The sequence below is a fragment of the Nonomuraea insulae genome (assembly GCF_042656245.1).
Genome location: NZ_JBHSPA010000054.1, coordinates 1 through 43,156 on the forward strand (window position 1 = coordinate 1; position 43,156 = coordinate 43,156).

37 protein-coding genes and 1 pseudogene are annotated in these 43,156 nt (G+C 68.5%); 17 read left to right on the top strand and 21 right to left on the bottom strand.

Annotated elements, in window-relative coordinates; genetic code table 11:
* The coding region (locus ACFPZ3_RS41365) for a hypothetical protein (protein ID WP_379519832.1) at positions 1-223 on the top strand (223 nt) is incomplete at its 5' end.
* 30 nt (positions 224-253) lie between these two features.
* A pseudogene (locus ACFPZ3_RS41370) lies at positions 254-439 on the top strand (substrate-binding domain-containing protein); the annotation flags it as partial.
* A 79-nt stretch (positions 440-518) separates the two neighbouring features.
* Here ACFPZ3_RS41370 and yicI read toward each other — a convergent pair.
* Genes yicI through ACFPZ3_RS41390 form a run of 4 tightly spaced genes read right to left on the bottom strand, consistent with a single transcriptional unit; the run spans position 519 to position 6,000 of the window.
* The gene (gene yicI, locus ACFPZ3_RS41375; protein ID WP_379519833.1) at positions 519-2,765 is read right to left on the bottom strand and encodes an alpha-xylosidase; all 2,247 of its coding nucleotides are present in this window, start codon (positions 2,763-2,765) and stop codon (positions 519-521) included.
* A 34-nt stretch (positions 2,766-2,799) separates the two neighbouring features.
* Complete coding sequence (locus tag ACFPZ3_RS41380; protein ID WP_379519834.1) at positions 2,800-3,687, bottom strand: carbohydrate ABC transporter permease; 888 nt, start codon at positions 3,685-3,687, stop codon at positions 2,800-2,802.
* Positions 3,684-4,610 carry a carbohydrate ABC transporter permease gene (locus ACFPZ3_RS41385; RefSeq protein WP_379519835.1) on the bottom strand — a complete coding sequence of 309 codons (927 nt, stop codon included), beginning with the start codon at positions 4,608-4,610 and terminating at the stop codon, positions 3,684-3,686. Before ACFPZ3_RS41385 ends, ACFPZ3_RS41380 begins: the two co-directional genes overlap by 4 nt.
* Before the next feature lie 34 nt (positions 4,611-4,644).
* A complete protein-coding gene (locus ACFPZ3_RS41390) occupies positions 4,645-6,000 on the bottom strand; it encodes an ABC transporter substrate-binding protein (RefSeq protein ID WP_379519836.1) in 1,356 nt (451 codons plus the stop codon).
* Between the two features lie 134 nt (positions 6,001-6,134).
* Between ACFPZ3_RS41390 and ACFPZ3_RS41395 the strand changes: the two genes are divergently transcribed.
* Positions 6,135-7,700 (top strand): glycoside hydrolase family 43 protein, encoded by a 1,566-nt coding sequence (locus tag ACFPZ3_RS41395; protein WP_379519837.1) that lies wholly within the window; start codon positions 6,135-6,137, stop codon positions 7,698-7,700.
* Here the strand turns inward: ACFPZ3_RS41395 and ACFPZ3_RS41400 are convergent.
* Together ACFPZ3_RS41400 and ACFPZ3_RS41405 are read right to left on the bottom strand one after the other, a co-directional pair.
* Positions 7,697-8,710, bottom strand: a complete 1,014-nt coding sequence (locus ACFPZ3_RS41400; protein ID WP_379519838.1) for a LacI family DNA-binding transcriptional regulator — start codon at positions 8,708-8,710, stop codon at positions 7,697-7,699. The two genes, ACFPZ3_RS41395 and ACFPZ3_RS41400, sit on opposite strands and share 4 nt — an antisense overlap.
* Positions 8,711-8,836: 126 nt before the next feature.
* On the bottom strand, positions 8,837-9,346 hold the full coding sequence (locus ACFPZ3_RS41405; RefSeq protein WP_379519839.1) for a hypothetical protein: 510 nt from the start codon (positions 9,344-9,346) through the stop codon (positions 8,837-8,839).
* Between ACFPZ3_RS41405 and ACFPZ3_RS41410 the strand changes: the two genes are divergently transcribed.
* Positions 9,336-9,788 carry a hypothetical protein gene (locus ACFPZ3_RS41410; RefSeq protein WP_379519840.1) on the top strand — a complete coding sequence of 151 codons (453 nt, stop codon included), beginning with the start codon at positions 9,336-9,338 and terminating at the stop codon, positions 9,786-9,788. The two genes, ACFPZ3_RS41405 and ACFPZ3_RS41410, sit on opposite strands and share 11 nt — an antisense overlap.
* 58 nt (positions 9,789-9,846) lie before the next feature.
* On the opposite strand, the gene ACFPZ3_RS41415 is transcribed toward ACFPZ3_RS41410, so the two are convergent.
* Positions 9,847-10,311, bottom strand: a complete 465-nt coding sequence (locus ACFPZ3_RS41415) for a zinc-binding dehydrogenase (RefSeq protein ID WP_379519841.1) — start codon at positions 10,309-10,311, stop codon at positions 9,847-9,849.
* A 344-nt stretch (positions 10,312-10,655) separates the two neighbouring features.
* On the opposite strand from ACFPZ3_RS41415, the gene ACFPZ3_RS41420 reads away from it, so the two are divergent.
* On the top strand, positions 10,656-11,084 hold the full coding sequence (locus ACFPZ3_RS41420; protein WP_379519842.1) for a hypothetical protein: 429 nt from the start codon (positions 10,656-10,658) through the stop codon (positions 11,082-11,084).
* A gap of 38 nt (positions 11,085-11,122) precedes the next feature.
* On the opposite strand, the gene ACFPZ3_RS41425 is transcribed toward ACFPZ3_RS41420, so the two are convergent.
* The 6 genes from ACFPZ3_RS41425 to ACFPZ3_RS41450 are packed head-to-tail and all read right to left on the bottom strand — an operon-like array spanning position 11,123 to position 18,359.
* The gene (locus tag ACFPZ3_RS41425) at positions 11,123-12,301 is read right to left on the bottom strand and encodes an alcohol dehydrogenase catalytic domain-containing protein (protein ID WP_379519843.1); all 1,179 of its coding nucleotides are present in this window, start codon (positions 12,299-12,301) and stop codon (positions 11,123-11,125) included.
* Entirely contained in the window at positions 12,298-13,854 is a 1,557-nt protein-coding gene (gene tcuA / locus ACFPZ3_RS41430; protein ID WP_379519844.1) for an FAD-dependent tricarballylate dehydrogenase TcuA, read from the bottom strand. Before tcuA ends, ACFPZ3_RS41425 begins: the two co-directional genes overlap by 4 nt.
* A 16-nt stretch (positions 13,855-13,870) precedes the next feature.
* The gene (locus ACFPZ3_RS41435; RefSeq protein ID WP_379519845.1) at positions 13,871-15,346 is read right to left on the bottom strand and encodes an aldehyde dehydrogenase; all 1,476 of its coding nucleotides are present in this window, start codon (positions 15,344-15,346) and stop codon (positions 13,871-13,873) included.
* A complete protein-coding gene (locus ACFPZ3_RS41440) occupies positions 15,343-16,677 on the bottom strand; it encodes an MFS transporter (RefSeq protein ID WP_379519846.1) in 1,335 nt (444 codons plus the stop codon). Before ACFPZ3_RS41440 ends, ACFPZ3_RS41435 begins: the two co-directional genes overlap by 4 nt.
* Before the next feature lie 15 nt (positions 16,678-16,692).
* Positions 16,693-17,514: an alpha/beta fold hydrolase gene (locus ACFPZ3_RS41445; RefSeq protein WP_379519847.1), complete on the bottom strand. Its 822-nt coding sequence runs from the start codon at positions 17,512-17,514 to the stop codon at positions 16,693-16,695.
* Complete coding sequence (locus tag ACFPZ3_RS41450) at positions 17,511-18,359, bottom strand: MaoC/PaaZ C-terminal domain-containing protein (RefSeq protein ID WP_379519848.1); 849 nt, start codon at positions 18,357-18,359, stop codon at positions 17,511-17,513. Before ACFPZ3_RS41450 ends, ACFPZ3_RS41445 begins: the two co-directional genes overlap by 4 nt.
* A gap of 160 nt (positions 18,360-18,519) precedes the next feature.
* On the opposite strand from ACFPZ3_RS41450, the gene ACFPZ3_RS41455 reads away from it, so the two are divergent.
* Genes ACFPZ3_RS41455 through ACFPZ3_RS41465 form a run of 3 tightly spaced genes read left to right on the top strand, consistent with a single transcriptional unit; the run spans position 18,520 to position 21,568 of the window.
* The gene (locus ACFPZ3_RS41455; RefSeq protein WP_379519849.1) at positions 18,520-19,116 is read left to right on the top strand and encodes a TetR/AcrR family transcriptional regulator; all 597 of its coding nucleotides are present in this window, start codon (positions 18,520-18,522) and stop codon (positions 19,114-19,116) included.
* 35 nt (positions 19,117-19,151) lie between these two features.
* Positions 19,152-20,777 (top strand): AMP-binding protein, encoded by a 1,626-nt coding sequence (locus ACFPZ3_RS41460; protein ID WP_379519850.1) that lies wholly within the window; start codon positions 19,152-19,154, stop codon positions 20,775-20,777.
* Positions 20,774-21,568, top strand: a complete 795-nt coding sequence (locus ACFPZ3_RS41465) for a citryl-CoA lyase (RefSeq protein ID WP_379519851.1) — start codon at positions 20,774-20,776, stop codon at positions 21,566-21,568. The genes ACFPZ3_RS41460 and ACFPZ3_RS41465 overlap by 4 nt, the downstream gene beginning before the upstream one ends.
* A gap of 124 nt (positions 21,569-21,692) precedes the next feature.
* Here the strand turns inward: ACFPZ3_RS41465 and ACFPZ3_RS41470 are convergent, their stop codons facing one another.
* The 4 genes from ACFPZ3_RS41470 to ACFPZ3_RS41485 all read right to left on the bottom strand — a co-directional run bounded on the left by ACFPZ3_RS41470 (position 21,693) and on the right by ACFPZ3_RS41485 (position 25,827).
* A complete protein-coding gene (locus tag ACFPZ3_RS41470) occupies positions 21,693-21,863 on the bottom strand; it encodes a hypothetical protein (RefSeq protein ID WP_379519852.1) in 171 nt (56 codons plus the stop codon).
* Positions 21,864-21,909: 46 nt separating this feature from the next.
* On the bottom strand, positions 21,910-22,626 hold the full coding sequence (locus ACFPZ3_RS41475) for a DUF2637 domain-containing protein (RefSeq protein WP_379519853.1): 717 nt from the start codon (positions 22,624-22,626) through the stop codon (positions 21,910-21,912).
* A 32-nt stretch (positions 22,627-22,658) separates the two neighbouring features.
* On the bottom strand, positions 22,659-24,623 hold the full coding sequence (locus ACFPZ3_RS41480; RefSeq protein ID WP_379519854.1) for a recombinase family protein: 1,965 nt from the start codon (positions 24,621-24,623) through the stop codon (positions 22,659-22,661).
* Positions 24,624-24,804: 181 nt separating this feature from the next.
* Positions 24,805-25,827, bottom strand: a complete 1,023-nt coding sequence (locus ACFPZ3_RS41485) for a DNA-methyltransferase (RefSeq protein WP_379519855.1) — start codon at positions 25,825-25,827, stop codon at positions 24,805-24,807.
* Between the two features lie 449 nt (positions 25,828-26,276).
* Between ACFPZ3_RS41485 and ACFPZ3_RS41490 the strand changes: the two genes are divergently transcribed.
* From ACFPZ3_RS41490 to ACFPZ3_RS41530, 9 genes are all read left to right on the top strand, one after another.
* Positions 26,277-27,488, top strand: coding sequence for a hypothetical protein (locus ACFPZ3_RS41490; protein WP_379519856.1), 1,212 nt, complete (start codon positions 26,277-26,279; stop codon positions 27,486-27,488).
* Between the two features lie 5 nt (positions 27,489-27,493).
* Positions 27,494-29,134, top strand: a complete 1,641-nt coding sequence (locus tag ACFPZ3_RS41495; RefSeq protein WP_379519857.1) for a conjugal transfer protein TrbL family protein — start codon at positions 27,494-27,496, stop codon at positions 29,132-29,134.
* 11 nt (positions 29,135-29,145) lie between these two features.
* The gene (locus ACFPZ3_RS41500; RefSeq protein ID WP_379519868.1) at positions 29,146-30,063 is read left to right on the top strand and encodes a PrgI family protein; all 918 of its coding nucleotides are present in this window, start codon (positions 29,146-29,148) and stop codon (positions 30,061-30,063) included.
* Complete coding sequence (locus tag ACFPZ3_RS41505; RefSeq protein ID WP_379519858.1) at positions 30,060-31,811, top strand: VirB4 family type IV secretion system protein; 1,752 nt, start codon at positions 30,060-30,062, stop codon at positions 31,809-31,811. Before ACFPZ3_RS41500 ends, ACFPZ3_RS41505 begins: the two co-directional genes overlap by 4 nt.
* Complete coding sequence (locus ACFPZ3_RS41510; RefSeq protein WP_379519859.1) at positions 31,808-34,156, top strand: DUF8128 domain-containing protein; 2,349 nt, start codon at positions 31,808-31,810, stop codon at positions 34,154-34,156. Before ACFPZ3_RS41505 ends, ACFPZ3_RS41510 begins: the two co-directional genes overlap by 4 nt.
* Before the next feature lie 15 nt (positions 34,157-34,171).
* Complete coding sequence (locus ACFPZ3_RS41515) at positions 34,172-35,080, top strand: replication-relaxation family protein (RefSeq protein ID WP_379519860.1); 909 nt, start codon at positions 34,172-34,174, stop codon at positions 35,078-35,080.
* Positions 35,077-36,384 (top strand): C40 family peptidase, encoded by a 1,308-nt coding sequence (locus ACFPZ3_RS41520; protein WP_379519861.1) that lies wholly within the window; start codon positions 35,077-35,079, stop codon positions 36,382-36,384. Before ACFPZ3_RS41515 ends, ACFPZ3_RS41520 begins: the two co-directional genes overlap by 4 nt.
* A gap of 643 nt (positions 36,385-37,027) precedes the next feature.
* On the top strand, positions 37,028-38,221 hold the full coding sequence (locus ACFPZ3_RS41525) for a hypothetical protein (protein WP_379519862.1): 1,194 nt from the start codon (positions 37,028-37,030) through the stop codon (positions 38,219-38,221).
* 32 nt (positions 38,222-38,253) lie between these two features.
* On the top strand, positions 38,254-39,132 hold the full coding sequence (locus tag ACFPZ3_RS41530) for a PKD domain-containing protein (RefSeq protein WP_379519863.1): 879 nt from the start codon (positions 38,254-38,256) through the stop codon (positions 39,130-39,132).
* A gap of 258 nt (positions 39,133-39,390) precedes the next feature.
* Here ACFPZ3_RS41530 and ACFPZ3_RS41535 read toward each other — a convergent pair whose 3' ends face one another.
* From ACFPZ3_RS41535 to ACFPZ3_RS41550, 4 genes are all read right to left on the bottom strand, one after another.
* Entirely contained in the window at positions 39,391-39,873 is a 483-nt protein-coding gene (locus tag ACFPZ3_RS41535) for a hypothetical protein (protein ID WP_379519864.1), read from the bottom strand.
* Between the two features lie 88 nt (positions 39,874-39,961).
* Entirely contained in the window at positions 39,962-40,999 is a 1,038-nt protein-coding gene (locus ACFPZ3_RS41540; protein WP_379519865.1) for a DUF932 domain-containing protein, read from the bottom strand.
* 83 nt (positions 41,000-41,082) lie between these two features.
* Entirely contained in the window at positions 41,083-42,570 is a 1,488-nt protein-coding gene (locus ACFPZ3_RS41545) for an ATP-binding protein (protein WP_379519866.1), read from the bottom strand.
* Positions 42,571-42,576: 6 nt separating this feature from the next.
* Positions 42,577-43,156 (bottom strand): DUF4192 domain-containing protein (locus ACFPZ3_RS41550; RefSeq protein ID WP_379519867.1); only part of this gene is annotated, 580 nt, incomplete at its 5' end.

Below are 43,156 nucleotides of genomic sequence, written 5' to 3' on the forward strand. Positions count from 1 at the left end.
GATCCCGAGAGCAATGATCACGGCCCTGGTCACCACACCCCCGCCCAGCATCTCGCTGTATGCCTGGAGGGTCAGGCCGTGGGGGACGATGACGATCCCACCGGCCTCGTTGATGGAGGCCTGCGTGGAGAAGCTGGTGATCCCACCACCGAACTACCGGACGATGTCCCCTTCGTCGGCGCGACGAACTGGTCCGGCGGCCGTTCGGCCACCCGCCACCTGATCGAGCTGGGGCACCGCCGGTTTCGACGACCTCCCCATCACCGCCCTCATCGATCCTCCGCTGACCACGGTTCACCAGCCGCTCACCGAGATGGCCGCGGCCGCCACCGAACTGGCGCTCGCTCCGGGACGCGGCGAGGAGACGCCACAGGTCGGGCTCGAACTGGCCACCACCTTCACTGTTCGCGAGAGCACCGCGCCGCCGGTCGGCCGGTGACCTCGGAGGGGCTTGATCACGACGGCGAGCGCGGGGACCATGCGTCGTTCGTCCTGGAAACGCCTTCGGCACGCGGGCGTCAGGCGAGTTCCCAGACCCAGCCGGAGGCGCGAGAGGAGGAGACCGACACCTCGCCGTGCGCGCGGGTGACGGTGAACCGCGTGGGCTCGCCGGTGGCGTGGTCGGTGACGGTGAGGGTGGTCTCGCCCTCCGGTCCTGGGTAGACGCGCAGGGTGAGGCCGTCGAGATGGTCGTAGTCGGGCCGGTCGTCCCTGGCGCCGATGGGCAGGACGGCTCCTTCGCGGACGTAGATCGGCATCGAGGTGAAGCCATGCGTCTCGGTACGCCAGCGCCCGCCCTCGATGCGTTCACCCGTCAGGTAGTTCGTCCACGTCCCGTCGGGCAGGTAGACCTCCACGGTCCCGTCGGGGGTGAAGACGGGGGCGACGAGCAGGTCGGGGCCGAGCATGTACTGAGTGTCGAGGTGGGCGGCGTTGCGGTCGCCGGGGAACTCCATGGCCATGGGCCGCATCACCGGGGTTCCGCTCTGGTGCGCCTGGACGCCCGCCTGGAACAGGTACGGCATCAGGCGCAGCTTGAGCTTGGTGAACAGCCGGGTCACCTCGACGGCCTCCTCGTCGAAGACCCACGGCACGCGGTAGGACGAGGAGCCGTGCAGCCGCGAGTGGGAGGACAGCAGCCCGAAGGCGAGCCAGCGCTTGAAGACGCCGGGGTCGGGGGTGCCCTCGAAGCCGCCGATGTCGTGGCTCCAGAAGGAGAAACCGGAGAACGCGAGCGACAGGCCGCCGCGCAGGGTCTCCGCCATGGACTCGTAGGTCGATCCGGTGTCGCCGCCCCAGTGCACCGGCATCCGCTGACCGCCGGCGGTCGCCGAACGGGCGAACAGCACCGCTTCACCTCGGCCCCGCTGTTCCTCCAGCACCTCGAACACCGCCTGGTTGTAGAGCTGGGTGTAGAGGTTGTGCATGCGTTCGGGCGCGGAGCCGTCGAAGTAGGCGACGTCGAGCGGGATGCGCTCGCCGAAGTCGGTCTTGAACGCGTCCACGCCCTGGCTCAGCAAGGCGCGCAGTTTCGACTGGAACCAGCGCGTCGCCTCAGGGTTGGTGAAGTCGACGAGCCCCATGCCGGCCTGCCACAGGTCCCACTGCCAGGGCGACCCGTCGGATCGCTTGAGGAGGAATCCCTGCTCGGCGGCCTCGGCGAACAGAGGTGAGCGCTGGGCGATGTAGGGGTTGATCCATACGCAGACGCGCAGGTCCTTGGCGTGCAGGCGGGCGAGCATGCCGTCGGGGTCGGGGAAGACGCGCGGGTCCCACTGGAAGTCGCACCAGTTGAACTCACGCATCCAGAAGCAGTCGAAGTGGAAGACCGACAGCGGCAGGTCGCGCTCGGCCATGCCGTCGATGAACGAGGTGACCGTCTGCTCGTCGTAGTCCGTGGTGAAGGAGGTGGACAACCACAGGCCGTAGGACCAGGCGGGCAGGCGTGCGGGGCGGCCGGTGAGGGCGGTGTAGCGTTCCAGGATCTGCTTGGGGGCCGGCCCGTAGATCACGAAGTATTCGAGGCTTTCTCCCTCGACCGAGAACTGCACCCGCTGCACCGCCTCCGAGCCGATCTCGTACGAGACGTGCCCAGGATGGTTGACGAAGACGCCGTAGCCGCGGTTGGTGAGGTAGAACGGCACGTTCTTGTAGGCCTGCTCGGAGGAGGTGCCGCCGTCGGCGTTCCAGATCTCCACCGTCTGGCCGTTCTTGACCAGCGGCCCGAACCGTTCGCCCAGCCCGTAGACCACCTCGCCCACGCCCAGCGAGAGCTGCTGGGCGAGGTGGACGGACGGACCGGGCCTGGGATTGCCGACCGGGCCCGGGTCGGTCTGCGCGTCGCCGGTGAGCCGGAAGTAGCCGATGGACTTGTGGCCGCTGGAGGTCAGCGGGCGCTCGTCACCGTGGAAGGACAGGCTCCAGGGCGCCCCGGGGGCCATGGTCGCGCTCAGCGCGCCGCTGGTGAGCGTCGTTCCGTCGGTCTTGACGATCCCGTGGCCGTCCTCGGTGCCGACGAGGTCGAAGCCGCGCTCGTCGGCGCCCCCTGCGTGGTGATCGATCCGGACACGGATCACGTTCGCCAGCGGTGACGACAGCCGCAGCGACAGCACCGGCCGGTTGAGGGTGTCTCCTCGGCGGTTGATGACGGTGGTGGGCGCGGTCACGCCGAGAGCGGCGTCCTCGGTCCGGATGTCGTAGGCCTCGGCCGCGTACAGCGCGGTGACGCCAGGGCGCAGTTGCCAGAGCCCGTCGGTGAACTTCATTCGTGGGAATCCTTTTCGAACGACAGTGACCGGGTCACCCTTTGAGCCCGCCCGCGAGGAGGTCCGCGCGCCAGAAGCGCTGCAGGACCAGAACGAGGATGATCAGGGGGATGACGGCGACGGCCGATCCCGTGATGACCAGCGAATACAGGTCGCCATCGCCCGCGCCCTTGCCCAGGAACGTGTACAGACCCAGGGTGATCGGGTATTTGTCCTGGTCGGAGAGCATGATGAAGGGCAGCAGGAAGTTGTTCCAGATGCTGACGAACTGCAGCAGGAACACCGTGACCAGCCCCTGCACCATCATCGGCAGCACGATGGTGCCGAAGATGCGCAGCTCACCGGCGCCGTCCAGACGCGCGGCCTCCAGCGTGCTCTCCGGCACCGATGCCACGGCGAAGACGCGGCACAGGAAGATCCCGAACGGGTTGATGATCACTGGAAGCAACACCGACCAGTGCGTCCCGGCCAGGCCGACGGCGGCCAGCAGCAGGTACTGCGGGACGGCCAGCACGATCCCGGGCACGAGCACGCCGGCCAGGATGACCGAGAACAGCGCCTGACGCCCGCGGAAGCGGAACTTGGCCAGGGCGTAGCCGGCCATGGCCGACACGAGGGTGGACAGGACCGCGCCGACGCCGGCGTACAGCAGAGAGTTGAGCCCCCACGTCCAGAACTGGCCGCCGCCGTAGGCGCTGAGATTGGCGAGGTTGTCGAACAGACCGCTGCCGGGTGCGAAGGAGAACGTGGTGAACAGCTCGCGTGTGCTCTTGGAGGCGGCGACGACCACCCAGGCCACGGGGGTCAGGCAGTACAGCGCGCCGAGCAGCAGTACGGTCAGTGCCAGGCGCGGCCGGCGCCGCCTGCCCGGCCGCCGGCGGTTGCCGAACTGACGGTCGCCGGTACGGGTCACAGCGGTCATGCGTTGTCTCCGAAGGTCCGGCGCTGGAAGAACCGCAGCAGCAGCAGCGACAGGACGAGGATGCCCAGCGCCAGCACGACGGAGGCGGCCGCGGCCCCGCCGAGGTTGTCGTTGGTGAACGCTTCTTGATAGATCTTCATCAGCGGCACCCAGGTGGAGCTGATCGTGGTCGTCATCGGCCGCAGCGTGGCCGGCTCGCTGTAGAGCTGCAGGGTGCCGATCACGGAGAACAGTCCGGTGAGCACGAGCGCGGGCGCCACCAGCGGGATCTTGATCCGCCAGGCGATCTGCAGCTCGCTCGCCCCGTCGATGCGGGCCGCCTCGTAGACGGAGGTGGGGATGGCGCGCAACGACGTGAAGATGATGATCATGTTGAAGCCGACGCCGGACCACAGCGCGATGTTCGCCAGGGAGAAGTACAGGGCGGGGAAGCCGAAGAAGTCCAGCGGCCCGGCGTCCAGTTGCCGGGCGAGATAGGTGACCGGGCTGGTGCTGGGCAGGTACAGGAAGCCCCACAGCAGGCTGGCGATCACGCCGGGCACCGCGTACGGCAGGAAGATCGCGGTGCGGGCGAAGCCGCGCGCCCGCACCCTGGGGGTGTCGAGCAGCAGCGCGAACAGCAGCGCGAGGCCGAGCACGCTGGGGATGCCGATGATGCCGTAGAGCAGCACCCGGCCGAGCCCGGCGACGTATTCGGGGTCACCGAGCGCGGCGGTGTAGTTGTCGAACCCGATGAAGGTCTGCACGCGCCGCCCGAACGCGCCGCCGCCTTCGACGCGGAAGCCGCGGAAGCTCAGGTAGATCGCATAACCGATCGGGATGATCATGAACAGGGTGAAAAGCACGATCGCGGGCGAGGCGAACAGCCATGGGGTGGCGGCTGCACGCAGGCGCGTGCGCCGACCGGTGGAGGTGGCGGGCATGAGACGTCCAGGGTGGGGATTGAGCCGTACGCGGCTACTGGGTAACGGTGTAGCCGGACTTCTGCAGGTCAGCGAGCACGGCCTGCTGCGTGGCCTGGTACACCGCGCGGAAGGAGGTCTTGTCGAGCGCGGCCTTGTTGAGCGCGTCACCGAAGGCGCTCTGGGCCACGTTCACGTTCGGGCCCCAGGTCACCGGGATCGTAGTGTTCTTGATCACCTGGTCGGTGACCTGGTAGAAGTCCTTCTGCTGGGGCATGAGCTTCGGCGGCTCGGCACTGAGGGTCGCCTGGCGGCCGGCGTTCCCGCCGGGGAAGATGTCGACGTCGAGCAGCGACTTACTGCCTTCCTCCGAAGCGCCCAGCCAGGCGGCGAAGGCCGCGGCCTCTTTGGCGTGCTTGGACTTGGCCGGAACCAGGTAGGCGGAGCCGCCCAGGAACGGCACCGCGGCCTGGCCCTTCGTCCACTGCGGCAGGGGCGCGGACTCCCACTTGCCGGCGGTGTCCGGCGCCACGGTGTAGATCACGCTCGGCGCCCAGGCTCCTGCGGCCCAGCTCAGGATCTTGCCGTCGTTGACCTTGGCGTTCCACTCCGGGGTGAGCAGCGGCTCGACCTTGACCAGGTCCCGCTCCACGAGGTCCTGCCAGAAGTCGGCGGTCTTGAGTGAGGCCTCGCTGTCGATGCCGACCTTCCAGGCGTTTCCGTCGGTGCTCCACCACTGCGCGCCGGCCTGGGCGGCGTGGGCGGCGAAGAACTCGAGCTGGTTGGCGGCGAAGCTGGCGATGTAGGCGTCGGGGTCCTTCTTGTGGATCTGCTCGGCGGCCTCGGCGTACTCGGCCCAGGTGGTGGGGACCTTGACGCCGTACTTGTCGAACAGGTCCTTGCGGTAGGTGAGCACCATCGGGCCGATGTCCTGGGGCACGCCGTAGACCTGGTTGTTGAAGGTGGTCTGGGCCCAGATGTTGGGGTCGACGCCGGACTTGGCGCCGGCCACGTCGGCGGTGATGTCCTTGACGGCTCCGGCGACCACCAGTGCGGGGACTCCGCGGTATTCGATCTGCACGACGTCGGGGGTGTCGCCGGCCTGGTCGGCGGCCAGCAGCTTGGCGGCGGTGTCGGAGGTGCCGCCGACCTCGGACAGCTTGACGGTGACGTTCGGGTGCAGCTGGTGGTATTTGTCGATGATCGCCTTGGCCGCCGGATCGCTGCCCTTGAGGCTCCAGGTCCAGAACTCCAGCGTGACCGGTCCACTGGCGCTCGCCGTGCCCGAGGAAGCAGAGTCATCGGACGAGCAAGCGGCCAGCGACGCCATCAGAGCGGCCGCCAGAGCGGCGGCGCCCAGAATCGTCCGGCGCCGGCGGCGTCGGGGCGTAGAGGGGGACGGTGGGGTCATGACGATCTCCTCGGGCGGGTGGTGCAGCCGGCGGACTGCCGGGTCGTGCGTTGGGATCTAACCTGATGTTAACGTTGTCATTCTGTCAAGACCTTGCTCGTAACAGAGCCGACATCGTCTCGGAGCGCACCCCTTTGCCCACCTTCCGCAATCCGATCCTGCCCGGCTGCCACCCGGACCCGTCGATCTGCCGGGTCGGTGAGGACTTCTACCTTGTCACCTCGTCGTTCGCCTACTATCCGGGCCTCCCCCTCTTCCACAGCCGTGACCTGGTCCGATGGCAGCAGCTCACCCACGTGCTGAACCGGCCGGGGCAGCTTCCGCTACAGGGACTCGACGTCTCCGACGGGATCTGGGCGCCGACCATCCGTCACCACAACGGCAGGTTCTACGTGGTCTCCACCCTGGCCAGGAACCGGCAAGGCAGCATCACCTTCATCGTCACGGCCGAGGATCCAGGCGGTCCGTGGTCGGATCCGGTTCCGCTGGAGGCCGAAGGCATCGATCCGTCGTTGTTCTTCGACGACGACGGCCGATGCTGGCTCACCGCCTGCCGGGACGCGCCGCAGCCGGCCGACAGCGGCCCCGGCGAATTGTGGATGCGCGAACTGGACCTGGACCTCCTCAAGCTCGTCGGCCCCACACACGTGCTCTGGCACGGAGCGGTCCGCGGGGCCTGGGTGGAGGCACCGCACCTGTACAAGCGCGACGGCGTGTACCACCTGATCGCCGCCGAGGGCGGTACCGAGGGCAACCACAGCGTCACCGCCGCCCGCTCCGACACCGTGACCGGCCCCTACGTCACCGACCCGCGCAGTCCGCTGCTGACTCACAGGCACCGCAGCCTCGAAGAGCCGGTTCACAATGTCGGCCATGCCGATCTGGTGGAGACGCCCGACGGCGAGACGTGGGCGGTGACGCTGGGTGTCCGGCCCATCGACGGGACCCACACGCTGGGCCGGGAGGTGTTCCTGGTGCCCGTCGTCTGGAGCGCCCGAGGGCCGGTGTTCGCGCCGGAATCAGGCGGCGTGCGACTGCTGGAACGGTTGCCGTCGCCGGCGTCCGGGGAAGGGATCGGCGAGACGGCGGTAGGTCGGGTGCACTTCCGCGAGCCGATGCTCGGCCTGGAGTGGAACAGCCTGCGCGGCCCCGTCGGCGACCGGGTCAGACCCGCGGCCGATGGCGGCGGGCTCGACATCGACCTGGCCCCCCAGCCGCTCAGCTCCACCAGCGTGCCGGCCTTCATCGCCCGGCGACAGCAGCACGTCCGCTTCCGCGTCCGCACCCGCATCAGTTTCCTCGCCGCGCACCCGGCCGAAGAGGCCGGACTGGCCGTCTTCCAGAACCAGGACCACCACGCCACTCTCGCCGTCACCGCCGACGAGAACGGACGAGCACAGGTCGTGCTGACAGCCCGGGATTCGGGCACCAGCACCCGCCTGGCGTCCGCGCCGTCGCATGCGCAAGAGAGTCTGCTGGAGGTCGAGGCGGACGAGAACGGCTACACCTTCCGCCTGTCCGACGGCACCCGGTGGACCAGCCTGGCCACCATCGAGCGGTCCTTCTTCAGCACCGAGCGAGCAGGCGGGTTCGTAGGCGTATACCTGGGCCTTTACGGCACCAGCAACGGCCACGCCAGCCAAAGCCGCGCGCGCGTCCACTGGTTCGAATACCAACCGCACACCGAGCCGCCAGGCTAACGCCGGGGCGGCCCAGTGCTGCGACGTACCACGAGCTCGGGAGCGATCCGCTCAATCGAGGCCGACTCACCTCGCATCATCCGCAGCAACTGCTCGATGGAGCGCTCACCGAGACCGAGGAAATCCTGCCGGACCGTGGTGAGCGCCGGCACCAGATAGGCCGCTCCGACGATGTCGTCGAACCCCACCAGCGACACGTCCTCGGGAACTTTGACGCCGAGCTCGGCGAAGGCCGCCAGCACCCCCATGGCCATCTGATCGTTGCCGGCGAAGATCGCTGTCGGCAGCTCATCCGCGTGACGCGTGACGAGATAGGTGGCCAGCCGATATCCGCTGTTGCCGGTGAAGTCGCCCTCGAGTAGCTCGCCGCGGGCCTGCGGCGCGTCCGCCAGCGCGGCTCTCCAGCCGTCGACCCGAGCCTGCGCGTCGAAGGTCCGCAACGCGCCGGTCAGATGGACGATGCGACGGTGCCCCAGCTCCAGCAGGTGACGGACGGCCATGCGCGCGCCCAGCTCCTGGTCGAGCTCGACGAAGCCCAGGTCCGGGTTGGGCACGTTGCCAGACATGATCACTGTCATCGGTACGCCGGTGGCGATGTCGGCCAGGGCTTCCACCGCCATGGGTCGGTCCGCGATGACGGCGATGCCCTCGACCGCCTGGTCGGCGAGCCGCTGCAGCGTTTCGGCCAGGTCCAGGGTCGTGCCGCCCTGCCAGCTGGCCAAGTTCACCCAGTATCCGGCCCGCTGCGCCGCGCCCTGCACGCCACGCAAGATTCTGGGTAGTTCGTACAGCTCAGCTCCGGCGAGCACCACCCCGATCGTCGAGGAGCGGCGGCTCTTGAGCGCGCGGGCGACGCTGTTGCGCCGATAGCCGAGCTTCTCGATGGCAGCCTCGACACGAGCCCGCGTCTCCGGACGCACGGAGGGGTGGCCGTTGAGCACCCGGGACACGGTGACGTGCGACACGCCGGCCTCGCGTGCCACATCCACCATTCCTGGTGCCCGGTTCATGTCCTTCGCTTCCCAGCCGCCACCGCGACGTATCCCGACTGCCTGTGTTCGATGGTTCCATACCTGCCAGCAGGCTCAGGGGATCAGCGCCACGCGGCAGATGGATCATATCCGGCTCAAAGCAGTTCAAGTCGTATGCCTTGTGGATGTGCGCTGGCGAGTCTTCCGCGATTTCGGCACCCTCTTGCCAGGTCCGCGATCAATCAGGGTGAAGGCGTCCCAGGCGGCGGTACCGAGAAGGCACGCACCGGCACCCGCTCCCGTGATGGCGCTGGGCGGGAGTCCAGTCTGCCGATGCATCAGGACGGTGACGACCGCGGTGGCGGTCAGCAACGCGCTCAGCACGAACAGCCACGAGTTGCCCAGCACAACCGCCAGCGGCCAGAAATGCACGCCTACCACCAGGCGGATCCACGGCGTGATGAACGTCTGGCGTCGCCGTAGGGCGAGCACGGCGAATTCGATGCCGTTGCTGCGCATTGCACCCTGTCCCCCCGCCAGTCCCTGGTGCACACCGGCGAGCTGCTCGAGCGCCACCAAGACCTCGACCGCATCCCTGCCTGGCTGAACACGCGCCGCCAGGATCGGCGCGCCGGCACGGACCGTGACCTCGCCGGAGCGGGTCGTGGACCGCATCGACGTCGAAGTGCCGACCCACGCCTCGGGCGTCCCGGTCTTCGATTCCGGGATCACCGGCACGACGATGATGAGCTTCGACGTCTGGGACAGCGATCTGCCCGCCATCGAGGTCTACGGCACCGAAGGGACGCTCACCCTGCCCCACCCCAACCACTTCGACGGCGACGTCCGTGTGCGGCGGCACGGCGAAGCGGACTGGTCCGTCCTGCCGCCCGCCGTCGAGTTGTTCGGCGCGGTCGGCACCAAGGAGCAGACCCGCCAGGCACTCGGCGTGCGGGATCTGGCCGACGCGATCGAGGGCGGGCCGCACCGCGCCAGAGCGGCGTTCGCCTTCCACGTGCTGGAAGCACTCTCCGCGATCGACGGGCCCACAGACTGTCCGTCTGGAGAGTACGTGCGAGCGCCCAGGCGGCCGCTTCGAGGCTTGAGCGTCCGGTAGGAGCACACGAGCCGGGCGGCTCCACGGTAACGCCACACCTGCGCCGTCCGGTTGGGAGTCAGCGCCGCCCCGTGGTCACGTCGAGCACCACCTTGCCGGTCACGTGACCGGACTCCACGAGTGCGAGCGCGTCACCCGCCTCGGCGAGCGGGAAGACCCGGCGGACGCAAGGGTCCAGCTTCCCGTTCATCACCAGATCGGCCAGAGCGGTCAGCGTCGCGGTGCTGTTCGCGCGCCTCAGGGGGCAAGCCTTGAACCGTGCCGCGACTTCCTCCCCCGCCACCGTGGTCACCAGCGTCCGGGCGGTGACCACGGCGGTGACGCTTTCGAGCGCGTCATCGCCGACCAGATCGAGGACGGCGTCGGCTCCCGCCGGAAGTAGCTCCTCAATCCGGCGCCCGACGCCACCGCGATCGTAAGCGACCGCCGTGGCGCCGAGAGACTCGAGAAACGCGCCCTTCGCCTCACTCGCGATGCCCACAACCGCGACGCCGCCCATGACCGCGAGCTGGGCGAACCGCACTGCGTACGACCCAGTCCTGCGGGGACGTGTACGTACCCGGGATTGCCAGCATCAGCTCGACCGCCAGGAGGGGTGACGCCGGGCGCGATTCGCAGATCGAGACGGATGCGGCAGACCGCGGGCGTGACCGCGAGCATGCGCTCCCAGCCGCCGCCGTCGCAGTGCGGTGCCGCTCGGGATACTCCGCCAGCCACCGTTCCAGCCGCATCACCACCTGGGCGGCCATCACGATCGGGTTCTGGTACGGCAGGCGGTGCCGGCTACCGGCGTAGGTGTGGATCCCCGGCACGACGATCTCGAACCAGCACAGACCGACCTCTTCGTGCGCGACGAAATCTCCCGGCTTGGCGATCACCGCGTACTCGGAATGCCAGCCGCGTTCGAGCAGGAAGGAGCAGCCGACGCCGTGCCCCCGTGTTCAGGCGGCCGGTGTCGTCGATGGCGTTGGTCGGCATACCGCCCGCCCAGAAGGCGACCAGCAGGTCTCCGGCGAGTCGCGGGCGCACCGCGACCAGCGCCTCGCCCACGACGAGGACGCACGCCGCGTGGCCCTTGGGATTGCTCACACCCAGGCCGCTGACATAGGGGTCGTCGCAGCGCGCCTCGGCCCGCATGTCGGGGCGCAGATGGGGGCCGGCTCACGGCACGTCCAGGTCCGGGTCTCCGGTGGTCAGGGTGTCGATCGGGGCGTACAACAAGAGGTCGGCGCCCGTGCCGTCGCCTCTCAGCCGCCCGACGGCATTGGCCTGGCCGTCGTCGACGCGCTGCCGTAAGCCGGGCCGGACACTGGCCTGGCCGAACCGTGATGGAGTCAGTACTCGATGAGGGCGCGTCCGACGATGCGGCCGGCGGCGACCTCGGCGTACGCGCGCGCCGCTTGGGCGAAGGGATAGCGGGCCGAGACAAGCCGGGCCGGGTCGAACGCACCCGAGCGTACCGCGTCGAGCAGCCGTGGCATGTCCTCGCGCGGCAACCCGGCGTACGACCCGATCAGCGCCACCTTGCGGCGGACGAACACCGTGAGGTCGGGGATGATGCCCCGCCCGGAGGTGCCGCCGAGTCCCGTCACCACCACCCGGCCGCCCACGGCGACGATTTGTTGGGCCTGCAGGAGGGTGTCTGACGTGCCGATGGTGTCAAAGACGACGTCGGGATCGCCGCCGAGCACGGAGCGGACCCGGTCAGCCAGCCCCCGCTCCGTGTCCTCGGACGCCACTTGCTCGACAGAGTGCGCCGCGGAAGGCGGATCCGCGCCGTCGAGCGCCGCCGTCGCGCCGAAGTCCAGCGCGGCGCGCCGAGCGCCTTGCCGTAGATCGGTCGCCACTGTGCCAACCACTCCGGCGTGGCGGGCCAGCGCGATGACGCACAGTCCGACACCACCCGCGCCGATGACCAGCACGCGCTCGCCGCCCGTCAGCCGTGCGGCCCGATGTACGGCTCCGTACGCGGTCAGGCCCGCGCAGCCGAGCACCGCGGCGTCGGCGAGCGGCCATGCCGATGGCCAGTCATTGGGCAGCGGGAAGACGGCGGTCGCGGGCAGCACGACGTGTCTGGCCAGGCCGCCGACTCCGGAGGCGCGCAGTGCTGCGCCGTCGAGGAACCGGTAGCGGTGAGTGCCGTCGAAGCGCAGACCGTCGCGCTGCATCGCCGATCGGAAGGGGGCGCAGTCGTCGTCCGCGCCGGCGGCGCACGCGGCGCACTTGCCGCAGGGCACCAGGAAGGAGCAGACGACCCGATCGCCAGGCCGCACCCGGTCGACCGATGGTCCGGTCTCGGTGATGGTGCCGGACAGCTCATGCCCGAACACACAAGGCGGGGCGACCGTGCCGTGTCCCCGCAGCTTGTGCACGTCGCTGTGGCATGCTCCGCAGGCCGCCACCTCCAGCAGGACCTCGCCTTCCTGTGGCGCGGCCACCTCCACGCGACGGATCTTCAGCCCAGGGTCGACCCCCTCGAACACCGCCGCCACCGTGGGCCTCCACCCGCTCACCTGACGCCCCCATCCGTATGCGAGCCCGCCACGCCCGCAGTATCTACGGAGGAGCTTGCACGCGCAGCGGCGGCGGCGCCCGCGATCCTGCCGAAGACGGCTCCCGACGTCAGCCCGCTGCCGCCCGGGTAGTTGCCCGAGAACAGGCCACCCACCAGTTCGCCCGCCGCGTACAGCCCCTCTATCGGCCGCGATTCCTCGTCCAGCACGCGGGCGCTCGTGTCCACGTGCAGACCGCCGAAGGTGAACGTGATGCCGCAGCTCACCGCGTACCCGTAGAACGGCGGTGTCTCCAGCGCCAGTGCCCAGTTCGACTTGGGCGGTTCGGTCCGCGCCCGCCGCCGGTCCTTGATCGAGGGGTCGAACGGTTCGTCCACGATCGAGGCGTTGAACTCGTCCACTGTCCGGCGCAGTCCCTCGGGCGAGATGCCGAGTCGGCTCGCTAGCTCCTCTACGGTGTCCGCGCCGGCCCAGGTGATCGGCTGGCTGTCGTATTCCTCGGTACGCAGCATCGGCCGGGTGGTGGCGTCGAACAGTTGCCACGCGACGCCGCCGGGCCGCCGGAGGATCTCCCGGCCGTACTTGGCGTAGGTGTAATTGCGATAGTCGGCGCCCTCGTCCACGAAGCGGCGGCCGTCGCGGTCCACCACGATGCCCAAGGGGTAGCTCTGGCGGGTGTACTGGTTGGTCAGACGTCTGTCGCCGCCGCCGGGTGGGGCTCCGGCGTCCCAGGCAACGCTGTGGCAGGTGCCGTAATCGCCGTACGGGGCGGCGCCGAGGGCCAGGGCGAGTTCGAGGATCGCGCCGTCGTTCGTGGGGGTGCCGCGGACGATCGCCCGAGCCCATTCCAGACCCAGGTGGCGGGCCCTCAGGCGCGAGCTGGCCTCAAACCCGCCCGCGCCCAGGACGACCGCGTGGGCTCGCACGGTGTGCTCACCGCTCGCGTCGGCGTACGTCACCGCAGTCACCGCGCCGGCGTGGCCGCGATGGAGCGCCGTCACGTTGGCGCCGTAGCGGATCTCGACGCCGGAGGCCACCGCCGCCGCGGTGTGCTGGGCGATCAGGCCCTTGCCGCCGCCGACCGTGCCGAGCGCGAGACCGCCGAAGAACTTCCAGATGCCGCCGCTCTCGTACGCCTGCCGCTCGTACATCAGCCGCCAGCCGATGCCCTTGTCCGCGAGCCATCGGACGGTGTCGCCGCTGCGCGACACCAGCAGCCTGGTCAGGACGGCGTCGTTGCGCCCGTCGGTGACCCGTTCCATGTCCGCGGTGAATTCGGCGGCGGTATACGGCGGCAGAACGGTTCTTTCCAAGCGTTCGTCAGGGGCCAGCATCGGCGTGACGTCGGCCAGCCCCTCGTGGGCCAGCCGAAAGGCGCCCGCGGTGTAGAAGGAGTTGCCGCCCGCCTCGTCTCTGGGGGCCCGTTCGAGTAGCAGCACCCGCGCCCCGTGTTCTCGTGCGCTGTGCGCGGCCGAGAACCCGGCGTTGCCGCCGCCGACCACGAGCACGTCGATGTCCCCGTCGATGTCCACGCCGGTGTCGGTGTCCGTCATGTGTTCCTCCTTCAGCTCAGTCGGCGAACGGGTCTTCGGGCGCGTCGTCGCCGTAGTCCACGACGACGCTCTTGACCTCCACGTACTCGCGCAGCACGGCCAGGCCGTTCTCTCGCCCCAGGCCGCTCTGCTTGTAGCCGCCGTACGGCAGGGTCCAGTGCACCGGACGGAAGGTGTTCACCGAGACGAGCCCGGCCTGGAGCCGTTCGCTGACCCGGTGGGCGCGCCCGACGTCACGGGTCCAGAGGCCTGCAACGAGACCGTAGGTCGTGTCGTTGGCGATCGCGACGGCCTCCTCTTCGGTGTCGAACGGGATCACGGTCAGGACCGGCCCGAACACCTCTTCCTGCGCCAGCCGCGAGCCGTTGGCCAGCCCCTCGAAGACGGTCGGCTGCACGAAGTAGCCACGGTCCAGACCTAGTGGGCGACCGCCGCCGGTGACGACGCGGCCACCCTCGTCGAGGCCGAGTTCGATGTAGCGGCGCGTCTTGTCCAGCTGCTCGGCCGAGGTCTGCGGGCCGATGTGGGTGCGCGGGTCGAGCGCCGGACCGACGCGGATGCGTTCGGCACGGGCCGTCAACGCGTCCAGCACCTCGTCGTACACCTCGCGCTGCACCAGCAGGCGCGAGCCCGCGGAGCAGGACTGGCCCGTGGAGCGGAACGCGCTGTGGGTGGCGACGGTGATCGCCCGTTCCAGGTCGGCGTCGGCGAACACGATGTGTGGTGACTTGCCCCCGCACTCGAAGGAGACCCGCTTCAGCCCGTCGGCGGCGCTGCGCATGATCTGCCGCGCGGTTTCGTAGCTGCCGGTGAACGAGATCTTGTCCACGCCGGGGTGGCTCACCAGGGCGTGTCCCGCGCCCGCGCCGCGTCCGGGCACGATGTTGACCACACCCGGTGGCAGCCCGGCGTCGTGGACCAGGCGTGCGAATGCGAGCGCGGACACCGAGGTCTGCTCGGCGGGCTTGAGCACCACGACGTTGCCCGTGGCCAGAGCAGGTCCGAGCTTCCACGCGTACAGGCTGATCGGAGAGTTCCACGGGGTGACGGCGCCGACCACGCCGACCGGTTCCAGGCGGGTGAAGGCGTGCGCGCCGGGGCGGTAGGGGATCACGTCACCTTGCAGCTTGTCGGCCGCTCCGCCGTAGTAGCGCAGCCACTCAGCGGCCCGCCGCACCTCGCCGACGGTGTCGCGCAGCGGCTTGCCGTTGTCTCTGCTCTCCAACTCGCCGAGCGAAGTCGCGTCCCGCTCCAGCAGCGCGGCCAGCTCGGTGAGCAGGCGTCCACGCCGGGTGGCGGTGAGGCGGGACCATGGCCCATCGAGCGCCTCCCGCGCCGCGGCGACGGCCAGATCGACGTCGGCGGGTCCGGCGTCGGGAACCGTGGCCCATACCTCTTCCGTGGAGGGGTCGATCGACTCCAGGCGCGCCCCGCTCTTCGGGGCCTGCCACTCACCGCCGATGAACAGGCGGTCCTCGTGAAGCATGCTCATCGAGCCCCCTCCAGGGCGGCGTCGGCGTGCAGGTCGACGTCCTTGGTCTCGGGCCCCAGGTACGCTCCCACGGCGAGCAGGATTCCGCCGACGACGTACAGGACCATGGTGGTGTGCGTGGCCCGCATGAAGGATGCGAGCCCGCTCTCGTAGAAGGCGTAAAAGGACGGGATGATCACCGCGACGCTGTAGCCGATCCCGTACCCGCTGGCCCGCATCCGAGTCGGGAAGCGCTCGGACAGGTACGCGGCGGTGCAGCCGAAGCAGCAGATCGAGCTCAGCACCAGCGCGATCGTCAGCACCGTCAGCACGGGCACGGAGGTGGCGCCCGAGCCGACGATCGCCAGATAGATCAACGGCGCCACCACCGCGGCCAGTACGCCGCAGCCGATCAGCACCCGGCGGCGGCCGAGTCGCTGGCTCAGCGCGCCGGTGGCCGGGTAGGCCGCGATCAGGGCGACCTGGGCCAGGACCATCACGAGCGTTCCCTGCTGGCTGGTGACGCCCTCCAGGGAGCGTAGCGTTACCGGGTACGACGCCGAAGTGGCGTTCGAGATCAGCCAGACGCCGGTCATCATGACAAAGACCTGGCGCAGGCTGCGCGCTCCTTCTCCGCTGAGCAGTTGCAGGGCCGGATGCCGCTGCTTTTTCCCGGCGAGCCCCTGGAAGGCGGGGGACTCGTCGACGGTGCGCCCGTAGTAGAGGGCGAAGCCGAAGGTCGCCGCGGCCCCGATCAGCACGGGCACGCGCCAGCCCCATGCCGTGTACGCCGAGCCGGTGCCACTCATGACGGAGTAGGTGAGGGCGGACACGACGCAGAAGGCGATCGGGAACCCCATCGTGATCAGTCCGCCGTACAGGCCGCGCTGGTGCGGCGGGCTGCTCTCCATCGCCAAGGGGATGGCGCCGGTGTACTGGCCGCCGAGGAAGACCCCCGTGATCAGGCGCAGAACGACCAGCAGGAAGACGGACGCGATGCCGATCTGATCGAAGCCGGGCAGCAATGCCAGCGCCAGCGTGCCCGCGGCGCAGCCGTACATGGCGATGAGCGTGGCTCTGCGCCTGCCCACGGTGTCGCCCACGGCCCCGAACACGACGGCGCCGACCGGCCGCCCGAGCAGCGTCGCGGCGAAGATCAGGCCGCTGACCAGGCTCACGATGGTCGGCGAGACCTCATCGGAGGCCATGAAGTAGCCGAGCGCGGGCGCGATGGTCACGACCGGCAGGTAGATGTCGTAGCAGTCGATGGCGAAGCCGATGGCGGCCCCGCGGGTGGCGCGCACACCGCGCTGGGCGTCGGGGGTGGTGGGGGTGGTGGGGGTGCCTGTCACGGTGACCTCCATGGGTCAGACTTGCTGGTCCCGGAGCCAGCCGTCGAGCATGGCGGCGAAGTCCGGGATCTCTTCCATCGGGTAGTGGCCGACTCCCTGCAGCACGGTGAGCTCGCAGTTCGGGATCGCCGCCGCTGTGGCGTCGGCGGTCGAGTCGGTGAGCCAGAAGTCGTCGGCGCCGATCACCAGGCGCGACGGACAGGTGATCGTGGCCAGGACGGGCCGCAGGTCGTGGCGGCTCCAGCCGATCAGGTCGTTCAGCGAGACGCAGGGGTCCTCGCGGCGGTGCATCTCGGCGATCAGGGCGCGGCGCTGCGGCGCGACTGCACCGCCACAGGCCGCCAGCGTGCCGTAGTACGTGCGGTCCGCGCGGCTCGGCGACGCGGCGTCGGGCAGGGCGCGGCGCAGGGCGCGCTCGTTCTGCCCGTTGTTGTGCGCGTCCGCGGCCATGGCGACCAGGCCTGATGCCTCATCGCCGAGTCGTGCGGCGATGTCGAGCGCGATCTTGCCGCCGATCGAGCAGCCGACGATCCTGGGTCGTCGTAGGTCGAGCGCTCTGATCACCGTCACACACCATTGCGCGTAGGTGTCCAGGTCGCTGATCGGGCCAGCGGCCGGAAGCTCCGACCGGCCGTGGCCGGGCAGGTCGACGACGACCGCCTGCCAGCCGCGCTCGGCCAGCCCTGCGACGGTGTCGCGCCACTGCGCGCCGCTCTGGCCGGCGGAGTGCACGAGCAGCACCGGTGTACCCGCGCCGTAGGTCTCGGCGAACGCCAGCCTGCCGTTGATCTCCAGGTAGTGCGCGGTGCCCGTGGCGTGTGGTCGCGGGTCGGTCATGCGGTTGCCCCAGCTCGGTGCATGACGCGCAGATTGTCGACGATGGCCTGGAGTGCCGCGGTCAGCCGTAGATAGGTGTAGGTGTCGCCAACAGCCCAGAACTCGCCGCGGTGGACACGTACGATCAGGTCGTTCTCGGGGCCGGTGAGCAGGCCCGCCCAGCTGTGCTCGGCGCCGCGCAGCGTGAAGTCGGGCCCGGCGGGAGTGCGCCCTGCGGCCTCGATGATCGCGCCGCGGTAGACGCGCAGTACCACCTCGTCATTCTCCGAGGCGAGGCCGATGCCGCCGTCGAACAGCTCAGTCGTCGAGCTGAACAGCTCGTCCTTCTCCAGCAGAGTGGCGAGCGCGCGGGCCCACCGGGGCGAGAACGGTGTGTTGGCGACGGGGTCGGCGTCGGCGTTCGCGACTCCATGCGCCTTGACCAGCACGGCGCTGCTGCCTTGCTGCAGCGTCTGGTCGCCGGACGTGCGCAGCTCGATCCATCGGTTGACGACGCCTCGGTCTCCCGCTGAGGCACGCCTGGTGCGGGTCACGGTCGTGCGGTAGTGCAGGCGCTGTCCCACGCGCAGCGGGGCCAGGTAGCGCCAGTTGGTGTCCAGCAGCGCGATCACCGAGTCCCGTAGGGCACCGCTCTCGTGGACGGTTCCGAAGTAGCGGGCCAGCCCGAGCGGACCGTGGGCGATGGGCCCGTCCTGGAGCCCGTCCGCGGACGGCAGGTGCATCGGGTGCCGATCTCCGGAAAGCCGGGCAAAGTCGGTGAGGTCATCCACTGTCAGTGTGAACTCCGGACTGTGGACGCATTCGCCCAGCCGGAAATCCTCGAAGTACCGCGTCGTCCCGGGCACCGAACCTCCTCTCGTCAGCCTCACGTCTCCAGTAAGGCTCTAGAACGGTCGTCCGATCTAACAGCTTGAAAACTAGGCAGGTGCTGATGGCATAGTCAAGGCTTAACCTGGACGAATTGAACTCTTGACAGCGTCAGGCGCGGGCATCCAGGATCTCCATATGAACGATCGTTCTACGGCGTCCAACTCGCGTGACGCCGTATACGCCGCAGCTCTGGAGGCCTTCGCCGAGAAGGGATTCCACGGCGCGAGCATGCGAGACATCGCCCGCCGCGCCGGAGTGGTGCTGTCGAACCTGTACCACTACGCGGACTCCAAGTCGGACCTCCTGGTCGAGCTGCTGAAGAAGGCCAACTACGACCATCTGTCCGCGACCGAGTGGGCCCTGACCGGGGCCGACGCATCGCCGCGGCACCGGCTCGAAGCGGCGGTGAAGGCGTACGTCGGCTACATCGTCGACCATCCGATGGAGGCGCTGATCGCGCACAGCGAGCTGCGTTATCTCGGCGATGACGACCGCAAGCGGCTGGTGATGGCGCGCGACCGGGTCGAGGCGCTGTTCGACGGCATCATCGAGGACGGTGTGCGGGCCGGCACGTTCACCACCTCCCATTCCAGGGGAGTCACCAGGGCGGTGCTCACCATGTGCGCCGGCATCGCCCAGTGGTACCGGCAGGACGGCCGCCTCTCGCGCGAGGACATCGCCGGCGAGTACGCCGACTACGCCCTCGCCCTGGTCGGCAGCATCCACGACTGACATACCGCTCCTTTTCGCGCAACCAGGAGGTACCCGTGACCGCCTGCTCCACCGTGTACGAACTCTTCGCCGACGCAGCCAAGCGTCGGCCCGACCGCATCGCCCTGGTCGACGAGACGTTGTACGGCCGCGGCGCCGCCCTCACCTACACCGAACTCGACACCGCTAGCCGCGAGCTGTCGGCGGGCCTGCACGCGCTGGGCCTGAGACGTGGCGACGCCATCGCGTTGCTGTTGCCCAGCTGCGCCGAGTGGGTCATGACGTTCCTGGCCGCCGCCCGGCTCGGCCTGCTGGTCGTCCCGCTCAACACCCGCTACAGGGGCGCCGAACTGCTGCACCTGCTGCGGGTGAGCCGCGCCAAGGCGCTGGTCGTCGCCCCACGGTTCGAGTCCGTCGATCTCGCCGGCCGCCTCGTCGACGTGTGGCCGCGGCGCGAGAGCCTGGAATTGCGCTGGCTCGTGCCGGTGCACGCCACAACCGTTCCCGGCGCTCCCGACGCTCTGGCCACGGTGCCGCTGGAGGACCTACGCCGACCGGTGGCCGACAGCATCGCGCCCTGCGGGGAGCCGGCCGATCCGGTCATCGTCTTCGGCACCTCCGGCACCACGTCGGCGCCCAAGCTCGCCGTGCACACGCAGCAGACCGTCACGCGGCACATCAGCGAGGTCGCCGCCGTCGTGGACCTCACCGAGAGCGACGTCGCACTGTCGGTGCTCCCGCTCAACGGGACGTTCGGCTTCGTCCCCTTCGCCGCCGGGCTGTCGGCGGGAACGACGCAGGTCCTGCTGCCCGTCCACGACCTCGACCGGACCGTGGAGGCGCTGGCACGGCACAGCATCACGTTCCTGACCTGCGCCGAAGGCCCCCTGCGCGAGGTGCTGGCCGATCCACGCGTCGCGGCCGGACAGGCCGGCCGGCTACGCCGGATCGTCACCGCCGGAGTCGCCATCGAGGACATCGTGGCGGCCGCGGACGCTCGCGGGATCCGAGCCGTCAATGTGTACGGCTCGTCGGAGTTGTTTGCCTTCGCCGCGACCTGGGACTTCGCTGCTCCTCCCGGCTCGCGGGCAGTCGCCGGCGGCCGTCTGATCCCCTCGGGACTGTCCGTTCGCGCGGCCGACGTCGACACCGGAGAGCCGCTGCCCGACGGCTGCGAGGGAGAGCTCCAGTTCCGCGGCCCGACATTGTTCACCGGCTACCTGGCCAACCCGGAGGCGACCTCCCGCGCGTTCACCGCCGACGGCTGGTACCGCAGCGGCGACCGTGGCCGCACCCTGCCAGACCGGATCCTGGAATACCACTCCCGGCTCGGCGACGCCATGCGGGTCAAGGGCTACCTCGTCAATCCCGCCGACATCGAGACCTGTCTGATGGCCCACCCGGCGGTCGAGTTCGCGCAGCTCGTAGGCGTACGAGAGCCGCACACCGGCGACGACCAGCCGATCGCTTTCGTCCGTATCAGCCCGGGTGCGAGCGCGCGACCCGACGACCTGATCGAGCACTGTCGACAACTGCTGGCCGGTTTCAAGGTGCCCGTGCGGGTCATCGCACTGGCGGAGTTCCCGACCACACCGAGCGCCAACGGCGACAAGATCCGCAAAGACCGGCTGCGCGAGATGGCTGCCGCGCTGCTGGCCGCCCCAGAGCAGGAGAACCCGTGAACCACCCACAGGACCCCGTACGATCCGACATCGCCTGGGCCACATCGGACCGGGTCGTCGTGCACGGCCTCGATCTGGTCACCGACGTGCTCGGGCATGTCGGGCTGGGGGACTTCGCCTATCTCGAGCTCTTCGGCCGCCTGCCGGACACCGACGAATCGGTCGTGTTCAACGCGCTGGTCGTCGCGCTCGTCGAGCACGGCCTCACGCCCAGCGCCCTGGTCACCCGGCTGACCCACCTTGGTGCGCCCGAGTCACTGCAGGGCGCCGTCGCCGCCGGGCTGCTGGGCCTGGGCGACACCTTCGTAGGCACAATGGAGGGCGCCGCCCGCTACTGCGCCGAGGCCGCCAACGAGCCCGGCTGGCGTAGCGACGATGACGCGCTCGCCGCGCTGGCTGCACGCATCGCCGCTTCCTTCCTCGACTGCCGTCATCCTGTGCCCGGCATCGGACACCCTGTGCACAAGCCGCTCGACCCCCGCGCCGAGCGGCTGTTCACCCTCGCGCGCGAGCACGGTGTGGATCCCGCGAACGAACGGCTGGTGCGCGCCGTCGCATCTGCCGCCGCGACACGCACGGGCAAGATCCTTCCGGTCAACGTCACCGGAGCAATCGGCGCCATCGCAACCGCCATGAGCGTGCCACCACGCGTGGTTCGAGGGCTCGGCGTCATGGCCCGCGCTATCGGCCTGGTCGGCCACCTCGTCGAGGAGCACCGGCAGCCGATCGCCGCCCACGTCTGGCACGACGCGGAACAGCGAGCCACAGCCTCGCGCAGTCCTCGTCGTTGACAGTTGCGCAGTTCCGGGAAGTGCCGACGCCGTTGACTCACCGAGGGTGCGCTGGATCCACGAATCTTCTCCACGGTGATCTCCTAGCGAGAGCTAGCCCCCGTTTTCCGCACGTGGGTGATCTTCAGCGGAGATCTCGTGGATCGATGTCGAGGAGGTCCAGGAGATGGAGTTGAAGGTCGGTGGGTTGCGGAATGGCCGAGGGTGACTGGCCGGTGCCCGGGAGGAGCCGGATGCCGGCCAGGGCGTCGAGGATGAGCTTGCCGGTGGGGATGGCGGGGCGGCCCGCGTACAAGCCGCGGCATAACCGGTGGCCTCTGGTAGGACCGCCCCGCTCAACATCATTGAGATTCCGCACAGCTTTCGGCATGCTCTGCGAGTCGCCCCGACACCCCCGCTTCCTTGACAAGCCGCCCCCACCTGGCTGATCGACCGAACTGGCGAGCGATCGCCAAGCCCGTCGGCAGCTCACCGTGTTCAGCCAGCATCTCCTGCGCCCATATCCACGCAGTTCGTTGCCATCCGCGTCGCCCTCGAGACACGGCGTCCTCATCACCGCGCTCCTGCTCCTGCTCTTCATCCTCGACCGTCACCTGATCGTGATCGGTTCGGCGGGCTGACCTGCGTATCTGGCTCATCAACATCTCGTACGCCCCGATCAACGCGAAGCTCGGCCAGCCAGCGATCACACGACCGATGAAGGTCGGCTCAGCCACCGCGATATTGGCCCCCAGACTGGCCAAGCTGCTCAAGACCAGCATGATCCAGGGAAGCGCCCCTCCACGGGATCCGGATCGGCTGGCCAGCAGCAACGACATGGAGGCTGTCACAATCGTGCCATCCACGGCGAGGGGAATGAGCGCTGCCGCCAACCGATCCTCACCGTGTTTCATGGCGAGTTCGTGCATGTGGCGGAAGGAGACCACCGCGGCGATCACCGCGACCAACAGGACGCTCACGGTGGTCACTTTCCAGATCCAGAGGTCGGACCTGCTTCGGTTGCGAACCTCCGCCACGTTCGACTTCGGGAGCCGGTGCTCCCTCTCGCCGTCGCTCACGAGCCAACACCTTTCTTGGTCATTAGCAGCTGTCATGTCTGTGCAGGCTGAGCACGTCGGCTGTAGGGCTTGGGAAGCGGGTACACACTTTCGACCGTCGCGCTCGGAACCGCTTTGGAGGGGCGTACCGCTGCACGTGGCCGCGCTCTGGTTACACGTGTCGCTTCTGTGCTGGAGAGTGCCCGAGGTTCAGATGGACCGGAGATCGCGTCAGCCAAGTCAGTGATCGCGGAGACGTTGTCCGCCTTGACGGTGATCTTGATCGAGACCTCATTGGTGTCGGCCCGGTACCGTACCTCGAGGTGGAATGCGTCGAAGAGCCTGCGCCGCAAATCATCGCTGAGGGATCTGAGGCAGATCCTCAGCCGAGGGAGCTTATCCAGAAGCGTTTGGTCCGCATCTGGCTGCTCTTCTTCCTCTAGTGCCGCAAGCTCCGCGATTCTGGCCTTTCGGGCTTGCCCAAGCTCTGCGTAGCGTTGCTGAAGTCGCCTGCGAAAATCCTGATCGATCTCATCATCGCCAGTCGGCACATAATCCTCGATCTGCAGAAGCACATTGTTCTGGCGCTTCTCGACATCCAAGATCTGCCTCTTGGCCCGCTGAACCGCCGACTCCTGCTTCGGCGCGTCGTCGGCAAGCCGGGCCCGCAGCGCTCTCAGACGTTCAGCTCCGAACACCCGGTTCGCGAAGAACTCTTGCAGGTGGTCCAGCAGATGGTCTTCACGAACCCAGACGCTCTTGGGGTGCCGGGCGTACCAATCACGCCGATCCTCGTGCTCACGTTTGTCCGGTTTGCATACGTAGTACAGGTTCTTCTTTTTGGGGTTGCCTTGCATCCGCCTGCCACAGGCGTCGCATACGACAAACGCCCGAAGGGCATATGTATGCCATGTCTTCGGTTGGCGCGTTGGGTTCGTCGTTACAGGAGACCCTTGACGAGATTGAGCAATCCGGGCGGCTTTCTGGTAGACCTCCTTCGTCACGAGAGGCTCGTGGGTGGGACGAGGCGACCAGACCCACTCGCTTGGCGGGTTGTTCTTACCGCCTTTCTTGCTCGCGCGCCGATTCCACACCATGTAGCCGGTGTACTTGGGATTGCACAAGATCTCCCGGACGGCAGAGCCGCTCCATCTGCCGAGGGCACGTTGCGGATTTGTTGGCGTTGGCGGCGGGTACGTCTGTGGATCGAGGTTGAGCCGGTCAGCGATCGTGTCGTAGCCAAGCCTGTGGACCACCCGCAGCAGGAAGATGTACGTGACCGTCGGCCCTTCGGCAGGATGCGGGACCAGTCGGCTCTTGGTCTTGCCTTCTGCGCGCTTGGCAGCCACTGGATGCGGGAGCCTGTCGTTCCGGTAGCCGTAGCAAGCCTTGCCCGTGTTCCAGCCTTGCTCCGTATGCTCACAGGTGCCGTCCCAGGCCAGTTCGAGAGTCTGAAGTACGTACCACTCTGAAACGGCCTGCTTGACCCGACGCGTGAGCATGGGCGTGGCCTGTTTGCGCGATCGCCCATCGCTGGGGCGGCGGAGCTGCGGCAGTGGCTCATCCGCGGCCAAGAGCATCACGCCGGCCTGTTCGAGCTCGTACTCGACCTTGGTTCCGAAGTAGGTACGGCGGGCGACGCGCTCGATGGACTCGCAGATGACAGCGGCGAAGCGGCGGTCCGGGCGCTTGGCCTCAGCCAGCAGGTCCTGGATCCCGCCATCGCGGGAGATCGGGATGTCGAACGCCTCGTGCGCGTGGCCACGGCCACGAGCCTCAAGGTCCATCCGGCCCGATTCCACGTCGTAGAAGTGGGCAACGATGAGAGACCCGGCTGGTAGGGCGTTCCGGGACGAGCGGAGTTGCCGGGGCAGCGAGAGGGTGGGGTCTTGCTGATCGTCCGTGGAGGTGCGGCCGAGCCAGGCCACCGAGAGGGGAATCTCGGCGGCCTGGGCGGCTTTCACATCATCGTTGTCTTCCCACGGAAAGCTCACGGCTTCTGTTGCTCGAACAGACACCGCAAGACCTCCAAGATGACGGCGAGTTGGCGTGCCTCGATCTCGTCACCCTCGGGTCCGCCGACAGCGACTACTTCGATCCGCACGTCCGGCCGACGGTTCTGTGGTCGACCGGGCCCTGCAGAGTACGCGACTGAATCCGATTCGGGAGGCCCTGAGCAGGCCCTTTGTATCCCTGGAGTCACTGTCCCGGCTCTTCCGGAGTCGACTCGGCTTCAGCGGCGACGACGCGGGCGCGGGCGAGGTCGCAGAATGGTTCGCTGATCTCGATCCCGATGAACGACCTGTTGAGTTGCCGTGCGGCAAGTGCCGTGGTTGCCGCTCCGGCAAAGGGATCGCAGACGGTGCCGTTGGGGCGGCAACCGGCGGCAATGGCCCGCAGCGGGAGATCGATGGGGAATGCCGCGAAGTGGGCCGCCTTGAGCGGGCGAGTGGAGATGGACCACACATCCCCCGGGTTCCTTCCGTTGGGGTGTGCCGCTGTGTGCCGCTGTCCCGTGGGCAGCATGGCGCTGCCGTGATCCTTGCCGCAGAAGGCGTCTTGGTCGTCGCTGTACTTGCCGTCGGCAGGCCAGGCAGTTCTGATGCTGTTGGTCTTGTTGCCGCCTTTCCGCGCTCGGCGGGACAGAGGGCGGTCTCCGGTGCAAGGCTCTCTGATGGCGTCCAGGTCGAACCAGTATCGACGCTGCTTGACCAGCATGAAGATCATTTCATGACGGGTGGTGACCCGGTCCAGAACGGACTGCGGCATCGCGTTCGGCTTGTGCCAGACGATGGCATTCCGCAGAATCCAGCCGTCTTCTTGGAGAGCGAAGGCGACGCGCCAGGGAACGCCGAGCAGGTTCTTCGGCGGTACCGATAGCCGTGCGCGGGGGCGTACGACTGGTTGGTAGGGGTTGTAGTTGGCGCCGCGCGCCCATCCGTCGGAGTTCGCGGCGTAGGAGTCGCCAAGGTTGAGCCAGAGCGTGCCGTCGTCGGCGAGCACCCTGTGGGCCTCGCGGAAGGTCCTTTGCAGCGTCCCTACGTAGCCGGCCAGCGTGTCCTCCTGACCGTACTGACCTTCGACGCCGTAGTCGCGAAGGCCGTAGTACGGCGGGCTGGTGACGATGCAGTCGACCGAACCAGTGGGGAGTTCGGCGAGTACATCGCACGCGTCGCCGAGGTAGAGGGTGGCAGGGCCGTTGGTCCAGTAGGGCTGCCTCATCGCGCCGACCTTTCGTCGGCGCTGCCGCTGTGGCATGCGCTCAAGGGGTCGGTCGGCTGTGCTCCGGCGCCGGGTGACAGCATCCGCAGCGGCGGGATCGGGGACGGCTCTCTGGTTTTTGAGCCATCCGGAATCGATTGATCGTTGGTACTGAAAATCGGTGATGCGGCGTTGGTTCGCGTCGTCATCGCCAGTTGGGGCGGGCCTCAGATCCGCACGCCCCACGCCGGTGCGAACCGCCGTAAGAGCGCATTCACAGGTGAGCAAGAACCTCTGGCGACCCTTTGGCGCAGCGCTGTGAGCCTTGGCGAGCACTCGTTGATCTCTGGCGGATCGAGGTGCTCATGTTTGCCGCCCAAGATCGCGAATAGGAGCGCCTAAGGCTTGCCAGAGGTGGTTCCTAAACAGGGCTGCGAGACCGAAACTTCCTCTCGCAGTGGAGCAGCCCGATGCGTACCGACCTTCCCGAGCCGAACGTCTCTCCGCTCAATGTCGCCGAGCGTGTCTTCCGACTTCTCTCGAACGCTCCCGCCGGCCTCGGCCTTGATGGCAGGACGCTCGCGGCCGAGCTGCCGCAGCGTCAGATTCCGCTGCTGGAGCTTCGCGACCTGCTGGCCTCGCCCGCGCTGCCCCTTGCCGCCCGCGATGCCGTCTGGCGTGAGCTCGTCACTCGCGCCCGGTGGGAGGGTCCGCAGTGGCGGATAGCAACGATCGGGATGGCCCTGCCGACCCTGCGGCGCATCTGCGGCCGGCTCTGCCTGCACGAGGGTGCCGGAGATCCCGGTGTCATCGAGGCCACGGTGGTGCGCGGCTTCATCACGGCGGTGAAGGACAGCGACATCGACCGGCCGGACATCCTGCCGCGCATGTGCACCACCGCCAGGTGCGCCGGCGAGCGGGTCCGCCAGGCGGCCGAGGCCGGATTCGTGCAGGCCATGCCGGCGCGGCCGGACCCGGTTGTTGTCTTGGCCGAGGCGGTCGGCATGGACATCGCCGGTGTGCTGCTCGAACACGTACGGCCGCAGGGCAACGGCCTCGATCTGTCTCCGGCAACGGCACAACGGCAGCGGCAGCGGCGTGAATCGCTCGTGGCCGATGCCGTTGTGGCTGGAGATGTCGGACCGGCGCGGTCGCTGGCGATCGCGTCCTCGCTGCGGCGCAGGGCGCAGCACAACCCGAAGACTTCCGCGCGGAGCCGGATCACCTCAGATCCGAAGCCCATCACCATCAATGTGAAGGGAGGCCGGGGCAGCCCCACCGGCTCCGCGCGGATCCACACCCTCCTGCGCCGGCATCGTCGGCTGCGTTTCCTGCGCTGCGTGGCGATGGCGGCACTGGTTGCCGTTGTGCTTGCCGCTGTCGCGGTGGCCGCGCTGGCCGAGACAGCGGCAACAACGATGCCGACGCTCGCGTCCGGCGCTCCGCCGAAGGATCTCAACGCGGTCTTCGACAACCTGCGGAACTGGATGATCGGCCTGCTTGCCGCGCTGGCAACGCTCATGCTCACCATCGGCGGCCTGCGCTATCTGGTGGCAGGCGGGGATCCGGGCGAGGTGCAGAAGGCCAAGGCGGCACTGAAGGCCGCGGCCTTCGGCTACGGCCTTGCCGTGCTGGCGCCGCTGTTCGTGGCCGTGCTCAAGGGCATCGTGGGCGGTGGGTGAGCCTGATGAGCCCTTCACCCCTGCTCGCGGCAACCGTGCGTGGCCTGCTCATTGCCGCCGTTGCCGCAGCCACGCTCACCGTTGCCGCCGGCAGCGCGTGGGCGCTGCCGGAACCGCCGCCCGCGCCTTCGCCCTCGCCGGAGTTGCCGTCCCCGCCGACGGTGACCTTCGGGTTCGGCGACTGGATCACCAAGCAGATCAACTCCTGGTTCGCGACCCTGGTCGCCTCCGCGATGAAGCCGCTGCTGGACGCGCTCGCGGTGACGCTGCTGGCAACCCCCGACGTGGCCGGCAACGAGCGGCTGTTCGACCTGTGGACGGCCACCGCCGCCATCGCCAACTCCGCGTTCGTGCTGCTGGCCACGATCGGCGCGATCACGGCGATGGGGCATCAGACGGTGCAGACCCGGTACGCGGTCAAAGAGGTGCTGCCGCGCCTGGCCATGGCCATCCTGGCGACCAACACCAGCTTCCTGATCTGCGGCAAGGTCGTGGAAGCGGCCAACGCGGTGTCGAAGGCGGTGCTCGGGCAGGACTTCGACAGCCAGCGGGCGGCGGCTCAGCTGCGCTGGCTCATCCTGCCGCCCGCCAACACGCAGATCTTCTACATTCTGCTCGACCTCGTCGCGATCATCTTGATGATCATGCTGCTGGTCAGCTTCATGATGCGCATGGCGCTGGTCCTGCTGCTGGTGGTGGCCGCGCCTCTGGCGCTGGCGTTCCACGTGCTGCCGCAGACCGAGGGGCTGGCCCGGTTCTGGTGGCGGGCTTTCGGCGGCCTGCTGGTCATCCAGGTCGCGCAGTCGCTCACGCTGGTCCTGGCCGTACGGATCTTCTTCAACCAGGACGGCCGGTTCCTGCTCGGCATCACCCCGAACGGGCAACTCACCAACCTCATCCTCGCCCTCTGCCTGCTGATCATCCTGGTGCGCATCCCCTCCTGGATCTCACGCAGGATCTTCATCCAGGGCGGCGGCCGCGGGTCGACGGTGCTGCGGATCGTGAAGTACGCCGTGATCTCCAAACTGACCACACCCGTGCTGCGCGCCATGCACCTCGGCCGAGGCGGCAGCGGAAGCCGGGCCGGCGGCCGGGGCAGGAGCGGCATCGGCAGGACGGCAACCCGGGCCGTGACCGGCAAGGTCATTGCCACCGCGATCGGCGGCCCGGCCGGCACTGCCGCGGCAACGGCACTCACTGCCCGCGGTGGGGCAGGGGCGGCCGGACAGGCTGCCACTCCCGCAGGGAGCCAGGGCAGAACCCGGCCCAGCACGACACCAGCGCATCCCGCCTTGCCGGGAGCACAGCCGCGCTGGCAATCGGCCAACCGGCGCTGGATGCCGCCCGACCCGCACGCTCCGGTCTCCTGGGGCAGCCCCGAGACATCCCAGGCCTACCGACGCTGGTCGTCCAACCCCGTCCAGCCATGGACGCCGCCGGACAGCTCTCCGGCGAATGACGCGCAAGCACCCAGGCGTCCCGCACCCCCGGCCAGACGCCCCGTAACGACCATGCCGCCGGCCGCGCCAACGGCATGGGTTCCGCCCGGCAACAACCCGGCGCCCCCGTCCTCTGCCGGTCGTCGCTTCCCGCCAGGCAGCGGTCAAGGACGCCGCACCCGACGCCCTGGCGGTGAAGAACGGTGAACTGGCAGGCAGTGCGGATACCCGCAGACGTGGAACAGCCCGACAAGATCATCGGCTCGTTCACCGCCCGGCAGGTGGCCATCCTGGCCGGCACCGGAGCTCTGCTCTACGCCGCCTACACCCTCGCCGCCGATCACGTGCCGCCGCTGGTCTGTGTCGCGGTGGCCGCGCCGATCGCGGTCGGCGCGGTCCTGCTGGCCATCGGCCGGCACGACGGCATCTCCCTGGATCGCTACGTGCTGGCGGCCATCCGCTACCGGCGCTCCCCCAAGCACCTGGTCTCTTCCACCGAGGACATGCCCATGCCACCTGCCTGGATAGCCGCCACCGGGCGGCGCCCGCCCGCTCCGCTCAAGCTGCCCGCCCGCGGCGTGGCCGGTGACGGCCTGATCGACCTGGGCCCGGACGGTGTCGCCGCGGTGGCCGAGATCTCCACCGTCAGCTTCGCCCTGCGTACCCCCGATGAGCAGGACGCCCTGGTGGCGGTGTTCGGCCGCTGGCTCAACGCGCTGTCCGGCCCCGCCCAGATCTTGGTCCGGGCCGAGCGCGTGGACCTGTCCGACACGATCGCGACCCTGCAGGACAACGCTCGCGGGCTGCCGCATCCGGCGCTCGCCTCGGCCGCGCTGGAACATGCCGCCTTCCTGGAAGATCTGTCGGCCCGTCACGACCTGCTGCGCCGCCAGGTGCTGCTGATCATCCGTGAACCGGCCGCCAATGCGAGCGGCCGGGACGCTGCCGCCGCACGGGCGCTGCGCCGGCTGGAGGAGGCATCCCGGGTGCTCGGCTCCTGCGGGCTGACCGCCCGGCTCCTGGACACCCGAGCCGTCATCGCGCTGCTGGCCTCCTGCTTCGACCCCGCCGCCCCTCCTCTGCCCGACGACCTGGCCCTGCCCGGCGAGGTCATCACGACCGGAGGCCCCGGTTGAGAATCCGCCGTACCCCTGCCCCGCCGACCCGCTACGGTCCCGACGCCGTCACCGTCGACGCCCGGCACCTGACCGTCGGCGGCAGTCTGTGCGCGACGCTGGCCATCACCGGCTTCCCCCGCGAGGTCGCCGCCGGCTGGCTGGAGCCGCTGCTCACCTACCCCGGCCGGCTCGACGTCTCCCTGCACGTCGAACCCGTCCCCTCGCTGGTGGCCACCGACCGGCTGCGCAAGCAGTTGGCCCGGCTGGAGTCCGGCCTGCGCTCCGACCATGAGCACGGTCGGCTGCTGGACCCGGGCGCCGAGGCCGCCGCCGAAGACGCCCAGGACCTCGCCGCCCGTATCGCACGCGGCCAAGCCAAGCTCTTCCGGGCCTCGATCTACCTCACCGTGCACGCGGGCACGCAAGACGAGCTCGACGACGCGTGCGCCCAGGTACGTGCGCTGGCCGCCTCGCTGCTTCTGGACGCCCGGCAGGTGACGTTCCGGCAGCTGCAGGGCTGGGTCTCCACACTCCCGTTCGCCTACGACAACCTCGGCATGCGGCGGACGTTCGACACCCCCGCGCTGGCGGCGGCGTTCCCCTTCACCAGCCCCGACCTGACCACCGACCTCGGCGCCACCGCCGTGCTGTACGGGGCGAACATGGCCAGCGCCTCCCTAGTCGCCTGGGACCGCTTCGCCCAGGACAACCACAACTCCGTCACCCTGGCCCGCTCCGGCAGCGGCAAAAGCTACCTCACCAAACTCGAAGCGCTGCGCTCGCTGTACGCGGGCATCGAGGTCGCCGTCATCGACCCCGAAGACGAGTACGCCCGCCTGGCCCACGCGGTCGGCGGCGCCTACGTCCACCTCGGCGCCCCCAAGGTCCGCCTCAACCCGCTCGACCTGCCCCCGGCGAGCCAGCGCGGCGAGGACCCGCTCACCCGCCGTGCCCTGTTCCTGCACACCCTGACCGCCGTCATGCTCGGCCAGCCACTCACCAACACCGCCAAAGCCGCCCTCGACCGCGCCATCCTGGCCACCTACCGCCACGCCGGCATCACCACCGCCGCCCACACCTGGAACCGCCGCCCCCCACTGCTGAGCGACCTCGCCGAGGCCCTGGCATGCGACCCCGACCCGCAAGCCAAAGAGCTGGCCGCCGGCCTGGCCCCGTACGTGTCCGGCAGCCACCGCCAGCTGTTCGACGGCCCCACCACCACCAGCCCCGACTCCCACCTGATCGTCTTCTCCCTGCGCGACCTGCCCGACGAGCTCAAAGCGGTCGGCACCCTCCTGACCCTGGACGCGATCTGGCGGCGCGTCTCCGACCCCTACAACCGGCGCCCCCGCCTGGTCGTGGTCGATGAGGCCTGGCTGCTGATGAAGATCCCCGAAGGCGCCCGGTTCCTGCTGCGGATGGCCAAATCTGCCCGCAAACACTGGGCCGGCCTGTCCGTGATCACCCAGGACGCCGCCGACCTGCTCGGCTCCGACCTCGGCCAGGCCATCGTCGCCAACTCCACCACCCAGATCCTGCTCCGCCAGGCACCCCAGGCCATCGACACGGTCGCCGAAGCCTTCCACCTCTCCGACGGCGAACGGCAACTACTCCTGTCCGCCGAACGCGGCACCGGCCTGCTCACCGCCGGCACCAGCGGCCAGCGCTGCCCGCTGCAGGTGATCTCCAGCGCCCGCGAACACGAACTCGTCACCTCCTCACCCCAGGAACTGGCCGAACTCGACTACGAGGAGCCCGAGCTGTGATCTACGACCTCCTCCAAGACCCCGACGCCGTCCTGCAACAGGCACTCCACTGGCTGCACGCCTACGCCTGGCAACTGATCGCCGTGGCCTTCGGCATCGAAGTCCTCACCATCCTGACCAGCGCGGTCACCGTCCGGGTGCGGCACCGCAGCCTCACGCGTGGTGCGCGCTGCGTGGAGATCCTCGCCCCACCCACCGCCACCATGCCCGGCGCCGAAGCCCTCTGGAACAACCTCATCGGACTGCTACGGCCCGCGTGGAAGCGGCTGCTGTTCGGCCAGCCCCACCTCAGCTTCGAATACGGCTTCGGCGCCGGCGGCGTCACCATCCGCCTGTGGGTGCCCGGCACGATCCCGCAATACCTCGTCGAACACGCCATCGAAGCCGCCTGGCCCTCCGCCCGCACCACCCTGCACCAGGTCACCCCGCCCGTACCACGCGACGGCCACGCCACCGGCGGGCACCTCGTCCTGGCCCGACCCGAACGACTACCGCTCCGCCACGCTCACCACACCGACCCGTTGCGCGCCCTCCTCGGCGCGGCGGTCGGCATGCCCGGCTGGCAACACGGCTGCGTCCAGGTCCTCGCCCGCCCGGCCACCGGCAGCCGCCTCACCGGCATCGGTAGCGGCACCGCAGCCCGGCTGATCCGAGCCCTCCTCGACCTGGTCGTCCCCGGACCACGATCGACCCGGCCACCCATCAACGGCGTCGATCGGCTGGAGGAGTCTGCTGAGGCGCGGGCCATCAGGGACAAGGCCCACCACTCGCGCTACGAGGTCGCGATCCGCTACGTCGTGCAGGCCGACGACGACCCCGCAGCGGAGCTGCGTGAGATTCGCCGCAACGGGGTTCGTGGCCGGGCCCACGCGATCGCCTCCGCTTTCGCCCTGTTCAGCGGGCACAACCGGCTGGAACGCCGGCGGCTGCGCCGGCCCGTCGCCCGCTTGGCCTCCCGCCGGATGCGCCGCGGCTACCTGCTGTCGGTGCCCGAACTGGCCGCGATCGCCCATCTCCCCCTGGACGCCGCCGTCCCCGGGCTGCAGCGCGCGGGAGCCAACACCGTCCCGCCGTCCCCGAAGATCTCCCACGGCGGCGCGCACGCCAAGGCGCTCGGCTTCTCCGACGCCGGACACCAGCGTCCGGTCGCGTTGCGCGTCGCTGACTCCTTCCACCACGTCCACGTGCTGGGCCCGAACGGCACCGGCAAATCCACCCTGCTGGCCCAGATGATCCTGTCCGACATCGGCTCCGGTCGCGGCACCGTGGTCATCGACGCCAAGGGCGACCTGGTGCGCGACCTGCTCGGCCTGATTCCCGAAGAGCGCGGCGACAAGCTCGTCCTGATCGACCCCGACGACCGTCACCCCCGCCCCTCCCTGAACGTCCTGGGCGGGCCGGACCTGGCCATGGGCGTGGACAACCTGGTCGGCATCTTCCACCAGATCTACGCCGACAACTGGGGACCGCGCACCGACGACATCCTGCGCGGCTGCGCCCTCACCCTGGCCCGCAACAACGGCACCCTCGCCGACATCCCCACCCTGCTCTCCGACATCACCTTCCGCCAACGCCAGATCGCCACCCTCGACGACCCGCTCCTGCGCGGCTTCTGGACCTGGTACTGCACCCTGTCCGAACCCGCCCAGGCCCACGTCACCGCCCCCATCATGAACAAGCTGCGCGCCTTCCTGCTACGCCCCTTCGTCCGCGACGTGATCGGCTCGGCCACCTCCACCTTCGACCTGAACGACGTCCTGAACGGCGGCGTCCTGCTCGTCAGGCTCCCCAAAGGTGTGCTCGGCGACGATTCGGCCCGGCTGCTCGGCTCCATGGTCCTGGCCCAGGTGTGGCAGGCCGCCGCCCGCCGCGCCAAGATCGGCCGCTCCCGCAGCCCGGCCGCCATGTACGTGGATGAGTGCCAGAACTTCCTCACGTTGCCGCACGCCCTGTCGGACATGCTCGCCGAGGCCCGCGCCTACCGCATCTCCCTCATCCTCGCCCATCAGCACCTGGCCCAGATGCCCCGCCAGCTGCGGCACGCCATCTCCTCCGACGCCCGCAACAAGATCTACTTCTCCCTCTCGCCGGAGGACGCCCGCGAGGTCGAACACCACTTCACCCCGTTCCTGACCGCGCACGACCTGGCCAACCTCGACGCCTACCAGGTCGCGGCCCGCCTCGTCGTCCGCTCCGCCGAAGCGCCGCCGTTCACGCTGCGCACCCGGCAACTCCCCGACCCCTCCCCCGAGGCCGCCGTGCGCCTGCGCGCCGCCGCCGCACACGCGCACGGCCGTACGACCACCACCGCCACGCCCAAGCCGGACGCCCGGCGCACCTTCTAGAAAGGGAAACCCATCATGTCCATCCGCTACACGCCCACCATGCTCACCCAGCTGGCCGCCCGCCTCACCGACCGCGACCGCAAACTCATCCGCCTGACCAGAGACTTCCGCGTCCTGACCTCACCCCAGGCCAGCGAGATGTTCTTCGACACCGACGACGCCGCCCGCCGCCGCCTGCTCGCCCTGACCCGCATGGGCCTGCTGGAACGCTTCCGCCCCAACCTCCCACCCGCCATGGGCACCGCCCCCTACCACTACGTCATCGGCGAAACCGCCGCCGCCGTCCTCGCCTCCGAAGAAGGCATCGAACTGAGCGAGTACGGCTACCGCCGCGACCGCATCCTGTCCATCGTCTACAGCCAGCGCCTGGCCCACACCGTCGGCACCAACGGCATCGCCACCAGCCTGCACGCCCACGCCCGCCGCCACCCCCTCACCGACCTGACCACCTGGTGGCCCGAACACCGCTGCGCCACCGAATGGGCCCCCATGACCCGCCCCGACGCCTACGCCCGCTGGACCGAAGGAGCCCACACCCTGGAGTTCTTCCTCGAATACGACACCGGCACCGAACCCCTCGACCGCGTCGCCCACAAACTCGACGGCTACGCCCGCCTCACCGAATCCAGCCGCATCGTCACCCCCGTCCTGTTCTGGGTCCAAGGCGAACGCCGCGAAGCCAACCTCCGCAACAAACTCAAGCACCACCCCGCCAACATGTTCGTCCCCGTCGCCACCGGCCACGCCGCCACCGTCCACGGCACCGTCGACGACGGACCCGCCGGCGCCCGCTGGCTCCCCACCGACCTCGACCACCCCCGCTTCCGCCTCGCCGAACTCGCCAAACACTGGCCCGGCCTCGGCCCCCAGATCGCCCCCGACCAGGACGCCGAGGACGAGGAAGAGGCGGAGGAGAACGAATGATCCTCGAAGCCGGGCTCGCCAAGGCCATCGCCGCCGGCGGCGGCCTCATCTCCAGCATCGCCCTCATCGGCGGCATGGCCGGCGGCGGACAGTACGCCACCACCACCGCCGACCCAGACCGCCTCGCCTCCGCCGTCTGCGCCTACGTCAGGAAGGAACCGAAGCCTGCACCTCCACGCAAGCGCAGCAGCAAGACCATCTCCCCCACCCCACAGCAGATGGCCAACGCACGCATCATCATCAGCACGACCCAAGGTCTCGGACTGCCGCCCCGGGCCGCCATCATCGCCCTCGCCACCGCTCTGCAGGAATCCAAGCTCAACAACGCGACCATAGGAGACGACGGCCGAGCCTTCGGTCTCTTCCAGCAGCACCCCGAGTACGGCTGGGGAACCCAGGCCCAGGTCACCAACCCGCGCTATGCCACCCAGACCTTCCTCTCCCGCCTGGTCAAGATCAAAAACTGGGAGGGCAAACCCCTGACGGCCGTCGCCCAAGCGATCCAGCGATCAGCTTTCCCCAACGCCTACGCCAAGCACGAAACCCGCGCCCAACGCCTCTCCACCACCTTGGCAGAACGCCCCGCGAAGCCAAGAACGTCACGGAAAACCGGCGACACCCTGCGACTCTCCGCAACAGATTTCAACGCGGTACGCGGCAGCCTCGAACTGGCGACCTCACTCGGCGTTCCACGCGCCACCCTCGTCGCCGACATCCAGGAAGCCCTCAACGCCGGCAAGCTCCCCAGCGCCCGCCGCAGCGCGAAACCCGATATCGGCCAGCTAGCCGAAAAGATCGTCACCACCGTCGCAGAACGCGTCTGCGATGAACTGAGCCGGAAGATCAGTGAGGTGCTCGATCCGGAGACCCTCGCCGCCATCCGAACCTCCGGCCGCGGCGCCATCGCCCTGGCCGCCGCCCTTAAAATGATCGGCGTGCCCTACTCCTGGGGCGGAGGAGGCCCCTCCGGACCCAGCTTCGGCATCAAGCACGGCGCCGCCACCAAGGGCTTCGACTGCTCAGGACTAGCCGAATACGCCTGGGCCAAAGCCGGAGTGAAGATCGGCGGCCACACCTCAACTCAATGGAACGCGGGCGCTCGCATCCCGCGCTCCCAGCTCAAGCCCGGCGACCTACTCTTCTTCGCCACCAACCCCAACAACCCCGCCACCATCCACCACGTCGTCCTCAACATCGACGGCAAACAGTACGTCCACGCACCAACCACCGGCAGCAAAGTCCAGATCGGACACTGGACGGCCACACGGGAAGTCGAATACGCAGGAGCCGTACGCCCTGGGTAGTCACCGCGTCAGCTAACGATCTCCACCTGTGGGCCAGTCAAGAAGCGGCTCGCGCACCTGGCGCGGGCCCTTCTTTGGCGTGCTGCATGGCAGACAGCTTTCCTTACGCCAACGCGCCAACGACCGCTCGTGCACCCGTAGCCGAGCCGTGATCGCCCTGGTCAACTCTCCCGCCTCGGCCGCCTGCAGCCGTACTCCCACAGCTCCTGCTCCGCGGGCGTGTACCCACCCCTCTGCCCGTGCCGCAAGTCCGGTCGTACCGCACCAAACGCTATCCGTAACAAGCCAATGACTCTACGCATTCAAGCTGTGCACTTGGTCTCACGACATGAGAACGCTTCGTCTCCGACCAGGCAGTCAACGAAAGGAATTAACCTCTCGACTCATGGCTTTGACCTGGGTAAACCTCATTTAACAACAGCGACTGGGAGCGCTCCCTAGCATGCATGCTAGGGGCAAACAAGGTATTGCATAAAATGCGAATACTTACTTACTATATGCCCGAATGTGCACCGGTAGGGGGAAATGTTCGCCTGTCGGGAGGTTTAGGCAGCCGGTGCCATCGCTTTTAGTCCACGGACGGGGGTTCCGTTTGGCGACAGGTCCCCGCCCGTGGAGCATCATCGATGCAACAGGGAGTCTAATGCGCAAGGCACTGCTTCTCATCCTAAGCGCGAGCCTGTTAGTGCTCGGCTTAGGCAGTCCAGCACCCGCGTCTGTAACTCAGAGTGTCGACGACACGTTGATCGCCGGCACCATCGGTAGCGCTGCTCTGCGGGATGACACCGCTGCTGGCTCGGCCAAGATATACGTCTTCGACGCCGAGCAACGAAGCGGCAAGCTCGCATCCCTAGCCCACACCACGACTGACAGTAGCGGGCGGTTCTCCCTGCCCCTGGCAGGCAATACCAGTGGGATCACCAAGTCAGCGGCCAAGCAGGGCGGCTGGAACAACTTCATGTTACTCGTCGTCGACGGAGACATGTACGATGTTCAGCACTTTACCCGCAGGTACGACGGCCAGCGGTGGATCGACCGGTCTTCCAAGCCGTCCGCGCAGGTCAACGTGCCTGTCTCTCCGCAGATGCGAGCCGCCACCGATAAGGGCTCGTCGGTGGCGCAGCCGTTCACAGCCAGCGCCAATGACGGTTCGCTGACCCTGGAAGCGACCGAGGTCGACTGTGAGACAACTTGTGAGAACGTTGCAACCACAGCGGCCCGAGTCGAAATCGAAGGGAACATGAAGGCGACGTTCACCTACGGTCAGACGGTCAGCTCCGAGATTGAGACCGGCGTAGGCGCGGAGTCCGGCGAGGGGGGTCTGATCTCGTGGAAGATTTCCGGGTCGGTGCACATAGGGACAAACGCCGGCTTCACGCGCGACTACATCCTCGCGGCCACCACCAAATATGTTGGTGCTGCCGCCTACATAAAGCTTGGCATGAATTATGTCGACACTAAGTACTGCAATTTTGCAGTCTGCTATCGGGTCAGGCAGGCTACTGCATGGACCGGAGAGATTTCCCAAGTGACGGACATCCCGATGGATGATCGTGGCCCGGACAGCCCCATCTACGCCAGCAAATACTGGGATTGCACTCCCCACGAGAATATGGGGAAGGTCGAAAAGACGTCAGGCAACAATATGAAATACGTGTCAGCAGCCGAGATCGGCGGCCTCAAGCTGGGAGCTACCACAGCCTGGACAGATTCGTTCAAGGTGACGTGGGAGTTCGAAACGGTCGAGAAATTCGTCGGCAACATCGAATTCTGCATGGTCGGTAGCAATACCTGGGCATCCAATGCTGACGAGATTTACTGGGCGCTAGCCCAGTAAGCTAAAGGGAAGATCAGGTACAAAGGATAGGCATGCAACAAACCTTATCACGGATAATACTCAGCCTTCTGTCAGCGGTAGCCCTCTTGATTGGGGCATGCTCCAGCGCTTCCGCGGCTATCACTCCTCCAACCTTTGCGGCGGCACCAGATTGTCCACTGACCAGCAGTGTCAGTGCTGCCGGCACGTGCGTCACGACCCGGATCCTCCTCGCGGTAGTAGGCAATGGGCAAACCTACGACACCTACAGTTGGAACTTCGGGGATGGCTCACCCGCAGGACAAGGGGCCTCACAAACTCACAGCTACCCAGCCAAGGGTGTCTATAAGGTGACACTCACCGTCACCCTCGGTGGCGAGACAGCCTCGACCTCACGCGATATCGAAGTCGCTCTCAATCCGCAGTCGACTTTCGCCATCACTTGCGATGCCAAGCGACTGTGGTGCGGATTTGACGCCAGTAGCGCCATTGCAAGTGATGATACGGCGACCATCACCTCTTACGCATGGCGATTCGGCGATGGCAGTACCGGCACCGGTGCTGTGCTAGATCACAGCTACACTGCCCTTGGCCGCTACGCCGTGGAATTAACAACTACGGACAGCAAAGGGCGGACTGGCTGGACACGCAAATACGCCGTGCTCAAGGACGAGCAACCGCCAGACAATGTTCCACCACAGGCTTACTTCGACTACCTATGTATCGACACCTGCATGTTCGACGCCAAAGCCGCAACCGATTCCGATGGCACCATTGTCAAATATCAATGGAACTTCGGTGACGGTAGCTCTGCCGAGGGGAAGCAAGCACAGCACACGTATACTGGCTCGGGCCCATACAAGGCGACACTCACAGTTACCGACGACAAAGGTGCATCCAATTCGTTCGCTAAGGACGTAACTCCCCTATAAATGTGTGCCCTACCCCCGGACGCATCACCGGATGCGCCCGGGGCCGGAGCTGTCTCTCATGAACGCGCCGGGCGGTAAAAGCAGCGCGGCGGAACTGGGCACTGCCGCGCACGGTGCGACACTTTTGTTCGTCGAGGGCCGGTACAACTTGCACGGCCTATATTAGCCTGGGCTACGCTAGCCCTGCTGACTACGAGGATGTCGCGGAAGCCTCACCATCACGCTGCCGGTGTCCGTCAAAGCGAAACAAGCTCAGTGCTACTCGTTTGAAGAGAGACTTTGCAACAACACGTAACCGGGCATGTGCTCAGCGGGACGTACGCCCACGGTGAACATTTCTGGCTCGTCGAAGACCGGTTCTCCGTTGGGGCGGCGGGTGTAGGGCACGCGGCCGTAGTCCACGCCGTCGTCTGAGTCGAAGCTCATCCAGGTGATCGCTTCTTGCTCTCCTTCGCGCAGAGGATGATTCGTCACCGCGCGGCTGAAAACGCTGTCTGTGGCGATCACCCACACCTGGGGTACGGCGAAGATCCATCGGGTGGCGCCGATTTCTCGCGCTTTGACGGCGGCTCTTGTCTCGAAGGCATGTGCCGATTGCTGGTCGCGGAGGTAGTCGTAGTCGCTGAGCACGAGCAGGCGTTGGCCTTGGAGTGCGGCGATGGCGGGGCAGTCGCGGGCGAGGATGTTCTTTTGGAGCCGTTCGGTCACGTTGTGGAGCAGCGCGGCTGTCTCGTCGTTCATGTCGCCCTCCGAGCCTGGCGTTCTCCCCGATCCTGCCACGCAGCGGCGGGGTGCGGCGCAACTTCCTGGGCGCCGCACCCCGCCCAGGTCAGACGGTTGCGGTCAAGAGAGGGCGGTTCAGCACCTTCTCCAGGGTCTGGAGGGTGGCAAGGTCGAGGTCGTCGACGCCGCCGGTGACCATGCGGTGCATGTTGCGTTCGGCCCGTGCCGCTCCCCTCACGGTCTGGTTATGGTGGGTGAAGGTGTTGACGGCTTGGACGACGCCGAAGGCGGTGCCCTGCCAGGGGCTGACGCGCGGGTCGTAGTCCCAAAGGCGGGCCAGAGTGTGGCGCTTGTTCTCGGCCAGGGTGCGCTTGCGGCCGCCCTCTTTCGGTACGGGGACGTGCCGCTCCAGGAAGGTGGTCCAGTCCTTGCGGGAGACCTCGATTCGGCACAGGCGCTGGACTTCGGCGGCGAAGCCGTCGGCGATCTGGTGGATGATGCCGAGGGCGTCGCGGACGTCTGCGACGTGGTCGAGGGAGCGGCGAGAGTGCTTGATCTTGACGCGTTTGGCGTTGTTGGTGGCCAGGGCGGCGGACAGGGTGTTGTCGCAGACGATGAGTTGGGCGCCGGTCTGGTAGGTGGAGGACAGGGAGCCGTCCAGTGAGGTGGCCGCGGACAGGAACGGGCGGAAGGCAATGCCCTCAGGGGTGGTGCAGGTATCGGGGACCTCGACCTGGACCCAGGCCACGGCGCCGCCCTTGAGCAGACCGGCCGAGCCGATGGACAGGTCGTCGTCCAGGATGGTTTCGATGTGGTCCACGAGCCAGCGCTTGTATTCGTGGATGCGGAAGCCCTGTTTGAAGACGCCGAGGATGCGGCCGGTGTCGGGGCGGATGATGGCTTTGCGGTCGGGGTCGGTGAGGCGGGTGACGCCGTCGCCGGTCAGGTAGGTGGTCTCGATGGTGCCTTCGACGGGTTCCCAGGGAAACAGGCGGCGCTTGACGTCGTCGACCGGGATCGGGCCGGGGTAGTGGTTGGGTTCGTCGCCCTGCCGGCTGGCGCGGTAGTGCCAGGCGGTGCCGCGCTTGGTGGTGAAGCCGATGAGGGTGTTGTTGTTGAGCCAGGTCAGCGTTTCGGCGGACATGGAGGGCCTTCCTTGTTGTGCTGGGCGCGTGCGAAGGGTGCCCGGCACCCCGTGCGGGGTGCCGGGCTACCGGGCGGGGGTGGTTAGAGGGGGTGGCCCTGCCACAGGCGCAGGGCTTGGCGGGTGTCGTCCTTGCTGGGGCGGGCGGCGGCGCGCAGGTCGGTCAGGGTCCAGGCCAGGCGCAGGAGTTGGGTCATCGCCGTGGGGGTGATGGTGCCGTGGCGTAGCAGGGGGTCGAGGGGGGTGAGGGCGTCGGGGTCGAGGCGGTGGGTGGTGCGCAGGTCCAGCCCCGTGAGGTCGGCGTTGGTCTGCCCGGCCTGCCCGGGCTGACTGGGCTGTCTGGGGGTGCTGGTCAGGCGGTGGGCGGCGCGGGCGCGGGCCTCGGCCACGCGGGCGGCCACGGTGGCGGTGGATTCTCCCGGCTTCGCGCTCCAGTCGTGCGGGTGGATCGGGGTGGTGATGGCGATCCGGTCGCGCAGGGTGGCGAGCCGGTTGAGGTAGCGCTGCCGGTTGACCGGGGTGCAGCGGCAGGAGCCGGTCGGGCAGGGGCACGGATGGGTGGCCAGGACGAGGTGGAAGCGGGCGGGCAGGCGGACGATGCCGCCGGTACCGGCGAGGATGATCTCGCCGGTGTCCAGCGGGTAGCGCAGGCCGTCCAGCACGCTGCGGGCGAACTCCGGGGCGTCGTCGAGGAACAGCACGCCTGTGTGCGCCAGTGACACCGCGCCGGGGCGTACCCCGTTGTCGGTGCTGCGGCCGAAGATCGCATCGACGGTGGTGGTGTAGTGCGGCGTGCACAACGGCCGGTGGCCCGGCCACGGGATTTCGGTGAGTGCGTACAAGCCGTAGATCTCGGTCTGGCCTGCGGCGTCCAGCGGCGGGAGGAGGGCGGGCAGGCACGCGGCCAGCCCGGCGGCGGTGCCCCTGCCACGCAGGAGCAGGTGGTGTCCACCGGCGGCGGCGATCTCCAGGGCGCGTTTGGCAGGCTGGTTGCCGGGCAGGTCGGCCAGGTCCAGGCCGGGGGCGTGTTCCGCGATGGCGGCGGGTGGTGGTGCGGTCAGGGTCGGGCCGTTGTTCAGCTGGTCGACCAGGTCGGGCAGGGAGGCGGCGGGGATGACCGCCCACTGTCCGGTGTGGTCGATGCTGGCGGCGGGTACGGCGATGGCGCTGATGCCGGAGCCGGTCAGCGTACGGATGGCGCAGGTCAGCCCGCGGACATGCCGCAGGCTGCCGTCCAGGCCGAGTTCGCCGAGGAACGCGGTCTGGGCCAGTGCCTTAGCGGGGATCAGGTCGGCGGCGGCCAGGACGGCCATCGCGATGGCCGCATCCAGGGCGGAGCCGTAGGCGGGCAGGCCGGAGGGCAGTACGGTGACCGTGACCTGTTGGTCCGGCCAGGTGTAGCCGCTGTTGAGGATTGCGGCGCGTACCCGGTCCCGGATCGGGGCCGTGGTGGTGTCCGGCAGGCCGATCAGCTGGAAGCCGGGCGGGCCGGGACAGACATCGGCCTCGATGCGGACGAGGTGGCCTGCCAGGCCGATCACGACGGCCGAGGAGGTGACGGCGAAGCCCATCCCCCTTCACCGCCCTTCGACCGGGGCGGGCAGCCGGGGCAGGGCCGCCGTGGGGCAGGTGATGAGCTGGGTCTCCAGCTCTTCAGTCGTCAGGGTGGCGTGCATCTGGTGCACCGCGGAGGGCGGCACGCCGTGGCTGAGGGCGTAATCCAGCAGGTACGCCATGCTGTAGGAGGGATTGTCGGCGCGAGCGCGATCGACGGCGATGCGCGCCAGGGTTCCGGCGCCGGAGCCGTAGGCGGCTATGGCCAGCAGCGTCGCGGGGGCGGCGACGTAGCCGGGTTCGACGCGGCGGGCCACCTCGCTCCACAGCGCGATGTGGGCCGCGGCGGGATAGGTGCCGACCATCAGGCTCGCGGCATCACGCACCAGGATGGCGGTGAGCAGCAGGCCGAGCCACGCCACCTCACCAGCGGGGATCGACTCCCCGGCCTCGTGGCGGGCGAAGGCGGCGTGGACGCACCGCAGGCCCTCCTGGTACCAGAAGCGGGGCGCTGCGGTGCCCAACGCGGTGGCCCGCTGACGCGCGACGCGGGTGGCTTCGCGTACGGCGTCACGGTCCGCTCCCTCCAGCGGCTGCAGCAGG

What these genes read in the sequence shown, in the direction of transcription:
- yicI (WP_379519833.1), bottom strand. Translation starts at nt 2,765, where the DNA reads ATGAAGTTCACCGACGGGCTCTGGCAACTGCGCCCTGGCGTCACCGCG.
- ACFPZ3_RS41490 (WP_379519856.1), top strand. Translation starts at nt 26,277, where the DNA reads ATGCGTACCGACCTTCCCGAGCCGAACGTCTCTCCGCTCAATGTCGCC.
- ACFPZ3_RS41380 (WP_379519834.1), bottom strand. Translation starts at nt 3,687, where the DNA reads ATGACCGCTGTGACCCGTACCGGCGACCGTCAGTTCGGCAACCGCCGG.
- ACFPZ3_RS41535 (WP_379519864.1), bottom strand. Translation starts at nt 39,873, where the DNA reads ATGAACGACGAGACAGCCGCGCTGCTCCACAACGTGACCGAACGGCTC.
- ACFPZ3_RS41435 (WP_379519845.1), bottom strand. Translation starts at nt 15,346, where the DNA reads ATGAGCATGCTTCACGAGGACCGCCTGTTCATCGGCGGTGAGTGGCAG.
- ACFPZ3_RS41405 (WP_379519839.1), bottom strand. Translation starts at nt 9,346, where the DNA reads ATGCGGTCCACGACCCGCTCCGGCGAGGTCACGGTCCGTGCCGGCGCG.
- ACFPZ3_RS41485 (WP_379519855.1), bottom strand. Translation starts at nt 25,827, where the DNA reads ATGAGGCAGCCCTACTGGACCAACGGCCCTGCCACCCTCTACCTCGGC.
- ACFPZ3_RS41455 (WP_379519849.1), top strand. Translation starts at nt 18,520, where the DNA reads ATGAACGATCGTTCTACGGCGTCCAACTCGCGTGACGCCGTATACGCC.
- ACFPZ3_RS41545 (WP_379519866.1), bottom strand. Translation starts at nt 42,570, where the DNA reads ATGGGCTTCGCCGTCACCTCCTCGGCCGTCGTGATCGGCCTGGCAGGC.
- ACFPZ3_RS41445 (WP_379519847.1), bottom strand. Translation starts at nt 17,514, where the DNA reads ATGACCGACCCGCGACCACACGCCACGGGCACCGCGCACTACCTGGAG.
- ACFPZ3_RS41530 (WP_379519863.1), top strand. Translation starts at nt 38,254, where the DNA reads ATGCAACAAACCTTATCACGGATAATACTCAGCCTTCTGTCAGCGGTA.
- ACFPZ3_RS41390 (WP_379519836.1), bottom strand. Translation starts at nt 6,000, where the DNA reads ATGACCCCACCGTCCCCCTCTACGCCCCGACGCCGCCGGCGCCGGACG.
- ACFPZ3_RS41495 (WP_379519857.1), top strand. Translation starts at nt 27,494, where the DNA reads ATGAGCCCTTCACCCCTGCTCGCGGCAACCGTGCGTGGCCTGCTCATT.
- ACFPZ3_RS41385 (WP_379519835.1), bottom strand. Translation starts at nt 4,610, where the DNA reads ATGCCCGCCACCTCCACCGGTCGGCGCACGCGCCTGCGTGCAGCCGCC.
- ACFPZ3_RS41540 (WP_379519865.1), bottom strand. Translation starts at nt 40,999, where the DNA reads ATGTCCGCCGAAACGCTGACCTGGCTCAACAACAACACCCTCATCGGC.
- ACFPZ3_RS41520 (WP_379519861.1), top strand. Translation starts at nt 35,077, where the DNA reads ATGATCCTCGAAGCCGGGCTCGCCAAGGCCATCGCCGCCGGCGGCGGC.
- ACFPZ3_RS41525 (WP_379519862.1), top strand. Translation starts at nt 37,028, where the DNA reads ATGCGCAAGGCACTGCTTCTCATCCTAAGCGCGAGCCTGTTAGTGCTC.
- tcuA (WP_379519844.1), bottom strand. Translation starts at nt 13,854, where the DNA reads ATGACGGACACCGACACCGGCGTGGACATCGACGGGGACATCGACGTG.
- ACFPZ3_RS41400 (WP_379519838.1), bottom strand. Translation starts at nt 8,710, where the DNA reads ATGAACCGGGCACCAGGAATGGTGGATGTGGCACGCGAGGCCGGCGTG.
- ACFPZ3_RS41515 (WP_379519860.1), top strand. Translation starts at nt 34,172, where the DNA reads ATGTCCATCCGCTACACGCCCACCATGCTCACCCAGCTGGCCGCCCGC.